Genomic DNA, 55,470 nt, shown 5'->3' on the forward strand with positions numbered 1-55,470 from the left:
ACGATCTTCCCGAAATCGTCGGATGTCGGATCGACATTCACAACCGCCAGCCCGTCGGGCTGCGAAAAATCAGGGCTTAGCATCAAGGTGAAAGCAAGCGTTTCAGTGGGGCCCTCCATCGCAAGTTTGGCAGATGGATAAAAGGTTGGGTCCGGTCTAGTGTTCATAACGTCCTCCCGTAAGTCATTGACCTTCAATTCATATTGAGAGTTCCGGTCTTGTCGCCGGGTGACATTCTACCTGCTCTTCTGCCTTTCGTCTTCTGAGTGCGTGTGCGCCTTTAGGCGGGTTTGCGTTTGCTCTCGACCACATCCTGAGCCAGCTGTCGGGTATAGTGTTCCAGATCGATCAGGGCTGAGTCCACGGTTTCAGCGTCTTGTGCCTCAAGCGCGTCGGCTATTCTGGTGTGTAGCGTAATGATTTCCTCACGGGACCGCGCCGTGAAGGTGATCATGTTCATCAGCGGCTGCATCGCTTCTACAGCTCCGGCCAGTTGGTAAGACAGCACCGGATTTTCCGCCCCGTCCACCAGCGCACGGTGAAAGGTGACATCCGAAGCGCAAAATGCTTCATCCGTCAGACCGGGTTGGGACTGACGGAAAATCTCGGCTCGCATGGTGGCCAGTTGGTCCGCTGTGCGTCGCTGTGCAGACAACGGGGCGCAGGCTCTTTCCAGAGCATAGCGCGCCTCGCAGGCGGTATCGAAGCTGACGGCGTTCATTGACAGCAGCAGGGTCGAGGTCGTGACCTGCTGGGAATAGGCGTCCTCAAAACTCAGCCGGTTCACAAAAGCGCCGCCTGACGCGCCGCGTTGTGTGCGGATCAGGGATTGTGCTGCAAGCCGTTTCAACGCTTCACGCACGGTTGGGCGTGAGACCTGGAATTGATCGGACAGTTCAGCCTCGGAAGGCAGGCGTGCGTCGACGATTAACTCACCTGACACAATCGCATCCCGAATGGCTTGCGCGATCTGGGCGGACAGGTCAGCGGTTTTCCGGGGTGCGGCTTTCATCTTCAGGGGACCTTGGGCAAGTTTTTATTTGTCTGACATTTAAAAGTCTGACATTTGAAAAGCAAGGGAGTTGAGTCGGGAGGCCGAAGTGAGTCGTACGTGGCTGCGCAGCGGAATGTGGCTGGGCTTTTATGTCCTGATCCTATGGGCGTGGTGGGTCATGTTCTCGATGAGCCGGGAAATGGACCTTGATCTGATCGGTCGCCCCGGACCAATGGGACAGGCCATGGCGGCCATGGATCCGCGCATGGACATGTATATGCCGATGGCCGAGTTTGGGCCGCTGTTCTCAATGTGGGCGATCATGATGGCGGCGATGATGCTGCCTACGCTTGTACCAACCCTGCGAAGCTATGACGACCTGATCCGCAGCGCCAATGGCAGTCGTGCGGGCTGGATGGGCGTTCTAGCGGGGTACTCGATCGTCTGGGTTGGATTTGCGGCTCTGATCGCTGGAATTCAGCTGGTTTTGCTGTTTGGCGGTGTGGTCGATATGCTGGGCATAACCAAGTCCGGCTGGCTTGCGGGCGGATTGATGATCGCAGTGGGGGCCTTTCAGTTCACCCGTGCGAAAGAGGTCTGCCACGGAGTCTGTCACGCCCCTATGACCTATTTTCTGGGCCACTGGAAAACCGGCTTCGCGGGTGGTGTTCGCATGGGATTAGGCCTGGGCGCGTTTTGCGTCGGCTGCTGCTGGGGCTTTATGGCGCTGGGATTTGTGGGCGGTGTCATGAGCCTGTTGTGGATGGGTCTCGCGACGCTGTTCATGGTTTTGGAAAAACTCCCCCAGATCGGGCACGCGATAACGCGGCCCATGGGGTTTGCATTAATAGCGGGCGGTCTGGTCCTGCTCGTCTATCCAATTAGCTACGGAGGTTAAGCCAATGGCAAAAAACAGAAAACCAGAAGCCGATAGGTTGCCCATCAGCCAGCGGATCGACAGCCGGATGCCAAACCCTAAACGGCGCGAGATGAGCCCGACTGAATGGGCGATCAAAGGCGAATTGATCCTGAACTGCTCGTGCGATGTGTTCTGCCCCTGTGTTGTGTCGCTGGGCGCGCACCCTCCGACCGAGGGCCATTGCCATGCCTGGATGGGCATCATCGTTGATGAAGGACATTACGAGGGCGAAGATCTGTCGGGGCTGAATGTCGGACTGCTGGTCGATATTCCGGGCCGGATGGGCGAAGGTCAGTGGAAAGTAGCGGCGTATGTCGACGAACGGGCCAGCGGTAAGGCCTACAATGGTTTACTGCAAATATTTAGCGGACAGGCGGGCGGTACCACCGGGCTCTTCACCATGCTGGTCAGCGAGATCATAGGGGCCGAGCGCGCACCGGTTCAGATTGAACGCGACGGGACCAAGCGTCGTATCATGATAGGTCGCAAGATTCAGGGCGAGATCGAGATGCTCGGCGGTAAAGATCCAGAGCATCCTGTCATGGTATCGAACTCGAAATACTGGATGGGACCGGACATTATCGTGGCACGGGGCACGAAATCGAAAGTGCGTGATTACGGTCGGGTTTGGGACTTTGGCGGAAAGTCAGCAGAAATTTGCCCGATTGACTGGCGCGGGCCAAAGTGATGATCACCGGCGCATACGCACGTGAGATGGCGCAGTACAATCATTGGCAAAACAAGCAGTTGGCGGAGTTCTTTCAGGCACTTTCTCACGAAGAACTGATCCTCGAACGTGGTGCTTTTTTTGGCTCGATACTGGGCACAGCCAACCATTTGCTTTGGGGTGATTGGATCTGGATGTCTCGTTTTGAAAATGGGGACGGACCGGAAAGCAACGTTCACCGCGCAGGCGGTGGTATTCATGAAAGCGTGTATCTGTGCCCCGACTTGCTTGCGTGGCTGCCCCTGCGTGAAAAGATCGACGCGCGGATCATCAAATGGGCGGAAACCCTGGAGGATGAACCTCTGACAGGTCCGTTCACATGGTATTCGGCCGCGAAACAGGCCGACATTACTTTACCTTACGCGCGTTGCGTCATCCATATGTTCAACCACCAGACCCACCACCGCGGACAATTGCACAAAATGCTGACCGAGGCTGGATCTCAAGCACCCGTCAGTGATCTTGTCTTCATGCCACAGGAGGTTTGAATGCCGCAAATATCTGCTTCTCGCCGCCTGAGGCGCACGCCATTCTCGGATGGGGTCGAAGCCGCTGGGGTCAAGGGGTATACGGTATATAACCGTATGTTGTTGCCCACTGTTTTCGAAAGCGTTCAGGCCGATTACCGGCATTTGAAGACCCATGTGCAGGTGTGGGATGTGGCCTGTGAACGTCAGGTTGAACTGCGCGGGCCGGACGCCGCACGTCTGATGCAGATGCTGACTCCGCGCGACTTGCGAGGGATGTTGCCCGGCCAGTGTTTCTATGTGCCGATCGTTGATGAAACGGGTGGAATGCTGAATGATCCCGTGGCGGTGAAACTGTCTGAAGACCGTTGGTGGATCTCGATTGCTGACAGTGACTTGTTGCTGTGGGTCAAAGGGATCGCCGTAGGGTATCGTTTGGATGTGTTGGTGGACGAACCGGATGTATCGCCGCTTGCGGTTCAGGGCCCCAAGGCAGATGAGCTTATGGCCCGCGTGTTTGGAGACCGAGTACGGGACATCCGGTTCTTCAAGTTCGATATGTTCGAATTTGAAGGGCGCGATCTGGCCGTGGCGCGCTCGGGTTATTCCAAACAGGGCGGGTTTGAGATTTATGTTGAGGGCAGCGACATTGGTATGCCCCTCTGGAACGCGTTGTTTGGTGCAGGCGAAGATCTTCGGGTGCGTGCAGGCTGTCCAAACCTGATCGAGCGGATCGAGGGCGGTTTGTTGTCCTATGGCAATGACATGACTGATGACAACACCCCACATGAATGTGGTTTGGGCAAATTCTGCAACACACACACGGCCATCGGCTGCATCGGTCGCGACGCGTTGCTGCGCGTGGCCAAGGAAGGGCCCATTCAGCAAATCCGACCTATCGCGATTGCGGGCGATCCTGTGCCGGGCTGCGATCGGCCTTGGGGTCTTTACGCGGACGGAAAGTGGGTCGGTCAGGTGACGTCCGCCGCCTGGTCGCCTGATTTCAAAACCAACGTGGCGATTGGCATGGTGCGATTGAGCCACTGGGAAGCGGGAACGGAACTGGACGTGGAAACACCGGATGGAATGCGTCGCGCAACCGTGCAGGCGCATTTTTGGATTTAAAGGGGGGTTGGGGGCGCTGCCCCCGTCGCTACGCGACTCCCCCGGGATATTTTGGGCCAGGTGAAGAACCGGGCTAGGCGCAGAAACACGAAAGGATTTGAAAATGTTCAATGCTCTGGTGATGGAGAAGGACGAAGAAAGCGGATTGGCGAGCCCATCGGTCAAACAGTTGTCGGAAGATGATCTGCCGCAAGGTGAAGTCACCGTTGCTGTTGAGTATTCAACGGTCAACTACAAGGACGGTCTTTGCCTGTCTCCCAAAGGGGGCGGGCTGGTGCGGACCTATCCGCATGTGCCGGGCATCGATTTTGCCGGTACGGTCGAAGCTTCGTCAGATGATCGCTACAAACCCGGTGACAAGGTTGTTCTGACCGGCTGGCGTGTCGGTGAGGCGCATTGGGGCGGCTACTCTCAGAAAGCCAATGCGCGGGCCGATTGGTTGGTCCCGCTGCCTGACGGGTTGGACGCGCGGCAGGCCATGGCTGTCGGTACCGCCGGTTTCACGGCCATGCTAGCGGTCATGGCACTGGAGGATCACGGGCTGACCCCGGATCGGGGGCCGGTTCTGGTAACAGGGGCTGCTGGCGGTGTCGGGTCGGTCGCCACGGCCATTCTGGGCAATCTGGGATATGAGGTTGCCGCAGTAACCGGGCGGCCCGAAACCGGTGACTATCTGAAGTCATTGGGGGCGACGACCATTGTGCCGCGCGATGACCTGAACGAGACCACCAAACGTCCGCTGGAAAGCGAGGCCTGGGCTGGCTGCGTGGATGCAGTGGGTGGCGAGATGCTGGCGCGTGTTCTGGGTCAGATGAAATATGGCTGTTCGGTTGCAGCGGTAGGTTTGGCCGGGGGCGCGGCGCTGCCCGCGACGGTGATTCCGTTCCTGCTGCGTGGAGTGAACCTGTTGGGGATCGACAGCGTGATGCAGCCTTATGGCAACCGGTTGCGCGCCTGGAAGCGGATCGCCACTGATTTGCCGATGGACAGGTTGGACGCGATGGTCCAGCCCGCCGCACTTTCGGATTTGCCTCAGTTGGGTGCCGATATCCTGAAAGGGCAGGTCAAGGGCCGCGTTGTGGTTGATGTGAACGCATAGATTTGGGTATCCGGGCAGCTCTGGCCGAGGTCACTCGGCTGGAGCTGCGTCAAGTTGGTACAAAATGGTCGCAACACCTCTGGCCATTGATACAATTCCCGACCATGATTGCTATACATCCCAATTGTGATGGCGTAAGACCCATCCAAAGAGTACCTGAATACGGGGAGTGAGCAGCATGTCTGACGACTTCGAACTGGACATCGATGATTTGCAGCGCCGCATGGATGGCGCCATGGCCAATCTGAAAACCGAATTTGCCTCGCTGCGCACGGGTCGGGCTTCGGCATCGATGCTTGAGCCGGTGATGGTTGATGCTTATGGCTCGATGACGCCGATCAACCAGGTGGGCACAGTAAACGTGCCCGAGCCCCGAATGGTGACTATAAATGTGTGGGATAAGTCACTGGTTGGAAAGGTAGAAAAGGCCATTCGCGAAAGCGGTCTTGGTATCAATCCTCAGCTGAACGGCACCATCATCATGTTGCCGATTCCCGAACTGAACGAAGAACGCCGCCGCGAACTGGGTAAAGTTGCCGGGCAATATGCAGAGAGCGCGCGTGTTGCGATCCGCAATGTGCGTCGCGACGGTATGGACCAGATCAAGAAGGCCAAGGCAGACGGTATGTCGGAAGACGATCAGAAGCTGTGGGAAAGCGAAGTTCAGGATCTGACGGATGAGATGATCAAGGCGGTTGATGTAGCACTTGAAACCAAGCAAGCCGAAATCATGCAGGTCTGAGCTGGTTTGATGCCCAAAGATCCCCAACCCGAACTGCTCTGCGGCCCGCGTCACGTCGCCATCATCATGGATGGCAATGGTCGCTGGGCTCAGGCGCGTGGCCGCCCCCGGCTGTTCGGTCATCACGCCGGTGCGCGTCGGGTTCGCGAGATCGTCGAAGCCTGCCCAAGATTGAGGATCAAGTATCTGACCGTTTTTGCGTTTTCGACTGAAAACTGGAAGCGGACACAGGTTGAAGTGGCGGGGCTGATGAGCCTGTTTCGCCGGTACATCATCAAAGAAACCCGGACGTTGGCTGAAAACGGCGTACGCGTACGATTTATTGGTGACCGCGTGCGGTTGGACACAAAACTGACCGAATTGATGGATGCTCTGGAACAAGAAACAAAGAACAATGACCTCGTTCATCTGACCGTAGCGCTAAACTACGGTGGCCGGGATGAAGTGGCGCGTGCCACGAAAAGACTGGCGCGGGATGTCGCTGAAGGACGGTTGAAACCTGACGAGGTGGATGAGGAAACATTGCCTAAGTATCTGGATACGCGTGTACTTCCTGACCCCGATCTTGTCGTACGTACCAGTGGTGAAGCGCGTATTTCGAACTTTCTATTGTGGCAGTCCGCCTATTCTGAGTACGAGTTTATCAATACCCTGTGGCCGGATTTCACCGCCGCCGAGCTTGAACGGCTATGTCGCAATTTCGGCTCGAGAGAACGCCGGTTCGGAGCGGTTCTGGCATGAGCGAGGGCCGATGGTCTGACCTGACGGCGCGAGTTCTTTCGGCAGCGGTACTGGTCGCGATCGGCGCGATTGAGGTGTGGCTGGGTGGCGTGTGGTTCGAAACCTTTATTGCGGTCGCCTGTGGTTTGATGGCCTGGGAATTGGTGCGCATGATCGAACCCCAAAGCCCTGGCGTGGCCGTTCAATTGGGTATTCTTACAAGCGCGTCGGTTCTGCTGAGCTATCATTTGCCGTCAGTTTATACACTGCCCGTGGTGATCGCGCCCGCCTTGGTGGGTATGGGGCAGTTGAGCCGGTCGAAAATTCTGTATGCGTTGTTTGCAGTTTGGATCGTAGGGGCTGGACTAGGCTTTATTTCGATCCGTGAGAATTCTGGCTTTGGCTGGATGGTTTGGCTGATTGCGGTCGTGGTTGCGACCGATGTTGCAGGCTATTTTGTAGGCAAAGCGATAGGTGGCCCCAAGTTTTGGCCTAAGGTGAGTCCAAAAAAGACATGGTCGGGTACGGCAGGGGGTTGGGCGGCTGCTGCTTGCGTCGGGATTGTCTTTGCGGCCCATGCCGGTTTCGGAGTGGCCTTCGTTATTGTTTCGGTTTTGGCCTCAATGGCTAGTCAGGCTGGTGATATTGTCGAAAGTGCGGTCAAACGCAAGTTTGGTGTCAAAGACAGTTCAAACCTGATCCCGGGCCATGGCGGCTTTTTGGATCGCTTTGATGGTATGATGGGCGCTGCCTTGTTTGTTCTGATCGCGGGGCTGATCTACGCGCCAGGTGGGATGTAATGCGCAGGGTTTCTATTCTCGGATCCACGGGCTCGATCGGGCAAAACACAATCGACCTGATCGCCCGCGCGCCAAACGACTACGAGGTCGTGGCTTTAACGGGCGGCTTAAACATCCAGAAGCTGGCCGATGATGCTTGCCGTTTGGGGGCCGAACTGGCTGTGACGGCGCATGAAGACAGGTTGGATGATCTGCGTGCAGCTCTGGCCGGCAGCGGCGTCGAAGCGGCGGCAGGGGTACGTGCGATTGCTGAAGCTGCTGCACGCCCTGCGGATTGGGTCATGTCTGCGATCGTAGGTGCCGCGGGACTGGCGCCAGGACTTGAAGCGCTGAAACAGGGGGCAACTCTGGCGCTTGCCAACAAAGAAACGCTGGTCTGCGCCGGGTCTTTGGTTTTGCGCACGGCCAAGGCGCACGGCGCGCAATTGCTGCCGGTCGATAGCGAGCATTCAGCCGTGTTTCAGGCGCTGGTCGGAGAGGACATCGGCGCGGTGGAGCGTGTGATCATTACGGCCAGCGGCGGCGCTTTCCGCGACTGGCCGTTGGAAGAACTGGCCAATGCAACGGTTGAACAGGCGTCCAGTCACCCAAATTGGGACATGGGACAGCGCATTACAATCGATAGCGCGTCCATGTTCAACAAGGCTCTGGAAGTGATTGAAACCCATGAGTACTTTGCCGTTTCGCCTGAGCAAATTGAGGTCCTGGTTCATCCGGAATCGATTGTGCACGCGATGGTCGGGTTTCGGGATGGTGCGATGATGGCCCATATGGGCGAACCAGATATGCGTCATGCCATCGGGTATGCCCTTCACTGGCCAGAACGGCGTGAGCTTCCTGTGAAACAACTTGATCTTGCGAAACTGGGGCAGTTGAATTTCAAGGCACCGGATCTGACGCGGTATCCTGCGCTGAAACTGGCGTGGGACGTTATGGATCGTGGTGGTTTGGCGGGGGCTGTTTTCAACGCCGCTAAAGAACGTGCGTTGGACCATTTCATTGCGCGCAGGATCGGTTTTCTGGACATGGCAGATGCTGTGGCTGCGGTTTTGGACCGCTTTGATGCCGCAGACAGCCTTATTGATGCCCCGATGACCCTTGATAACGTACAGCAAACGGACCATTTGGCACGACAATGGGTCGATGACACCGTGGTGGAACGAGCAGGATAGAATTTTGGACGTACTTTCTCTGATACCGCAATTTGGCAATCTTCTTTGGACGATTGTGGCTTTTGTCGTCGCGCTGTCGGTCATCGTGGCCGTGCATGAATACGGTCATTACATTGTCGGACGGTGGTCAGGCATCCATGCCGAGGTATTCTCGATCGGGTTCGGGCCAGTACTGTGGAGCCGTGTCGACAAGCGTGGCACCCGCTGGCAGATCGCCCTGCTACCGTTTGGCGGATATGTGAAATTCCTGGGCGACGCCAATGCCGCGTCGGGCAAGGATGAAGAGGCGATGGGTGAGATCGCGACCCAAAGCCCGGAAGAGTTGCGACGCACCATGCATGGGGCCCCACTTTGGGCGCGGGCTGCCACAGTGGCGGCTGGACCGGCGTTCAACTTCGCCATGTCCATTTTGGTCTTTGGTATGATCTTTTGGTCCCAGGGGGTATCGCGCGAGCCGTTGACCGTGGGTTCTCTGCAACCTCTGCCCGGGACGGTACAGGAACTACGGGAAGGGGATGTGATCACTGCAATCGCAGGCATCCCGACACCGGATTATGATGAAGAGGGTGCTTGGCAGGATTTCATCGATGCGCTGCCCGTGGAACCGGTTCTGAACTATACGGTAATCCGCGATGGCGAAACGATGGATGTTCAGGCCCCCTGGATGTTCCCGCCGCTGATCAGACAGGTGGCTCCGCGCAGTGCTGCCATGGATATCCAGCTTGAGCAGGGGGATGTCATCACCGCCGTGAACGGCGAGCCCATCTATGCCTTCGATCAGCTGAAGGACTTTGTCGAAAGCTCGGATGGAAAGGTTCTGTTGTTGGATGTTTGGCGGGAAGGGACGGACCTGGAGTTTGCTCTGGCCCCGCGCCGCACGGATGAACCGAAACCGGAAGGTGGTTTTATCACACATTGGCGGATCGGGATTGTCGGTGGCATGATGCTGGACCCCGCAACGGAACCCGCTGGCATCTACGATTCCCTGCGTGGTGGTTTCATTCAGACGGGTCGCATTATCGAAGGGTCTCTGTCTGGTATGTGGCATATGGTGACGGGTGCGATCAGTACCTGCAACATTTCCGGTCCGATTGGGATTGCCGAAACCTCGGGCGCGATGGCCAGCCAGGGGGCGCAGAACTTTATCTTCTTCATCGCTGTTCTCTCGACAGCTGTCGGCTTGCTGAACCTGTTCCCGATCCCAGCCTTGGACGGCGGTCATCTGGTGTTCTACGCCTATGAAGCTGTCGCCGGCAAACCACCCAGTGACAGAGCGCTTCGGATTCTCATGGCGCTTGGAATCACCTTTATCCTCTCGCTGATGGTTTTGTCGGTCAGTAACGATCTGTTCTGCTGATTGTGGCGCGCGGCGCAGAATTGGGCCGCATTCCCGCCTTATTTCACGGCTATAGTCTTTCGCGTTGAAAAGGGTATTGCCATGACCAAAGCGCTCAAAAAATCCTACCAGGGCTTCAGCTTTCTATTCCTGTTGAACTGGGATGTTTTTTTGAGTTTTGCGATGACCGCTCTGGCGCTGGCATGTGCAGCTTACTTAGCCGGTGTCTATCTGGCCGGATTGTGATTCTTACTTAAATCGACAACTCCCCCCGATCTGGCTGCGTGCCCGAGTGCTTCTATTTCGCCTTTTGACAAGCTCATTCAATCCCGTTACTCAGCATTAAAGACGTAAAATTCTGGGTAGAGCGCAAAATGACTGACAGGCGAGACGCGGGCACATCCTGCGGGGGGCAAATGCCGACAAACAATATTTTGTGGCAGGCGCTAACGGTTCTTTTCTTTTTTGTTGCAGCGAGTTTGACCGCATTTCCGAACGCTGCGCAGGCGCAGAACTTCACGATCAACTCCTTCCAGGTTGAGGGCAACCGCCGGATCGAAACCGGTACGATTATCGCCCGAACGGGAATCGAACCGGGCCAGACGGTCACAGCCGGACAGATCAATGACGCCTATCAGCGTTTGCTTGACAGTGGTGTATTTGAAACAGTTGACCTAACGCCAAGTGGCACGACTCTGGTCATCGAAGTTCAGGAATACCCCACGATCAACCAGATCAGCATCGAAGGAAACTCACGCGTCAAAGACGACGTTCTGCTCGACGTCATTCAATCCGAACCGCGCCGCGTATTTACCGCTCAGGTCGCTGAATCGGATGCAGACACTATAGCCGAAGTGTATTCGGCACAGGGCCGGGTGGCCGCAACTGTCATCCCTCGGATCATTCGCCGCAGTGATAACCGTGTCGATCTGGTTTTCGAAGTATCGGAAGGTACAACCATCGAAGTTGAGCGTGTCAGCTTTGTCGGCAACCGGGCCTTTTCGGATCGCCGTTTGCGCCGCGTTCTTGAGACCAAACAGGCGACATTCCTGCGGACTTTCTTCCGTAACGACACGTTTATCGGCGACCGCATCGAGTTCGACAAACAGGTCATCCGCGATTTCTACCTGTCGCGCGGCTATATCGATTTCCGTGTGAATAGTGCCAATGTCGAGTTTACCCGCGAGCGGGATGCATTCTTTCTGGTGATGAACGTTACCGAAGGTCAGAAATTCTCGTTCGGCAAAATCACGACGGTCAGCGAAATTCCGGGCATCAACGCCGCCGATTATCAAGATGCGCTGAAGATCAAACCGGGCGTGACCTATACGCCCACGCTGATTGAAAACTCGATCGCCCGCCAGGAACGTCTGGGCGTCAAGCAAGGCGTGGACTTTCTGCGGGTCGAGCCGCGTATCACGCGCAATGACCGCGACCTGACACTGGATGTGGAATTCGTACTGACAAAAGGTCCGCGCATCTTTGTTGAGCGGATCGATATCGAAGGCAACACCACCACGCTGGACCGCGTCATCCGCCGTCAGTTTGACACGGTAGAGGGCGACCCGTTCAACCCCCGCGAAATTCGTCAGGCTGCCGAACGGATCAATGCTTTGGGCTTCTTCGCCAACGCGGATGTCGAGCCGCGTGAAGGGTCGTCACCCAGCCAGGTGATCCTGGATGTGGATGTGGAAGAACAACCCACCGGTTCGCTCAGCCTGGGTGGTAGCTACTCGGTGACGGACGGTTTCGGGATCGCAATTGGTCTGAACGAATCCAACTTCCTGGGCCGTGGTCAGAACCTTGGTCTGACGATTTCGACCGCGCAGGATTCGGAGGAATACTCGATAAGCTTCACCGAGCCTTACCTGTTGGGCCGAAAACTGCGTTTTGACCTGGGTTTGGGTTTGTCGGGAACAAACTCGGGCTTTGCCAGCTATGACACCAGTTCTTTGTTCTTCACCCCACAGCTGACTTACGCCATTGGCGAACTTTCGTCACTGCGACTGCGTTATGGTTGGGATCGCAGCGAGATGACGCAGCAGGACAACGAGGTAAACGGCGCGGTGATCTCGTCAGAGATTGCACAGGGCAAGCGGACATCCAGCACTCTGGGACTGTCCTACGTGTATGACAGCAGGCGCGGTGGTCTGGATCCGAACTCGGGCATTCTGTTCGAAGTGGGTGTTGATGCGGCCGGTCTTGGCGGAGACAACAAGTTCTTCAAGACCACGGCGCGTGGTATTGCCCAAACCCGCGTTTGGAACGAAGAAGTTGTTTTGCGGGCCACGGTTGAGCTTGGTGCTTTGAACTGGACTGGCAATGATTTCAGCCGTACCGTCGACCGTTTCGTGTTGGGGCCCAATACCTTCCGCGGGTTTGAACCTGCCGGTATTGGCCCACGTGATTTGTCCAATGGTCAGGATGACGCTATCGGTGGCAACTACTATTGGGTTGCCCGGTTCGAAACCGATTTCCCGTTGGGTTTGCCCGAAGAGTTGGGGCTGCGCGGTGGCTTGTTCTATGATGTTGGCAACCTTTACAACATCGACAATGTGAACACTGCAGGTGCAACTATCGTCGGCGCAAATGGCTCGATCCGTCATGTGATTGGTATATCGGTTCTTTGGGAAACGCCTTTCGGACCGCTGCAGTTCAACTTTTCACAGCCCCTCAAGAAAGAATCTTTCGACAAGGAACAGAACTTTGACCTGACCATTCAGGCGCGGTTCTGATCGCAGATGCTGAACAAGCTCTTGATGATAGCACGGGGCCCAATGCGGGCCCTGTGTGTTTTTTCGGTCCTTTTTGGTGCTCCTGTCGCAAACGCACAGCAGCTGGGGGTGCCTCAGGCCAGTGTCGTCACGCTGTCCAGTGAGAAGCTGTTTTCGGATTCAGCGTTCGGTCAGCGCGTTCTACGTGAAGTCGAAACGGAAAGCGCTTTGCTGGCCGAAGAAAACGAACGGATCGTGGCTGAGCTCAGCCAGGAAGAAAAGGAACTGACAGAACAGCGAACATCCTTGCCGACCGAGGAGTTTCGCCCCCTGGCCGAGGCATTTGATGTCAAGGTTCAGTCACATCGCGAAGGCCAGCGCGCCAAACTGGATGCGTTGGCCCAGCGCAGCGAAAAAGCGCAACAGACTTTTTTTGAGATCGTCCGTCCCATCCTCGTAGACTTGCTGCGTGAATTTGGTGCAAGCGTGATGATCGAACGTTCCAATGTGGTCGTCAGCACGGCCGACATTACCGAGGCTGCAATTGCCCGTATCGATGCTGCAATCGGTGATGGCAGCGCGCTGCAAGAGGACAACGGCGAATAGGGCTGCTTGCCCTTGGATTGCCGTATTGCTAACCACGCGGAAAAGAAACATCCAAAACGGGATATCTGATCAATGACCACGGAAACCAAAAGCGCCGACATTCAGCTGATCCAGAGGATCCTGCCGCATCGTTATCCGTTTTTGCTGGTCGACAAGGTGGTTGACATCTCGGGCTATCAGTCGGCTCGTGGTATCAAGAATGTGACCATGAACGAACCGCATTTTCAGGGACATTTCCCGGGCACGCCGATCATGCCGGGCGTCACAATTGTCGAAGCCATGGCCCAGACCGCAGGTGTCATGCTGGGTGTTGGCATGGATGTCATCGATACTGAGCTGCTGATCTATTTCATGAGCATCGACAAGTGCAAGTTCCGTCGCAAGGTTGTGCCGGGTGACGTTCTTGAGATGCACGTCGAAACAGTCCGCGGCAAAAAGGGCGGCAAGCTTTTCAAGTTCAGCGGTCGGGCCACGGTTGAAGGCGAAGTGGCGGCTGAGGCCGAGTTTTCGGCCTATGTGGATTGGGACATGGAAAAAACAACATGAGCGGAATCCATCCCAGCGCAATTATCGAAGAGGGCGCTCAGATCGGGCAGGACTGCACCATCGGTCCGTTTTGCTACGTAGGTGCGCATGTCAAACTGGCGGATCGGGTCGAGCTGAAATCCCATGTGGTCGTGACCGGTGATACGTCGATTGGCGAAGATACTGTCATCTTCAATTTCTCGGTGATTGGTGAAATCCCGCAGGACTTGAAATTCGGTGGCGAAAACACCCGACTCGAAATCGGACAACGGAACCGTATTCGGGAACATGTCACTATCAATACCGGCACCGATGGTGGTGGCGGCGTGACGCGGATCGGGGACGATTGCCTGCTGATGGCGGGCGTTCACGTGGCCCATGACGTGCAGATCGGTAACCGTGTCATCATGGTCAACCATGCAGGTGCGGCTGGTCACTGTATCGTTGAAGACGATGTGATTGTCGGTGGCATCTCGGGCCTGCATCAATGGGTGCGAGTCGGGCGTGGCGCGATCATTGGTGCGCTGACCATGGTGCCCAAGGACGTTATTCCCTATGGCCTCGTGCAGGCATCACGTGGTGAGCTGGACGGCCTGAATCTAGTGGGTCTGAAACGAAAAGGCGTCTCGCGCGAGGATATCTCGGCGCTGCGCGCTGCGTTCAAGGAATTGTCTGAAGGCGATGGAACCTTCATGGACCGTGCCTCCCGGATCGGCGAAGGCAATGAAAGCGATTACGTGCAGCGGATCGTCGACTTTGTCACCGGGCACAGTGACCGCTCGTTCCTGACACCGGGGAAGTAAGCTTATGCTGGCGTTGATTGCGGGAACAGGGGCGCTGCCAACCGAAGTTGTGGCTCAGCTGACCGACCGACCTTTGATCTGCGCAATGGAAGGGTTTTTGCCTGACGATCTGAACGCAGATGTCGTGTTTCCGCTGGAGCAGTTGGGCAGCTTCATTGTTGATCTGAAAGCGCGAGGCGTGACCCAGATTTGTCTGGCCGGTGCCGTTCGGCGTCCGCCCATTGACCCAAGTCGCATTGACGCAGCGACCCTGCCATTGGTTCCGGTAATCCAAAAGGCGATCATGTCCGGCGATGACGGCGCTTTGCGTGCGGTCATCGGGATTCTTGAAAATGCAGGGCTGCAAATGCGTGCCGCGCACGAAATTGCGCCCGGTTTGCTTCCGCCTCTGGGGTGCCTGACGGATACGCAGCCGTCCGAGGCCGACATGGCCGATGCCGACCGTGCTGCTGGTATTCTGCGTGCAATGGGGGCTGCGGATACAGGGCAAGCCTGCGCTGTATTAAATGGCCAGGCTCTGGCGATTGAAGGAATTTTTGGCACCGCCTGGATGCTGCAATCTCTGACACAACGACCGGATGCGGGCGGAGGTATTCTGTTCAAAGGGCCCAAACCCGATCAGGACCGGCGCGCCGACTTGCCTGCCGTAGGACCCGATACCGTCAGCGACGCGGTCGCGGCTGGGTTGACCGGGATCGTATTGGAAAAAGGCGGTGTGCTTGTGTTGCGGCAAGAGCAGGTCATCGCCGAGTGCAACCGTCTGGGTCTGTTTCTGTACATCCGCGAGCGGGCGGTCTGATGCGTGTCTTTCTGGTCGCCGGTGAACCCTCGGGCGACCGGCTGGGCGGCGCGTTGATGGAGGGGCTGAAGACTCTGATCCCCGATGTTGAATTTGACGGGATCGGTGGCCCGCTGATGGAGGCGCAGGGTCTGACCAGCCGGTTTCCCATGTCGGAACTCTCGGTCATGGGCCTTGTAGAAGTTCTGCCAAAGTTCTTCCATCTTAAGCGCCGGATATCTGAAACGGCGCAGGCCGTGCTGGACACGAAGCCGGATGTGTTGATCACCATCGACAGCCCGGATTTCAGTCTGCGTGTTGCCAAGATCGTTAAGGCCGCAAGCAACATCCGCACGGTTCACTACGTCGCCCCGAGTGTCTGGGCCTGGCGACCGGGACGGGCCGACAAGATGGCCAAGGTTATTGACCATGTGCTGGCGCTGCTTCCTTTTGAGCCGCCGTACATGGAGCGGGCAGGGATGGAGTGCGACTTTGTCGGCCATCCTGTGGCCAGTGAACCGATTGCCACCCCGGAAGAGATTGCAGCATTTCGAAGCAGTTTTGATCTGGGCGACGCGCCGATCCTTCTGGCCTTGCCCGGGTCACGTCGGGGCGAGATCGAACGATTGGCGGGCGCGTTCGGCGGGGCATTGCAGTTGTTTATGGAAGACCATGCAGATTATCGTGTGGTGATCCCGACTGTAGGCGCGACAACCGATCTTATCAAAGAACGGGTGGCGGACTGGCCCGGACGCCCGGTTGTGCTGGACCCGCGTCACGAAGGTGCGGATCAGGCGCTGGCCTATAAGCGCGCAGCCTTCGGCGTCGCCGATTTGGCGCTTGCGGCGTCGGGGACAGTGTCGCTGGAGCTTGCAGCTCAGAACACGCCGATGGTCATTGCCTACAAACTCAACTGGCTGACGCAGAAGATGGCAGAACGGATGGTCAAACTGGACACTGTGACCCTGGTCAACTTGGTGTCAGATACGCGTGCAGTGCCGGAATGTCTGCTGGATGATTGCCAACCCGCAAAGATTGCTGACGCCTTGCGCAATGTGGTCAACGCCCCGGACGCGCAACAGCATGCCATGAGCCTGACCATGGAAAGATTGGGTCGAGGTGGCGAAGACCCCGGCTTGCGTGCAGCGCGGGCCGTACTGGACAGAATGCAGGTCGACTATGCTTGATCATGCGCTGTTCGCGGTGTCTGCCGGAATCGCGGTGATCTCCACCAATCTCGACAATCTGGCAGTCTTGTTGGGCCTGATTTTGGTCATGGAACAACGCCGCGCCATCATTGGCTTTGCGGTCGCCCAGACACTTGTTCTGACCTTGGCGATGACCGTGGCACTTGGCCTGAACCAAAGCGGTATTCCGTTCTGGATCGGATATCTGGGCATCGTGCCCCTGGTTTTTGGGTTGCGCGGCATCTGGAAGCAGTATCGCAACGTTGAAGCGCGTGAAGCGGAGTCCAAAGGGGCCGTGACCTCGGTGGTGACGCTTTTCCTGAGCCTCTCGATCGACAGTTTTGCGGTTATGACGCCTCTGCTTGCAGACTCGGCACCAACTTATCGCGTTGCTGCGCTGGTTGGCGCTGTTGCGGCAGCCACCGCACTTGTTGCTGTCGCGGCCTGGGGTGCGCCTCGCGCCAAGAGCCTCGGTCCCCGTGTCGCCCGCTTGGATCGGATCGCCCCATATATCATGGTCTGTGTAGGTCTCTATATTCTCTTCAACTCGCCCACGGATATTGTGTGATCGGCAGGAGACACGTCGTGTCTCGTCTATGTGATCTCTAAACGGCTGTTGTAGAGGCAACGGCCTAGGGTATCTTGGCCAAAAAAAGGAGCTTTGCCATGACTCGCATTCCCCCATTGTCGGATCACGAGATGACTGAAGAGGCGCGCGCGTCCCATGCAGCGTTGGGCACATATGGCCCGTTCGACAACTGGGCCCGCGTCGCGGCCTATTGCCCTCCGGTTCTGGAGCATGTGACGGGAATGCTGACGACCTTGCGCGAACAGCAGAACCTACCGCGGCGAGCGCTGGAACTGGCGATGGTGACGGTATCGAAGCTCAACGCCTGCGATTATTGCGTTTCACATCACACACCGCTGCTGACCGTCGCAGGCCTGAGCCCAGAAGGCGCCGCGCGTCTGCCGGACGTTGAGAATCATCCAGAACTGGACGCCTGTGATAAAGCCGTGGTGCGCTATGCCGAGGCTGTGACGTCACGATCCGGCCGTATGCGGGACGCCGAAGTGTCTGACCTGCGGGAGTGGTTCACGGACGCGCAAATCGTTGAGCTGACCTGGCGCATCGCTTTGTGCGGTGCCTTCAACCGCTTCAACGATGCGCTTCAGATCCAGATCGAAACCGAGGTTGAACCGGTTTCGGCTTAGTATCCACGCCAGATCCAGCCGCCGCCAAAGATGCGGCCGCCTTCACCTGTATAGAACACACAGGCCTGACCCGGTGAAATACCTTCCTCGGGCGTTAGCAGCTCGACCTCGGCTGTGGTGTCCGACAGCGGGCGGATAATTGCTTCACGCGGGGGGCGGGTCGAGCGGACCTTGACCTTCAGGTGCCATTCATCGCGCGAGGTGAAGGGTTCATCACCCAGCCAGTTGATCTCGCGCACCGGAACGACACGCGTGGCCAGCATCTCTTTGGGGCCGACAACAACCTGTTTCTTGTCGACGTCCAGCTTAACGACGTACAGTGGCTCAGTCAGGCCGCCGATGCCAAGACCGCGCCGCTGCCCGATAGTGTAGTGAATCACCCCATTATGCTGCGCCAGAACACGGCCGTCGGCGTGAACGATCTCACCGGGTTCTGCCGCACCCGGGCGCAGTTTTTCAATCACGCTGGCATAATTGCCGTTGGGCACGAAGCAAATGTCCTGACTGTCGGGCTTGTCGGCCACGGACAACCCGTATTGCGCCGCCATCTCACGCGTTGCGTCTTTTGACGGCAGGTGGCCCAGAGGGAAACGCAGGAAATCCAACTGCTCCGGCGTGGTCGAAAACAGGAAGTAGGATTGATCGCGGTTCGCATCCTCGGCGCTATGCAGCTCGGGTCCGTTGGGGCCCATCTTGCGCTGGATATAGTGGCCGGTGGCCATGCAGTCGGCCTCAAGATCCTTGGCGGTTTCCAGAAGATCCTTGAACTTCACCCGTTCATTGCAGCGAATGCACGGCACAGGGGTTGCACCGGCCAGATAGCTGTCGGCGAATTCGTCGATCACGGCGTCTTTGAAGATGTTCTCATAGTCCAGAACATAATGCGGAAAGCCGCGCTCTTCAGCCACGCGGCGGGCATCGTGGATATCGATCCCGGCGCAGCACGCGCCTTTCTTGGCCAGGGCTGCGCCGTGGTCATAAAGCTGCAGCGTAACACCCACGACGTCATAGCCCTGATCAGCCAGATAAGCCGCCACAACAGAGCTGTCGACGCCACCCGACATCGCAACAACCACCCGCGTTTCCGAGGGTGGCTTTGCAAAACCAAGCGAGTTCAGCGGAGTCTCGGTATCGAGGGCCATGAGCAGTTCCGTTTCGGGTTAAAGAAGACTGCCGGAATATAAGAAAATTCTACACATTCTCAAGGGGCGGTTTCACGCGGTCTTAAGTAGCCTGATGTCAGCTGTGATGCAGTAAGAAAAGGGTTGAAAGATGTTTTTGCACAAAGTTGAAGGCCCTCGGTCAGTGACACTCCCCGACGGCTCCATACTGACACGCGCAGATCTACCGCCTGCGGATACTCGGCGTTGGGTGGCTTCGCGCAAGATTCTGGTCGTGCGTGGAGTGCTTTACGGCCTGATCAGCTTGTCCGACGTAAAAAAGAATTACGATATCAGCGATGAAGAATTCAACGGTTGGGTGTCCCTTGTTGCAGAGCATGGGGTCGAGGCGTTAAAGGCCACCGCGCTAAAAAAATATCGACAACCTAGGGGAGAGTGTGAATAAATGATTCAACGGTAACGTCAGATTAACCATTCTTGTTCAGGTTTAATTTTAATTTGAATTGTTGACCCGAATTGGAGCAGTAAGAAATGCGCATACTTCTTGTCGAGGATGATCCGACTACGTCGAAAAGCATTGAATTGATGCTGACACACGCGAACCTGAACGTCTATGCAACGGATCTTGGCGAAGAAGGCATCGATCTGGCGAAGTTGTACGATTACGATCTTATATTGCTGGATCTGAACCTGCCGGACATGAACGGGCATGAGGTGCTGCGCCAGTTGCGCATCGCACGGGTTGAAACACCGATCCTGATCCTGTCAGGGGCCGATGACACGGAAAGCAAGATCAAAGGCTTTGGCTTTGGCGCAGATGATTACCTGACCAAACCCTTCCATCGCGAAGAACTGGTGGCGCGTATTCATGCCATTATCCGTCGGTCGAAAGGACATTCGCAGTCTATTATCCATACCGGTCGTGTTGCGGTTAATCTGGATGCCAAAACCGTGGAAGTGGATGGAAAGACTGTTCACCTGACCGGCAAGGAATATCAGATGCTTGAACTGCTCAGCTTGCGCAAGGGCACGACCCTCACAAAAGAGATGTTCCTGAATCACCTCTACGGCGGCATGGATGAACCCGAACTGAAGATCATCGACGTGTTCATCTGTAAACTGCGCAAAAAGCTCAGCAATGCGACTGGCGGCGAGAACTATATCGAAACCGTCTGGGGGCGTGGGTATGTGCTGCGCGACCCGCAAAGCAACACTCTGGACGAGACGCGAATGGCTGTCGGCCTCTGATTTGAAACACCTGTGCCGCTGGTGGTCCAGGGCGGCACTTTGCACTCACGGCTCAGCACGTCTGGACCTGGCCATGGCCTCGCCCTATCACTGAGGTCCAAGAACGCGTGACAGGGCGAGGCCATGAGCAATTCTATTTCCATCTCTGATCTGACCGAAGACCAAGCGCGCGCCGAATTGGCGCGTCTGGCGGATGTGTTGTCTCGGGCGAACACGCTGTATCACGGGGCAGATGCGCCTGAGATTTCAGATGCGGAATACGATACGCTGAAACGCCGGAATGCCGAGATCGAGGCGCAGTTCCCGAACCTCAAACGCAGCGACAGCCCAAGCGAACAGGTCGGAGCCCGCGCAGCAGACGGGTTTTCCAAGGTCACGCATGCCATGCGCATGATGTCGCTGGGCAATGCCTTTGACGATGAAGATGTGGCCGACTTCGACCGTTCGATCCGAAAATACCTCGGGTTGGCCGCGGACACGCCGCTGGCTTTCACAGCAGAGCCCAAGATTGATGGCTTATCCTTGTCCTTGCGATACGAGGATGGCGAACTGATTCAAGCCGCAACTCGTGGAGATGGTGAAGTTGGTGAGAATGTCACCGCCAACGCCCGCACGGTCTCGGACATTCCGCAAAGGATCGAGGGCGCGCCTGCTGTGCTAGAGGTGCGGGGCGAGGTCTATATGTCCCACGCGGACTTCGAGGCGCTGAATGCCCGACAGACAGAGCGGGGCGGAAAGCCTTTTGCCAATCCACGTAACGCAGCGGCCGGGTCTTTGCGACAACTGGATTCGGAAATCACACGGTCCCGTCCGCTGAAGTTTTTCGCCTATGCGTGGGGAGAACTGTCAGAGCCCTTGGCTGACACGCAAATTGGGGCGATTGATCGGCTGAAATCGCTTGGGTTTTCAACGAATGGTCTGACCCGCCTATGCGCTACAACTCAAGAGATGTTAGAGCATTATCAAGATATTGAGACGCAACGTTCAACCTTGGGGTATGATATCGACGGTGTTGTTTACAAGGTCAACGACTTGTCGCTCCAGGCGCGATTGGGGTTCCGCTCGACCACACCGCGATGGGCAATTGCGCATAAATTCCCCGCCGAACTGGCCTGGACGAGGCTGGAAGCGATCGACATTCAGGTTGGTCGCACCGGCGCGCTCAGCCCTGTGGCTCGGTTGCATCCAGTGACAGTTGGCGGTGTGGTGGTGTCCAACGCGACCTTGCACAACGAAGATTATATTGCCGGGCGTGATGCCAAGGGCGGTACGATCCGTGAGGGTAAGGATATCCGTATCGGCGACTGGGTACAGGTCTATCGTGCGGGTGACGTGATCCCGAAAGTGTCAGATGTAGACCTGTCGAAACGTCCGTCTGATGCTCAGCCTTTTGCGTTCCCGACCCTCTGCCCAGAATGTCAAAGTGCAGCGATCCGCGAGGAAGGCGACGCCGTGCGCCGCTGTACAGGTGGCTTGATCTGCCCCGCGCAGGCCGTTGAAAAGTTGAAACATTTCGTCTCGCGCAAAGCGTTTGACATCGAAGGTCTGGGCGCAAAACAGATCGAGATGTTCTACGATGATCCGGTCCTGCCGATAAATACGCCTGCGGATATCTTCACACTGGAACAGCGCGACAAGGGTAATCTGGCCCGGTTGAAAAACCGGGATGGATGGGGGGAGACCTCGGCCGGGAATCTGTTTGCTGCGATTGACGAAAAACGGACAATTCCGTTTGCGCGCCTGTTGTTTGCCTTGGGTATTCGACATGTGGGTGAGGTCGGCGCGCGTGATCTGGCGCTGTATTACCGCGAGTGGGATGCCATGGCGCAAGCGCTGGACGCAGCGCGCCCGGCCGCTCTGGCTCAACGGCAAGCCGAAGAGGCGGAAGATTCTGAACGGGCAGCAGCCCTGGCCGAAGACCGCCGCGCCCGCGTCAAAGAAGTACGTGATGCGGCCATTGTAGCAGCCTGTGTTCCTTCAGAGGCCAATGCGGCTTGGTCTGATCTGATCGGTATCGATGGGATCGGCGCAACGCTTGGTCTGTCTCTGTCCGACGCATTTGCAAATCAGGAAGAGAGGCGCGCATTTGACACATTACGCAAGGAACTGACGGTCGTTGCACCTGATGCACCCGCGTCGGATAGTCCAGTGGCAGGCAAAACTGTTGTGTTTACCGGAACGTTGGAAAAGATGACGCGCGCCGAAGCCAAGGCTCGGGCCGAAGCGTTGGGGGCTAAAGTTTCAGGCTCGGTCAGCAAGAAAACCGATATTCTGGTTGCAGGTCCTGGCGCTGGATCGAAAGCGAAAAAGGCCGCAGAACTGGGAATCGAAACCTTGGATGAGGATGGCTGGCTACAGCTGGTCGAAGGCGCATGAGCGGACGGCCCGAGCAGCTTTTCCCGCTTTTTGCGGGTTTGGAGACGCTGGACGGTGTCGGCCCAAAGACTGCGCAGATCATGGCACAGACCGGCGTGGAAAGCCCGCGCGATGTTCTGTTTGGTCTGCCATACGCGGTGGTTGATCGGCGCAGGCGCGATACGATTCAGGGCGCTGATCTTCCTGCCACGTTGACAGTTGAAGTGACGGTGGGAACGCATCGCCCCCCGCGCAACAAGGGTGGGGCCTATCGCGTTCATGTCGAAGACAGTCAGGCCGATTTCCAGCTGGTCTTCTTTCATGCGCGCGGGGATTATCTGAAAAAGGTGCTGCCTGAGGGATCGCGCAGGGTGGTTTCAGGCAAGTTGGAATTGTTCGACGGCTTGGCCCAGATGGTGCATCCGGACCACATGCTACCGGTCGAACAGACCCAAGAGATCCCGGAATTCGAACCGGTCTATCATCTGACACAAGGGTTGACCCAGAAAACCGCGTTCAAGGCCAGCCGCAGCGCGTTGGCGCGCGCGCCCGAGCTTGAGGAATGGATCGACCCTGCGCAGGTGGCGCAACAAAACTGGCCGGATTGGGCTTCGGCCATTCAAGCCGGGCACAACCCTCAAGGGGCGGATGACGTCGCCCCGTTTGCACCCGCGCGGCAGCGTTTGGCCTATGACGAGCTTTTTGCGCATCAGTTGACACTGGCCTTGGCCCGCCAACGGGAACGAAAATCCCGTGGAATCGTCAGCGTTGCGACGGGAGCTTTGCAATCCAAGGTGCTGGACAGCCTTCCTTATCGCCCGACCGGAGCCCAAAGCCGCGCGGTCGCGGAAATCTCGGCAGATATGGCATCAGACGCCCGGATGAACCGGCTGCTTCAGGGCGATGTGGGGGCGGGTAAGACACTGGTGGCTTTTATGGCCTTGCTGATCGCGGTCGAGGCCGGCGGGCAGGGGGTGATGATGGCCCCAACCGAGATACTTGCGCGCCAGCATCTGGAAGGGTTGCGACCGTTGGCCGAAGAGGCCGGGGTGGTTTTGGAACTGCTCACCGGACGCGACAAAGGTGCCGAGCGTCGCGCCAAGCTTGAGGCTCTGAAACAGGGCAATATTCATATTCTGGTGGGCACCCATGCCGTGTTTCAGAGTGATGTGGAGTTCAAGGCTCTGCGACTGGCAGTCGTAGACGAACAGCATCGGTTTGGCGTTCGGCAGAGGATGGAGTTGTCAGAAAAGGGGCAGGGTGCCGACGTTCTGGTAATGACGGCGACGCCGATTCCACGCAGCCTGGCGCTTGCGCAATATGGGGACATGGATGTCTCGGTGCTGGACGAAAAGCCGCCGGGACGTAAACCGATCAAGACGGCGATTGTCACCACCCAGCGCATGGATGAGGTCGTTTCGCATCTGCGTCGCGCGATTGAAGAGGGGCGCCAGTGTTATTGGGTCTGTCCGTTAGTCGACGAATCCGAGGTCTCGGACCTGACCGCCGCCGAAGAACGGTTCAAACGCCTGCGCGCTGTTTTGGGGGAAGGCGTGGTGGGGCTGGTTCATGGACAGATGCCACCCGCCGACAAGGACGCGGCCATGAGCGCCTTTCAGATAGGCGAGAGCAAGGTTTTGGTGGCGACGACCGTTATCGAAGTCGGAGTTAATGTGCCCAACGCCACGATCATGGTCATTGAGCGGGCCGAGATTTTTGGCCTGGCGCAGCTGCACCAATTGCGTGGTCGTGTGGGGCGCGGCGACGCGGACTCGACGTGCCTGTTGATGTATCAACCGCCGCTCAGCGACGGCGGGCGCAAACGGTTGGAGGTTCTGCGCGAAACCGAAGACGGGTTTCGCATTTCCGAAACCGATCTGGAAATGCGCGGGGCTGGGGATCTGATCGGAACAGCGCAGTCGGGCCTGCCAAAATTCCGCATTGCCGATCTGGAACGTCAGGCTGGATTGATGGCTGTGGCCCAATCTGATGCCCGGGCTTTGCTGACTGCCGACCCCAAACTGACCTCAGACCGGGGGCGGGCGGCGCGTGTTCTACTTTGGCTGATGAAACAGGATCAGGCGATCCGTTTGATTTCAGTGGGTTAGTCGAGAAGTTCCGAAAAGTTCACAAATGTTCTCAAAAAGTTCTTTACTGACTCGGGTAAATATGAGAACAAAAGGTCAACAAAGGATTAAAACTCTGACCGGAGGTGACCCTATGCTGACCCAGATCAAGACCGCTTTCAGCCGTGCGCAATCGACCATCTTTCAAGATGCAGTTGGCGTGATGTCCTTGGTCGTGATCCTGATGGTGGCCCTTCACTTGCCGGTTGGTTTCTAAGCCTTTCTGCCTGCGATCTCGTGCCGAAAAACCGCGCTGTCATCCCCATTTCAGTCAAGGGTGACCTGCCTGTCCCAAACCCCTTGAGGGGCCATGCCTCGGCCCCGCGCGGTGAACCGGACCCCACACGAGACACGCAATGCCTGCCGCCGCCCTTTCGCCCGGAAGGTGCGGCGGTTTTTTTATAGCTGGCCGGTTTTGAAAATCTCAAGCAACGCGGACAGGACGGAATTGACCGCAACCGAGGCCAGGATCATCCCCATGATACGGCTGATGATCGCCGCACCCGAATGTCCGATCAGGCGAATGATCGGCTCCGCCAGAAGCATCAGAACAAAAGCAACCAACAGTACGGACAGCATGACCAAAGCAGTGATTCCCTGGTCCGTTGCACTGTACCGGTGGTTATCCGTCAGGATCACGACGGCCAGCATCGCCCCGGGTGAGGCCAGTGAGGGCACGGCGAGGGGAAAGATTGCCGGATTTTGCTTGTGATACTTGTCTTCCTGATCTTCTTCAGCTTGCCGCTGCTCGATCTCTTGTTTGCTTTCGCCGAAGATCATGGTCAGCGCAAAAAGGAACAGGATGATGCCGCCTGCCACCTGAAAGGAATTCAGGCCTATATCCAGCGCCTCGATCAGCAATTGTCCGAAAACCAGGAAGAACAGAAGAACCCCGGCACTGATGAGCGACGCCAACAAAGCCGTTTTGCGTCGAGATGCTGCGGTGAGGCCTGCGGTGACAGCGATAAATACAGGAATTGTCCCAATCGGGTCAATGACGACCCAAAGCGTCACGAAATGTTCAAGCAAATTGTTCAAACCCACCCCTCCTTAAATCTTAGCGGAAGGTAAACGGGTTTACCTCAAATAGCTACAATCAGGCGCAGTGCGCCTGTTCCGCCTGCGCCATGGCTTCGGCCGTGGCGTCCAATACTAGCAGGATCGAGGCGTGCCGGTTCTTGTAGTCCCTTGCAGGCATCAGAACCTCAAGGCCGTCAAAGGGCGCATCCGGGGCAGGCCCGTCTTTCTTGAGCATGGCGGTTAGTTGGCCGCGCGCAGCTTCGATTTGAGCGCGGGTCGCGCCAATGATAGCATCCCCGACAACCGCAGCCGAGGCTTGACCCAAGGCGCAGGCTTTGACGTCCTGACCAAAGGCACTGACACAACCGTCTTGAACCTTCACATCCACCGTCACGGTCGAACCGCACAGCGGCGAGCGTTTCTTGACCGTCGCGTCCGGGTTGTCCAGACGGTCCAGATGCGGAATGTCCGCCGCCAGCGCCAGAATGCGCCCAGAGTACAACTTGATCAGATCGTTCTCGCCGCTCATGGCTTTCCCTCGTCGTGTGTTCCTCATACATAGTGGTCACCCCACCGGATGCAAAAGGTTTTTCGAGATGACTGATACCGTCGTGTTTGATCCAGCGACCCTGAAATACAATGACGCCGGCCTGATCCCGGCCATTGCGCAGGACGATGTGTCAGGCGAGGTTCTGATGATGGCTTGGATGAATGCCCAGGCTGTTGAAAAGACACTGGAAACGGGCAGGGTGACCTATTGGTCGCGGTCGCGTCAATCTTTCTGGATCAAGGGCGAAACCTCGGGGCATGTGCAGGAGTTGGTGGATTTTCGGATCGATTGCGATCGGGATTGCCTGCTGGTGCTGGTGCGTCAGACCGGGGCCGCCTGCCACACCAATCGCCGAACCTGTTTCTACACAGCTGTTCGTGATGGAAACGAGACAGAACTGATGGCTCCTATGGAGTAAGAGTGCCAGATCAAAGCCCGACCAGGCGCCGAATATCTGCAGGGCTGGCCCCTTCAGCGCGATATTTCGAGATCGCGCGCGCATCGTCGCGCTTGGCCAATCGTTTGCCGGCATCATCACGGACCAGATCGTGGTGAAAATACGCAGGCGTTGGCAAGTCCAGCAGCACTTGAAGCAGGACATGAATGCGGGTGGCTTCGAACAAATCCTGACCTCGGACCACCTGCGTGATTAATTGCGCGGCGTCGTCAAGGACAACGGACAAATGGTAAGACGTACCCATGTCTCGACGGGACAGAACAACATCGCCAACGGTTGCTTCCAATTCATCAGGGGTGAAGGCTATCGTTCCGGTTTCCCCGTCAGGCCCTGAACAAAGTTCGGTGAATTGAAACCTGGAACTGTCGTGAATCGCTTGGCAAGCTTTGGAAATGTCCAGCCGCACTGCTTCGTGTTTTGGACGAGGGTGCTGGGTTAAGTCTTTGTCTGCATGCAATTTTCGACAAGTTCCGGGATAGATTATTCCGTCCGGCCCGTGCAGCGGTGCGCCTTCCTGCGGAGCGCTGGTTGCAGCGGCAATATCTTTGCGGTTACAGGTGCAGGGATACAGAAAGCCCTGCGCCCAGAGGTGATTCAGGGCAGCGTCGTAGACCGCCATGCGATCCGACTGGCGCATAACCGGACGTGGCCAATTCATGCCCAGCCAAGCCAGATCATCATAGATCTGATCCTCCCAATGCTGTCGCGAACGAGATTGGTCGATATCCTCGATCCGCAGCAGGAATTGACCACATTCAGCTGTGGCCATGTCGCTGGCTATCATCGCGGAATAAGCGTGTCCCAGATGAAGTGGCCCGGTTGGGGAAGGCGCGAAGCGCGTTATAAAAGTCACGCTTTTTCTAGAACATACACGTCAGAGTTAAGGTTGATGCCGGGCAAATGTGGCCCATGTTCACGAAACAGCAAACGTGCGGCCCCCATGTCGACCCAATCGGTGATGCGGCAGGTGAATGTGTGATCTGCCAGCGCGTGATCATTCAAAGACAACGCAAACAGTCCTCCTTTGGGTAAAGCGTGCATCAAAACGTCGAATGTCTCTGGCGGCGCTGCACCCTGACCGATGGCACCGATGGCCGTGATAACTGAATAGGCATCACGCTTGAGTGGAGCAGGCTTGGTGATATCAAAGCCGGTCAGCGTTTTGTAAACACCTTTAGCCTTTGCTTCTTCCAGCATTTTGGGGGTGGGGTCCATGCCATCGATAATTTCAAACCCGACTGCGCGCAAAGCCTGACCGGAAAGTCCGGTTCCACATCCAAAATCCAGAATCCGAGTTTCAGGGTGAGGGTGGACAGACCACAAAGCCGCCGCTACGCGACCGGGGGTGACGTACCCGTGATCTTCGACCTCTTCATCATAGGTCGCAGCCCAGTTCTTGTAATGCGATTCAGTCTCTTGTGGCGTGCCGAGGTTGTAGGTGCTGTCTAGGAACTTGTCGGTCATAACTGCATGCTAAGCCGAGACCACATTGTGCGTCCAGTCAGCAATGCTCCAACCAGGTGCTCCATTCCGACTTGGCACGGTCCGTATAGGCTTTGTATCGGTCCTTCCGGCCGCGCCGCCCACCTTTCAGGCCGTCTACCGGTCGGAATAAGCCAAAGTTCACATTCATTGGCTGAAATGTCTTGGCCTCGGCCCCGCCCGTGATGTGATGGATCAAGGCGCCCATGGCGCTGTCTTGTGGCAATTCCGGCAGGTCGCGGCCCAAGATTTCGGCGGCGGCCAGACGCCCGGCCAGCAACCCCATTGCTGCGCTTTCGACATAACCCTCAACACCTGTGATCTGCCCGGCAAACCGGATGTTGGGTTTCGATTTCAACCGCATCTGCGCATCAAGCAGCGTGGGCGAGTTGATGAACGTGTTGCGGTGAATGCCGCCCAATCGTGCGAAACTTGCGTTCTCAAGGCCGGGGATCATACGGAACACCTCGGTCTGTGCGCCATATTTCATCTTGGTCTGGAACCCCACGATATTGAACAGTGTGCCCAATGCGTTGTCACGGCGCAGTTGCACCACGGCATGAGATTTCACGTCCGGCGCATGCGGATTGGTCAAGCCAACAGGTTTCATCGGACCATGGCGCAAAGTCTCGCGCCCGCGTTCTGCCATGACTTCGATGGGCAAGCAGCCGTCAAAGTAGCCAGCTGTTTCTCCTTCGTGAAACTCGGCCTTGTCAGCGGCCAAAAGCGCGTCGATGAACGCCTCATACTGATCACGGTCCATCGGACAGTTCAGATAGGCTGTGCGCTCTTCTTCAGTCTCTCCCTTGTCATACCGCGATTGCATCCAAGCCTTCGACATATCGATGCTATCGGCATAGACGATGGGGGCAATGGCATCAAAGAAGGCCAGCGCCTCGGCACCTGTTTCCGTGCGGATCGCTTCACTCAGCGCAGGCGAGGTCAGAGGCCCGGTTGCAAAGATCCATTGGCCATCATCGGGCAGGGCGGTCACTTCTTCGTCCGTGACCGATATACGCGGATGGGCGCGGAGTTTTGCAGTGACGCTTGCGGCAAAGGGATCGCGATCCACCGCCAGAGCCCCTCCGGCGGGCAAACGATGGGAATCAGCGGTTGTCATGATCAGCCCGTTGGCGGCCCGCATTTCCCAATGCAACAGGCCCACCGCGTTCTGTTCGTCATCATCCGACCGGAACGAGTTCGAGCACACCATTTCAGCCAGATTGCCGGTTTGATGGGCAAATGTGCCAACCGTGGGGCGCATTTCATGGATCACCACGTCAACGCCCATTTCAGCCGCTTGCCACGCCGCCTCGGATCCGGCCATTCCGCCGCCTACAATATGCAAAACTTGTGTCATGCGCTGCCACATAGGGCAGACCACAATCGGGCGCAACTCAGCCAGCGCTGATTTAGCCAATTTTAAAGGGGAATCTTGGGGTCGCCGCTGCGGGAATGTCAGCGCTGGTGAGAGAGACCAGCTGGAGGGACCTTCCGCCCACGACGACCCAAAAGTGTCCTGAGGCCTCAGCCTCGACCCAGCTTTGCCACAGAGTCGCCGTTTTGAAAAGTGCTAAAATCAAAACAGTGGCAAAAAATATGCAAAACAATTGCCTCATTGGGTCCAATTCGGAGGGCGTTTTTCAATAAAGGCGGAAATGCCTTCTTCTGTATCCCGGTGCAGCATATTCTGCGCCATTACGTCTCCGGTATAGGCATAGGCCTGATCCAAAGGCATCTGAAGCTGTTGATAAAACGCTTCTTTCCCGATTTTGACGGCGGCCCCAAGCTTGGAGGCAACCAGTTCGGCCAGCGTGTCGGCCTCATGTTCCAGCAACATTTCCGGGACGGCGCGATTGATCAGCCCAAGCTCTGCAGCGCGCTCGGCTGAGATGAATGTGCCAGTGGTCAGCATCTCAAAAGCCTGTTTCCTGGGTATATTGCGGCTTAGCGCAACCATGGGGGTCGAGCAAAACAGTCCGATATTCACGCCGTTCACACCAAATCGCGTGCCTTCGGCCGCTATGGCCATGTCGCAGGTCGCCACCAACTGGCACCCGGCGGCCGTGGCAATGCCATGGACCTGAGCTATCACGGGCTGGGGCAGGGATTGGATTGACATCATCATCTGGGCGCAGCGCGCAAACAGATCCTGGAAATAGGCTTTGCCTCCATCTTCGGATTGACGTCCGGCTGTCATCTGCTTCAGGTCATGCCCCGCGCAGAACGCTTTTCCAGCACCCGCCAGGATCACCGCGCGGATGGTTCTGTCATCGCGCAAGGCATCAAGTTCGGCCTGAAGCGCTTCCAGCATCTCTTCACTCAGTGCGTTTAACCGCTCTGGGGCGTTCATTGTCAGCCGTGCAACTGCGCCTGTGTCGTTACGTTCCAGAATTGCCATCTTGCCCTCCGATCCCAAGTTGGGCCAACTCTAGGTCGGGAAGAGCAGGAGGGAAAGTATGGCTTTGGCAATGAATCGGGATGAACTGTCGCAATACCTCAACGAGGTGTTCCCTCAGGTGCATCAGGACTTTGTTGTCGAAGATCTGACGGAGGACACCATCACCATGCGTCTTGTGGTGCAGGAACGACATCTGCGCCCCGGCGGCACAGTGTCAGGGCCGTCCATGTTTGGTCTGGCGGATGTCAGTGTCTATGCGATGGTTTTGGCGCGAAAGGGGCGGCAATCCTTGGTGGTGACGACCAACAGTTCATTGGATTTTCTGCGCAAGCCAGCCGGGGGCGTCGACTTGATTGCAAGCTGCCGATTGCTGAAGCTGGGCAGGACGCTGGCGGTTGGGGACGTCTTGATCTTTTCCGAAGGCGTGGATGGTCCGGTTGCACGTGCAACGATGACCTATTCTATTCCGCCTGCAGGCTCTGCAGCGGCACAATTCGGATAAAAAAGGCCGGGGACAGGCCCCGGCCCAGGAAGAGGTCCCAAAATTGGGACTGGGGATTCCTTAAACCTGCCAGAAACAGCGCTTTACTTCGCGGTGTGCCTGGCGACGGGTCAGGCCGACATCCTGTAGCAGCCGGTCATCCAGATAGCCCAGGTTGACGCGGCTGCGCCGACGGCGCTCCCATTGAGTGACAGCCGCCGCAAACCGCACGGCCAGTGATGCGATCAGAGGCAGCCGAGGGCTGTCGTTCAGCAGCATAAGGGCGGGGTTGTGCATCGTGCGTGTCATCTTGGTATTCCTTTCAAATTGTATTGACACAAAGTAGTAACTTTCGGTACAAGAGCTTGATACATTCGACATTGTGTCAAATGCAAAGGAAGAATTGTAATGGATACAATTTGGCCAGACACATTGCCAAAATCCAAGGGGCCAAAATACACCTTGGTCGCCGATACAATTCGAAAAGCGATCGAAAACAAAACGTTAGATATCGGAGCCAAGCTGCCGCCCGTGCGTGAACTTGCTTTTCGGTTGCAGATCACACCGGGCACAGTTGCGCGGGCTTATACGATTCTGACGGATGAGGGCTTGCTACAAGCCGAGGTTGGACGTGGTACATTTGTCGCTCCTCCGAAATCTCCGATTCTGGACGATGTCTGGTCGCGGCAACTTCACCTCGCCGAGGCGCAAAACGCCAACCACGTCAGCTTGTTCAGCCCACGTTTGGTGGATATGGGGCAGGTTTCGCTGGTGCGTGAATGTTTGCAGAAGGTGGCGCAGTCTGATCCGGCCTTGTTCATGAGTTATCCGACGCGCGACGCCTACAAACCCATGCGGCAGGTGGTTGTCGATTGGTTGTCGGATTTGCCACTGGGTCAATTGACGGATGACGACATTGTACTGACCCATGGGGGGCAGAACGGGTTGTGTCTTGTGTTTCAAAGCATCCTTCAGGGTCCTAAACCAGTCGTGCTGGTTGAAGATCTGTCTTATGCCGGGTTCCGTCGCGCGGGTGAACTGATGCGGGCTGAAGTGGTTGGTATTCGAATGGACAAGTGGGGCATTGATCCAACCGCCATGGAACATGTGCTGCGCCAGACGCCAGCCCAGATCATCTGTGTCTCACCCGAGGTACAAAACCCCACCGCATTGCACACTCCCCTGGAACGGCGGAAAGAGGTGGTCGAGATTGCGCGACGTTTCGATGTGCAGATCGTCGAGGATGATTGCTACCGGATGGGCGATGCCAAGGAACCCAGCTTTCGTGCGCTTGCACCTGAACGGGGTTGGCATGTGTCTTCGATCTCCAAGATACTGACCCCGGCGTTACGGGTCGGGTTCGCAATCGCCCCGAAAGACCGCAGCGCAGATCTGCGCCGGTCGGCGGAATACGGGTATTTCGGGTTGGCGCAGCCACTGGCAGAATTAACGCGGCTTTTGTTGTCCGACCCTCGAACCCGGCAAATCGCCAAGGACGTGCGCATGAGGATGGGGGATTACGTTCGTGTGGCAGTGAATGCATTAGGTGGTTTTGATCTGAACTGGGCCCCGGATGTCCCCTTTGTCTGGCTGAATCTGCCGTCCGGCTGGCGTGCCGCGGCCTTTAGCCGTGCGGCAGAGCGTGAGGGGATTCAACTACGTTCGGCAGATGAGTTCGCACTCCGTGATGGGCGCGCGCCCAACGCGGTGCGTATTGCAGTGAACGGGCATGTTTCGTTGCAACGGTTCGAGAACGCGATGGTGCGGCTGCGAAATCTGTTGGACAATCCACCTGAGCAAATCAGTGTCTGAAATTGGGGTAAAATAATACCTATTTTGTAAGTTGTTGTTTTAGCATACTAAAAACTGATCCGCTGTGCTTGACCTGCGCGCAAGCACCCCATAGAACCCATCCATCGAATTCGGACCGCTCCGCTGGGGCGGTCTTTCACATCAAACAGGACTATCCTGCCATGAAAACCTTTTCTGCAACACCTGCAGACATCGACAAGAAATGGATCCTGATCGACGCCGAGGGCGTTGTTCTGGGCCGTCTTGCCTCGATCGTCGCCATGCGCCTGCGTGGCAAGCACAAAGCGTCGTTCACCCCGAACATGGACATGGGCGACAACGTCATCGTGATCAACGCTGACAAAATCCAGATGACCGGCAAGAAGCGCGAAGAAAACTTCTACTGGCACACTGGCCACCCGGGCGGCATCAAGTCGCGCACCAAGCAGCAGATCCTCGAGGGCAAGCACCCCGAGCGCGTCGTGACCCAGGCGGTCAAGCGCATGCTGCCGGGCAACCGCCTGTCGCGTCAGGTTATGACGAACCTGCGCGTCTACGCTGGTGCCGAGCATCCTCATGAGGCGCAAGCGCCCGAAGTTCTGGACGTTAAGTCCATGAACAAGAAAAACACCCGGAGCTAATGACCATGGCTGATCAGATCAATACTCTCGAAGAGCTGAGCGCCGTTGCAGGCGTTGAGGTTGTGGCCGAAGAAGTCATCGTGCGTGAACCCGTACGTGACGAACTGGGCCGTTCCTACGCAACCGGCAAGCGTAAAGACGCTGTCGCACGCGTTTGGATCAAACCGGGCTCCGGCAAAGTCACCGTGAACGGCAAAGACCAGGACGTGTACTTCGCGCGCCCCGTTCTGCAGCTGATCCTGCGCCAGCCGTTTCAGGTTGCCGGCGTAGAAGGCGAGTTCGACGTTGTTGCAACCGTCAAAGGCGGTGGCCTGACCGGTCAGGCCGGTGCGGTCAAGCACGGCATCTCGAAAGCGCTACAACTGTACGATCCGAGCCTGCGTGGCGCTCTGAAAGCCGCAGGCTTCCTGACCCGCGACAGCCGGGTTGTGGAACGTAAGAAATTCGGTAAGCGCAAAGCCCGCCGTTCGTTCCAGTTCTCCAAGCGTTAATCGCCGGGAATATCCAAATAGAAAGGGCTCGCTCTCGCGAGCCCTTTTTCTTTGCGTCTACATTGGTTTATTCCTCGTAAACCAGCTTCCACGTTCCGTTTTCAACGACATTGACGAACACGGTATCCGCGCCTTGATGATCATCCGGTCCATAGGTGATGTGGTTGCCGACCAGATCGTCCTGATAGTCCAGCGATTCCATGGCTTCGATAAAGCTGTCATGAGTCAGGTCCGGGCCTGCGGCCTCAAGCGCTTTGACCATCATCTCGGCAGCAGAATAGCCCAGCATTGCGAACCCAACCGGATCTTCACCCGTGGCGGCTTTGTACTCTTCGATAAATGCGGCGGGTGCGGGATCATCCGCGCGGGCCCACAGATCCTGCCATGAGGCAGCAGCATAGAACCCTTCGGTCACGCCTCCGGGAACTTTCGCCACGACTGTCAGGAAACTGGCCGAGGTGCCCAGGAATTTCATATCCGCCAGGCCCATCTTCTTGGCTGTGCCAACTACGGTAATTGCCTGGCGAACGCCCAGCGCCATCGTGACAATGTCACAGCCTTCTTCCTTGAGTTTGCTGAGTGAGCCCACGAAATCGGTCTCATCTGGCTTATGCGTGGTTTCGGATCCAAATGTGATCCCGGCCTCTTCCGCCCCGGCCTTGCTGCCTTCCAGAATTTCCTCACCAAAATCGGTGGGCAGATACATTGTGCAAACGGTTTGCGATCCAAATTCACCCGCGAGGTATTTCACGCCAACGCGGGCTTGATCATAGTAAGTTGAGAACGAGGTGAACTTGTTGCGCATCGGCTCTTGCAACATCTGCCGCGCTGCCGTCAGGGGGGCGACGTTGGGAATGCCCTTTGGATCCAAAAGTTTGAACCCGGCCATGTTCATCGGTGTGCCCAGAGATTGCAGCATCGCAAAAACTTTGTCCCGGTTCAGCAGTTTGTTATAGCCCTGCATGGCACGCGGCATTTGATAGCCGTTGTCTTCGACAACAAAGCGGATTTGTCGACCGTGCACGCCTCCAGCTGCATTGACACGGTCAAACACGACATTTGCGCCTTTGGTGGCAGGAACGCCAACAGCAGCGAATATGCCGCTTAGATCGTTGACCGACCCGATGACGATTTCATCATCGGTGACGCCTTGGGTTTGGGCCAAACCCATGGTCGCCGTGGCGGTCAAGGCCGTGGCGGCAGCCAATAGTTTGAATGAATTTCTCATCTCTCTCCTCCCGAAATTCCTTTGATTAACTGTACATGTCTTCAATCAGATGTCCGTGCTTCTTTTCCACCAGCCCGCGTTTCAACTTCATCGTGGCGGTAAGTTCGTCGTCTTCGGCGGTCAAAAGTACGTCTATCAGCCGGAAATCCTTGATCTGCTCGACCCGTGCAAATTCACCGTTCACGGCTGTAACCTCGGCACCGATCAGATCGCGGATCTCGGGCGCGGCACATAGCGAGGCGAAGTTCGAAAACGGGATTTTGCGGTCCTGGGCAAACTTCTCGACATTCTCCTGATCGATCATGATCAGGGCCGTCAGGTATTTGCGCCTGTCACCGATCAGGATCGCGTCAGAAATATAGTGACTGAACTTCAACCGGCTTTCGATCTCAGCCGGGGTGATGTTCTTACCGCCTGCTGTGATGATGATGTCTTTCATGCGGCCCGTGATGGTGACGTAGCCATCCTTGTCGATATGCCCCATATCCCCTGTGCGCAGCCAACCGTCTGCTGTAAAAGTCTCGGCCGTTTTGACGTTGTTGCGCCAATATCCCTGAAAAATGTTCATGCCTTTCAGCTGGATTTCACCGTCGTCTGAGATGCGAATGTCGCAGCCTTCAACGACTTTGCCGATGGTCCCGATCCTGTTGCTTTCGACGGTATTGAGCGTGGCAAGCCCCGAGGTTTCAGTCATCCCAAAACCTTCGACCAAAGGCACACCGATGGCCCAGTACCATTTCAACAGGTCAGTCGAAATCGGTGCAGCGCCGGTCCCGCCCCGACGTAGCTTGTCCATTCCCAGCATGCGGCGCAGGTTCTTCAGGACCAGTTGATCCCATATCCAGAATTGGGCGGTGATACTGGCAGGAACAGGTTTTCCTGCCGCTATGTAATCGGCGCGACGCGCGCCAGCTTTCAATGCCATAGCAAAGGCCGCGCGCCCCAACGGTGTGGCCTCCTGCGTCAGGATCTGCACATGCGCATAAATCTTTTCCCACACGCGCGGCACAGCGGTGAAGGTCGAGGGCGAGACCTCTTGCAGATTGGAAAAGACGGTCTCCGGGCTTTCTGCGAAATTCACCGTGCAGCGCGCCGCTAGCGGAAAATAGACCGACACATCCCGTTCCAGAATATGACAGAGCGGCAAGAAGCAAAGCTGCTCATCGCTGGCCAGAACCGGCAAGGCTCGTGCGCCGGATTCGATAGCGGCCAGGATATTTTCGTGACTCAGCATCGCGCCCTTGGGCTGCCCGGTGGTGCCCGAGGTATAGACAAGTAGGGCGGTATCCTGCGGTTTCCCCAGCGCGATTTCGGCCTCGAACCGACCGGGATCGGTGGCCTCGACCTTCTGGCCAAGCGCGTAGAGGTCGTCGATCATCATGCCGCGTGGGTGTTTGAGGTCGTGCAGACCTTCGTCTTCCAGAATGATCACCTTGATCAGATCCGGAACCTCAGTCTCGATTTCCAGGAATTTGTCCAGATGTTCTTCATCTTCGACGATCAGGAATTTGCTGCCACTGTCATTGATCAGGTATTGCAGCTGACTGGCAGAGTCTGTGGTGTAAACGCCCGAGGCTATCCCTCCGACACCCTGAATACCCATGTCGAACCAAGCCCATTCCTTGCGGTCCTCGGACAGGATCGAGACCACATCGCCGCGTTCCAGCCCCAGATTGCGCAACGCCAAACCGATCCATTTGGCGTGTTGCCAGTAATCGGCCCAGGAGTAGGATTTCCAGATGCCCAGATCTTTTTCCCGATGCGCGGTGCGGTCGCCCAACTCGGCACATCGGTGTTGAAACAATTCGCTGATGGTGATGCAGCCATCGACCCTTAGCGGCCGCTGACCCGTCGTTGCGTTAAAGCGCACGCCGTTGATGGTGGTCTGCGGGGGCAGGGGGGTGGCGTCCATCCGTCTTACCTCCACGTCTTTTTCCGCTTCCAGCGCCGGTTTTCCCGCGCGCCGTCTTCCTGCACCCCAAGGTAGAAGTTCTGGATGTCCACGGACTTCAACAGAACTTCAGCGCTCCCGTCCATGACGATGCGACCAACCTCCATCACATAGCCATGATGGGCGAGATCCAGTGCCGCATGAGCGTTTTGTTCAACAAGCATCATAGTCATCTGCTGTTCTTGGTTGAGACGACTCAGGATCTCGAAAATCTCTTGCACCAGCATCGGCGACAAGCCCAGCGAGGGTTCATCCAGCAACATGATACGAGGCCGGGCCATTAGTCCACGCCCGATGGCCAACATTTGCTGCTGACCACCTGACAAGGTGCCAGCCTCTTGCCCACGGCGGTCTTTGAGGACCGTAAAATAGCTGAAGACCAGTTCACGATCCTGCTCGATCTGGTGCTTATCCTTGCGGGAATAAGCACCGAGGCTGAGGTTCTCATCAACGGTCAGAAGTGGAAAGACCTCGCGCCCTTCTGGAATGTGTACGATACCGCGCTGAACGACCTTATGCGGCTCGGCCCCCTGAATGTCATCGCCATCAAAGGTGATTTGACCCTTCTCCGGGTCCATCACGCCCGAGACGGTTTTCATCAGCGTCGTCTTTCCCGCGCCATTGGCCCCAAGGATCGAGACGATCTGCCCTTCGTGCACGTCCAAGGACACGCCGCGAATGGCCATGATGGGGCCATAAAAGCTTTCGACATTGCGGATTCTCAGGATCGGCGCACTCATGAGGCTTTCCCAAGATAAGCTTCGATCACGGCCGGGTGGGATTGTACTTGGGCCGGAGAGCCGAGCGCCAGTTTAGCGCCGTCGGCCATGGCCAAAACCCGATCTGACACGCCCGAGACCAGGCCCATGTCGTGTTCCACCATCAAAACGGTGATACCCATCTGACGCCGGATGTCATCGATCCACCACCGCATATCACTTGTTTCTTCGACTGAAAGACCCGAGGCCGGTTCGTCCAGCAGCAGCAATTTGGGATCGGTTGCCAAGGCGCGCGCGACCTCAACCACCTTTCGCACACCGTAGGGCAACCCCGCGATCATCTTGTCACGATAGGCCTGAAGATCGAGAAAATCGATGATCTCTTCAACCTTCTCGCGGTTCTCTATTTCCTGCTGTCGGGCGGATGGAAGAAACAACAATTCGGACAGCAGGTTTGTTTTTCGGTGCTGGTGTCGCCCGACCAGAAGGTTTTGCAGAACGGTTGCGTGCTCAAACAGTTCGATATTCTGGAACGTCCGCGCCACGCCGTAAGCTGCGACGCCCGAGGGTTTGACACGCAGCAGATCATGGCCATCAAACCGGATCGACCCGGCATAGGGGTCGTAGAAGCGCGAGATCAGGTTGAACACTGTCGATTTTCCGGCGCCGTTGGGGCCTACAAGGGCAAAGACCTCGCCTTCCAGAACCTCGAATGACAGGTCATCAACCGCGGTGAGGCCGCCAAATTTCAGGGTCACGTTTTCAAATTCCAGTAGGCTCATCTTAGGCGCTCCGTCCTCAGATAAGATTTTTGCCGTTTAAACATGTCCTTTCGGTAGAAGGGGAACAGCTCGAACCAGGTCCGGATTTTAAGCCAGCGGCCATAAAGGCCCATGGGTTCGAACAGAATGAAGGCGATCAGGATCATACCGAAGATGCCGAATTCCAGCCCCGGAATGGCGACGGTATTGCCGCCGAACAGGGCACCGGCATATTCCTTGGAGATTGACAAGAATTGCGGCAAAAACCCGATCACGATCGCGCCCAGAAATGCCCCGTGGATCGACCCCAGCCCGCCGATCACGATCATCATCAGCAACTGGATCGAGATTAGGACGCTGAAGGTTTCGTTGTTGAAAGCTCCGGCAAACAGTCCCATCAACGCCCCGGCCCAGCCCGTCACAGCGCAGGACAAGGCGAATGAAATCATCTTGGTCCGCGCGATATCGATGCCCATTGCCTGGGCGGAAACCTCTGAGTCACGCACAGCGATAAAGCTGCGCCCCAGCGGCGCACGTAGCAGGTTTATATAGCCCAGTGTGACCAGAACAGTGACGATCAGCACCAGCCAGAAGAACTGATCCGGTGTACCCCAGCGGTCTACCAGATGGCCAAAGATCTCGACCCCTCCGACATACTTGCCCGCGACGCCTCCGGTTATTGGTTCGGACAGAACGATGATGTCGTCCATCAGGATCGACAGGGCCATTGTGAAGATGGCCAGATAGATGCCGTGCAGCCACAGGGCAGGGATCGCCACCGTCACGCCCGCGATACCAGTTAGAATCCCGGCCAGCGGGAAGGCGATCAGAAAAGGAACCCCTGCTTCGATCAGTGCAATGTTGGCATAACAGCCAAAGGCCAGAAAAGCGGCGTGCCCCAGGCTGACTTGCCCGGTATGTCCGGTCAGGATCATCAGGCCCAGCCCGGCAATGGCCCAGATCAGAACGTTTGTCAGCTCACCCAGATAGAACGCGTCCAACCACCAGGGAGCAGCGGCGACAACGGCCAGCAGGATCAGATACAGGCTAAGTTGATACCGGTCTTTCCAAGGTCGAATATCCTGCATGTAATTGGTTTTGAAAACAATCCGCATGGCTCAGACCTTTTTGACCCGAACCTGACTGAACAGCCCGTTGGGCCGGAAAATCAGAACGGCAAGAAGAAGAGCATAGGGCGCAACCTGACTGTAGCCCGCAGCAATATAACGGCTGGAAAAGGGTTCGATCACACCCACGATCAGCCCTCCTGCCAATGCACCCGGCAGGCTGCCAAAGCCGCCAATGACCGCCGCTGCAAAGGCCTTGATGCCCAGCAAACCGGTCGTCGGGTCCACAGCACCCTTGGCGGCAAAGAGGATCCCGGCGATCCCGGCAACAACCCCGGCCAGTGCCCAGATAAAGCCCTGAACGCGTTTGACCGGAATGCCCATATAATACGCCGCCAATTGGTTTTGTGACGCACCCTGCATCGCAAGACCCAGCTTGGTGCGGCTGAAGAAGACATAGAGAGCCCCGGTCAGAAGGATCGTGACGACAATCACCGCAACATCTTCCATCCCCAGCACCAGACCGCCAAAGCGGGCTTCTTTGCCTGCAAGCGGGTTTTGCAGCGTTTGCGGCTCATGCCCCCAGATAAGACCTGCCACAAACCGGATCACGAACCCCAAAGCGATGGTCAGGATGACGACTGCGGTTTGGCTTTCACCGAACAGTCGCCGGATGATCAGTCGATCCAGCAGATAGCCCAGAGCGCCCATAATCCCCAGTGAGATCGGCAAGGCCAGCCAGAAGGGCAGGCCCATATATTGGGTATTCGTAAGACCGATGGTCACAAAGGCCCCCAACATCATGAAATCGCCCTGCGCGAAGTTCACCGCCTCGGTTGCCTTGTAGATCAGAACAAAGCCAAGTGCGATCAGGCCATAGACGCAGCCATTCGCCAGCCCGCTGATCAGCAGCTGTGCGTTATCCAAACTGTCCTCCCTCCAACGAACAACCGATGCCGTCAGCCTCACGCAGGTTCTCGGGTTGCGTGGGGTTCTTCTACTATGGCGTGATTATCACCTTTCCGTCACTCTTTTTCAGCGCGTCGGCCAAATTCGGCACCAGATTCCTGAGCGTAAGGTGTTCAGAAACATCTGTTTTCCAGCGCCTGTCCGCAAAACGTGCCTGCACTTCGGTCACCACCCGCATCTGATCTGCAGGCGGTGTCGACATCATCCATTGCGTCAGCCAAAAGCCTTCGATCCGCTTGCCCATAAAGATCAAGTGGCCGGTCTGGGTCAGGGTCGGCGCTTCGGTTGAGAGCTTGCCGTAAGTGATCCAACGTGCACGGTTCGGCATGGTGCAGAACAGCTTTTCCGAAAGCTGGTCTGTCACAGCGTCAAGGAAGACGCGTGGTTTCAGAGATGCGCTAAGTTCCGCGAACTGTGCGACCACATCCGAGTCTGACGTTACCAATACTTCGGATGCCCCCAGGTTTTTGAGCATGTCTATCGTCTCGGCGCGCCGCACCAACGCAATGGGTTTCAGCCCCAGATCGCGCCCCAGGCTGCACATGAGTTTTCCAAGCTGGCTGGTTGCGGCAGACACAACAAACGCATCGCCGTCGGCCTTGGCCATGTCCACCATCGCCATCGCGGTCAGGGGGTTTACGATCTGTGCGGCCCCGTCATCGTCTGAGATATCCGGCCTTAGGGGAATGCACATCTGCATCTGCGTGACGACATACTCCGCCCACGCCCCCGATCCGGCGGCGACAAACGCGACGCGCTGACCTTGCAGGGCTTCGGCGCCTTTGCCGGTGGCCACGACGTCACCGCATCCTTCAAACCCGGCAGGGGATCCTTTTACACGCGGCTGACCATACTCTCCCTTGATGAAATGCAGGTCCGATGGATTGACCGACGCTGTTCTCAACTTGATCAGAACCTGACCAGGGCCTGGCTGCGGCACAGGGATTTCTGCGGGTTCCAGCCATTCGGCTGCATCTGCGATGACCGGCCCGCTGGATGTGCCGGAATATCCGTCATGTTTCAAAAGGGTGGCAAACATGGTCTGCGGCAAATCTGTCATGTGGTCATCCTCGATCAATCAGGGTCACACGCGCCTTATTGAAACAAGTGCCCTAAAGAGGCGTGGCGCGAGCTGTGCGTTGGAATGAGCCAATCAAATGCGGCTTGGGGCGTCAATTCAATGCCCAAATAACGTGGGGGCACCCACGATGCGCCCGTGGTGTGGGGCCAACTCAAAAGGTCAGCCCCAGATATTTTATTGTTGAGTCAACAGGTTGGTTAGTTCCTGAATCTTCTGAGCGATGGTTTCGGGCGACTCTTTGATGTCGTTCACGATCTTGATCGCTTGCTCTTTCAGATCGGCGGCCAGAGTGCTTTCTTCCAGCGAAGTCATGATGCCGTCATAGTCGAAATTGGCTGCGTCCAGCTTGCCTTCCTGGATCCAGGAACTCAGCAGTTCTTGTCCCTGACCGGCCAGCGCGGCAACCTGATCGCCCGCTTGTTGCGCAGTTTCAGATGCCTGATCGGCAACGGAAGAGGCCGCCTCGGATGCCTGCTCGGTCAAAGATGAAGTCGCTTCCGCGGCTTGCTCGGTTGCGGCGTCAACTGCGTCGGATGCGGCGTCCTGTGCCGCAGTGGCCGCATCGGACAATGCGTCACCAGCGTCCTCTGCCGCCGATTGCAAACGTTCTGCCGGAGTTGGCTCAGGTTGGTTCAGGTAATAATATCCGCCAACGCCGATTGCGGCGAGGACTATGATCAAAACAAGAGTACGCGACATGTGAATCTCCTTTGGAATTTGTGTCGCCGGGATGATGCAAAACTAACGCAGAGACAAAGGGGAATTCTTGTGAATTCTCAGCAGAATAGAGTTTTGGGCCAGGCCGCGCTGATCGGCATACTGCATGTGGCAAGATCACGCTGCTTTGGCTAAGCCGTGGCGGAAATGCTCAGTGATCCGTCTGTGAAGGGTTGCCTTGCTCGAATTGTTGCTAACGTTAAGAGGTTAAGGTGGTGGGCATTCGTCAATTGCACGTACACATCGCTAAGTATGCGATCATTTAGTCTGATTGCTGCGTCCATCCGGCAGCTTTCATCGCATCAATCAAAGACTCCACAGGTTCAGCTGTTGAAAATGCGCGCCTTTTGATTGTCTCCAGCGGGAAATCCGGCCAAGTCTGATTGAACATGCCGGCCAGTCTTTGGGCCTCTTTCCGTTCCCCATTCTTCCAATGTGCGGCCATGAGATAGGCGGCTGAGATTGGGCCAAAGGGGCCGCCCCGTGCAATGGTGGTTTCAAAGGTTTTAATGGCAGCCGCATATTCGCCACTGTGAAACTGGGCCGAGCCAAGCGCGTTATCGAAAACTAGACCGCCGCCCGATTTGGCCAATTGTTTGTAGTGGTCGGATTGTTCAAGAAGCTGATCAAAGCGGGATGTGTACAACAAGATCAACGCATCAAATTCCGCAATATGAGGGTCCTGAGGCGCCATTTGCACAGCCCGACCCGAAAGCGTCAGCGCGCGGTCATAGTTTCCGGACCCGAACTCGAACCAGGCCCGAGCAGACAGGGCCCAAGGGTCGTCCGGCGCAAACTCTATGGCGCGGGCGCTGTTCTTCTCTGCCTGTTTCAACAGAATCTCTATGTCAGGGCGTTCAGGTTGAAGAAGCGCCAGCATTGTTTTAACCTGGGCTGCTCCTGCGTAGCCGCAAAAATAGTCCGGGTCGCGTGCAACTGCGGTTTCGAAAATCTGCAACGCAGGACGCAGGCGTGACAGGGTGACAACTGGAAAAATCAATTCGCGGCCCGCGTTGCACAGGTTCATGGCCTCAATGCGCGCAGGAGCAACATCGTAGATGATCGGTCTATCCTTGCTTAGTCTGGTCGAAGAGGAGCCATACCAGACATAGAACCCTGCAATCGAGGCGATAAGGAACGCGGAAAGCGTCAGCAAGAAAGCAGCGAACAGAGGCCTGCGTGCACCGCGACGTGCATTTGTGCGAAGGGTGAATTCCGGCGCATAGCTGCCAATTGGCAGAGATATGATGACCGGATCCGAGGTTCCGTTTCTTTCATAATACGCGTCGAGTTTACGACGTACGCGACCCGCGTCCACCCGAACAACACCTTCGCGCTTGGACAAATCGTCTACGTCATAGCCGTACACATCCATTGCGATCGTCTTTGCGCGGATATTCTCGGCTCGTCCTGAAAGCGCCTCTTTGACCACGTAAGTCAGAAAGGACTGCATGCGGCTGGATCCTCGGAATTCGTCTGACTGCAACACATGTTTCAGCGCGGTTTCGATCTCGGCTGTTGAGGCCGACCGCATATCTGTCTGCTGTGTTTCGCTGTCCGCGCCCATCAAGAACTATCCTTTTTCCACAAAGATTTGGTTCCGCTCTGCTACGGTAGCATGCGCCGTATTACGTACAAGACACATTGCTTCCCGTGCATATTTGGCCAGCAAGCTTATGGGTTTTGCCGATTATGATCGACGATGATTTCTTTGATGCTCAGTTTCCCAAAGCAGTGCCGCTGCTGAAGAAAATGCGCGCCCAAGACAAAGAGTTTGACCAGATCTGCACAGACTACCTCGAGCTTTTTGCGGAGCTGTCAAAGCAACCACAAGCCAAGGAAGTACCACAATCTCGATACATCGCGGATCTGGCCGAAAGCCTGTCGGATCTGCGCAGCACGATAGAAAAGCGGCTGGCCGCGCAAGGTGTCGAGTTGGCCGATAGATCTTACAACATTGGAGAATCCTGACATGTTGCTTAATCGTATCCTGCCCGCAATTTTTCTTTGCGCTAACCCGGTTCTGGCGCAGGACAATCCGATCATTCACGATGGAGAGTTTCAGTTCCTGCGCGCACAATTCGGAGAGGTATGGGATGCGCAGGACGCGGACATCGACGCCATGTTGGCTGAGATACGCGCATCGAATGGAGGGAACCCCCCTAACTTTCTGTACATCCTGGTCGACGATGTCAGTTTTGGCCAAATGGGGGACCGCAGGCTAAACTACGTCACGGGGATTGATACGCCGAACATCAACCAGGTCGCAGCAGAGGGGCTTTCGTTGATGCGCATGTATACCGAACCCTCTTGTACCCCGACCCGAACCGCGATGCTGACCGGACGCCATCCGGTGCGTGCCGGAGTGGAAGAGGTCAAGGTTGCCCTCGTGGGTGAGGGCCTGCCGGCCAGCGAGGTGACGCTTCCGGAAATCCTGAAACAGGTCGGGTATTCAACAGCCCATGTGGGCAAGTGGCATCAGGGCGATATCGAAGAGGCATACCCGCACAATCAGGGCTTCGACTGGGCCGCATTCCCGCTGCATCAGCAGGTGCAGTTAAGCCTCATGACCCCCGAGGCGATGCGATCGAACACTATGCTGGGCTATGTGTCCGAAGGACAAAGCAACCAGTTCCAGTTGGACGAAAGGTTCAAGCCCTATGGTCTGGTCACAGGTGTTGAAGCTGTCGCCGGAGGGATGGCGCGTGAAGTGGATATGGCTGCAGGCGAAACCTGGACGCAAGCCAAATACGAAGAGATGAATGAACGCTACCAGCGTCAGGCGCTGGAGCAAATCGAACGCGTTGCGGCGGAAGACGCCCCATTTTTCCTGCAATACTGGCCCTTGTACCCGCTGAATTTTGTCTACCCTGAACAAGCGATTTCACGAAATGGCGGTTTCCACGCGGACAAACTGCAATTGCTGGATGGTTGGATCGGGGATGTTCTGGCCAAATTGGAGGAAACCGGCAAAGCCGACAACACCATCGTCATGGTGATGGCAGACAATGGTCTGATGTATCATTACGAGGGAACGTCCGGACTCAATCAGCTGATCTATCGCGGCGGAAAAACCCAGCACCTGGAAGGAGGTGTCCGCACCGATGCCTTCATCCGCTGGCCTGGTGTGATCGAAGCCAACAGCGCGGCCGGTGATATTTTTCACGTCTCAGATATTTTCACCACAATGGCACGGATTGCCGGGGCAACGGACCATATCCCACGTGACCGGGTGATTGACGGGATCGATCAGACAGCTTTGCTTTTGAACGGCGAGGGCCATGGGCGACGGGATTACGTCTATGTCTACGAAGGACCGGTGTTGCGGTCGGTCGTCAAACAGGAGTTCAAGATGCACCTGCCGGCGCCAGGTCAGCCCGGCGCTGCCGCCCCGACCTATAACATCTATCGGGACCCGCGCGAGGAACACCCGCTGGTTGGATACTCGCTATGGGCCGGTGCATCGTTTCAGGACATGATCAAACGTCATCAGAAAATGATCGCAAAATACCCGCATTCCGAGATCGCAAAAGGTGAACCCTATAAAGGCATCGAAAATCTGCGCCCGGAAACGGAGCTGACCCGGGATGTCTTCATGAGTTGGCAGTGATTTAAGAGAAAAACTCTCGATAATATATACTAATGTGTCAATATGAGGGGCGGGACATGTATTGTGAAACGCGCTTTGGAACAGTTTTGGGGGGATTGCGATGAAAGCTCTTTGGATATTGGTTCTGGCGACTGGCAGTTTGGCTTCGGCGGCATATGCTCAACAAGACCCCATTCAACATGATGCAGAGTTCTACATTCTGAAAGCCCAGCATGGCGAGCAATGGGCTCAGGACGACGCTGCAGTGGATGAGGCCCTGGCGGCGTTTCGTGACGCCAACAACGGAAAACCGCCTAATATCGTTAGCGTTCTGATCGATGATCTTGGCTTTGGTGACATGGGTATTCCGGAACTGAATGCCGTTCGCGGATATGAAACACCGAACATCAACGACTTTTCCGACGAGGCGATGCGCATGGTTCGAATGTATACCGAACCGTCCTGCACGCCGACGCGTGTGGCCCAGATGACCGGACGCCTACCTGTACGCATGGGCATGGGGGACACAACTGTCGACATCGCGGGTTTCGGGCTTCCTGCGGACGAGGTGACGCTGGCGGAGATTCTGAAGCAAGCGGGTTACGCCACAAGCCATGTGGGCAAGTGGCATATGGGCGATATTTCCGAAAGCTGGGCCATGAACCAGGGGTTCGATTATGCCCAAATGGCCGTGCACCAGCAGGGGCAACTGACGATCTTTAACGACGACGCGATCAAGGAACAGGTTTCGGTTGGAATCCGGGATTTTGATGACAAGTACACGTTGGACGATTGGTTCCGCCCCGATGCCTCGGCCATGATGACCGTTATTGAGGGCGAGGCAGGCGGCCCGATCCGCGAAATCCGGATGGAAGCCGGAGAGCGTTGGAACGCGGCCAAGTACGATGAAATGAACGAGGCTTTTCAGGTCAAAACATTGGAGGAACTGGATCGGCTCAGCAGCGGTGCGGAGCCGTTCTTTTTGCAATACTGGCCGATGATCCCGCTGGACAACACGCGCGCCGGGCGCAGCGGTCCTGAAAGTGCCAATGGCGGGCTGTACGTGGACAAGATGCAGTTGCTGGATGAGTGGCTGGGCGATTTGTTCGATAAAATGGAAGCGTTAGGGGTCGCTGAGAACACGATCGTTGTCGTCATGGGAGACAACGGGCATTTTACCAAATATGCACCGCAGTCCGGGTTTACTCCGATGATATTTGCGGGTGGCAAGGGGGATACGACAGAAGGGGGCGTGCGCGTGGATGCGTTCATACGCTGGCCGGGGGTAATTGAAGCAGATGGATTGCTGAACAGCATCATCCATGTCTCGGATCTTTATACCACTTTGTCGCGGTTTGCAGGAGCGGATCAATACATCCCCCGTGATCGTCTTGTTGACGGTGTAGATCAGTCCGCAGCACTGTTGTTTTCAGATGAAACAAAGGCACGGCGCGACCATGTCATCATCTACTCGGTCGCAAAACCCGAGGCCATTGTCAAAGATCAGCTAAAGCTCAAACTTCCCGGACCGGGTGAGAGCGCAATTCTCGCGAAGTTCTTCGATCTGTTTCGCGATACGCGCGAGGAGTATTCGGTTTCGACCGAGGTCGGAGCGTGGGGTGGTCAGGAATTCGTTCGCATATTGGGGCGCCACAATGCGCGTAAAGAGAAGTTTCCAGATACGCCTCCGGCCTTTGGAATGCCCTATGAAGGGATCGAGAACATTCGCCCGGAAACACAACAGGCGGTCGAAGCGTTTGGTGTGAAACGCCAGTCTCCACTGCAATAGCGCGGCGGTCATCGCCACCGCGTTGTTAAGAACTGAACGTATGGACTTTGGGATGGACACATGTTGGGAACGATAGTTTTTGCACTTGGCCTGATCGTCTCACTTGGGATTGGCTTTGTCTATTTCCGAGACCTCGGGGACGTCTCTCAGATGGTGCTGAAGGTGAAGCGCGAGAACATGGTGCGCTTTATTCGCAATGAATACCGTCTGATCGCAGTCGGGCTGTGCGGGTTTGCCCTGGCGACACTTGCACACTTTGCGCTTGGCGGTACTCCTTTCTGGCTTTGGCTGACAAGCGCCGTGCTGGTGGCGTTTCTTTATGGGTTTCCCTACGTCTGGGTCCACCTCGGGCTGCGCAATCAGTTGAATGACGCACAATACGTTTCCATCGAAGAGGCGCGGAAATTTGTGGGCCCGACTGCTCCGGTCATTGTCATTGACAATAACGGTCATGCCCGGGCGCATCCGGACGCTCAGATCATGCGGCCCCACCTGGCCGGCGATGCGCAGGGCTTGGACGGAGAAGACGTTGTCATGACCTATTGCGCCATGGCCAATCTGGGGCAGGGTTATGTGCCTCGGATCGAAGGCCAGCGCCTGAATCTGGAGGTTCTGGCACAGCATGGCAACAATCTGATCCTGCGGGATAATGAAACCGGTGAGCCCATACAGCACATCTATGGGTTTCGCGAAGCGGACCGTGATCCAAACCCGGATGGCCCGGCTTGCCCTCTTCGCCCTGAGGCGCAGATGAAACCTTGGCCAACCTATCGGATGACGTTCCGAGGATTTCAAAAAGCCTTCCCGAATGGCGAGGTGTATCTGAACCGGCCGTCCTCGAACCCGATTTTGCGGTTGTTGGACATGGTGACGGAAATCACCTTTGGGTGGGGCATCAGTCGACAGCATCAGGAAGACGCACCGGTGATGGACAACATGGACCGTACCGACGACCGGCTGCCGAACAAGACCTATGTTTGGGGCATCAGCATCGGGCAAGATGCCACGTGCTGGACCGATGACTTTGTCGTCGACAACGATTGGATCGTGAATGCCCAGGTCGGCGGGCGCGATGTAGTTGTAAGTCTTGATCCCAAGTTTGAAAGCTTGAGCGTTTGGTACAATGTCAGCGGTCAGCCTGTGTCCCAATGCGATTTCTGGGGCAAGTCTGATCAGGGTCAGTTGCAACGGGTTGAAACCTTGCGAGCCGGAGTGTTTTGGCACGTCTGGTCCGAGTTTTTCCCAAAAACCGATATCAATCGTATCAAAGACAATGCGGCACAATCAAAGGAAACAGCTGCCTGAGAAATTGCGTTTCGCTGAACCCTCGCAAAATCCGCGAGATCAGCGATAAGGGGCAATGAATGATAAACCGACGGAAAAAGATTAATAGATTTCAAAGGGGGATGTGTGATGGCCACAGCTTTAAAAATAGGGACGACTTTTGGGTTTGCTCTGGCGGCGGGCATTGGGTCAACGGTATCCGCGCAGCAGTCCGATTGGTCATATGAGGCTACGGTCTATCTGTTTATGCCTGAAACGGACTTGTCGCTGGCCACGCCGAATGGAACAATCGACGGGACACTCAGTTTTTCGGACGCGCTGGATAATCTGGATTTTGCGTTCATGGCTGCGTTTGCTGCTTCTGATGGGCGATGGCTGTTCTTGGCCGATTACAATTACACCAACTTGTCATTCAGCAATGGCACACCGGGTCCGGCCATCTCCAGCGTTGATACCTCGGCCGAGATAAAGTTCTTCAGCGGCTATGTCGGCTATCGTGTTTATGACGCACCGACAGTAAGCGTTGATCTTGCAGGTGGTTTCAGATGGTTCAGCACCAGTACTCAATTTACCCTACAACCCGGAATCGCGCCCGGACGCAGCGCAACGGCCGATGACAACTGGACCGATCCAGTGATCGGGGCACGGGCAAGGGTTCGCTTTTCAGATAAATGGTCGGGGTCAGGGTTTGTGGATTATGGCGGCTTCCGAAGCGGAAGTGAGACCTGGCAGATCCTGTTGACCGCCGACTACGCGATTAATGATCGATGGCTGCTGCGGGGTGGGTACCGCTATATCTCTTTCGATCATGTGATCAATGGGAATGATTTCAAGTTCGATCAGTCCGGTCCTCTTTTGGGCGCAACTTATCGGTTTTGACGTTCCGATCCCGCAAATGGCAGACCCGTTGAACGAGAACGGTTCAAGCGGCTGAGGCCGATTTACAGTTCTGGAAACCTGACCAAACCGTGATCGTGCCTTTGGGGCCTGTTTTTCACGTCTGCAACTATCGATGGATAGTGGCGGAGAGACAGGGATTCGAACCCTGGGTGGGCTTGCACCCACAACGGTTTACGAAACCGTTTTCGACATCAAAACAAAAGCCCTAGTATCAGTAAAACAAGGGCTTTGCGGCTGCAAGATAGGCAGGCTTGGCACAGAAAGCGGGCAGGGGTGTCATAGGAAATCGTCATAGTGATTTCGGATGAGTGAACTTCTTCAGTGGCTTCCGAAAGCTCATTGAGGTTCCGAAGGTCGGGAAGCTGTCTTTTGCCGCGACGGCAAAGCAGGTGTTTTGAAATGGTGCCAAAGACCTTTGGTTTGAGTGCTTCTTCGCTATCAAATGCGATAGAAGCGTTTTGATGTGCCATGGAACACGTATTCGTGGCTTGAAAACGGGATGAGTTCCTGATGCCGGGAAACAACCTCTTTGTAAGTTGAAGTGAGGCTATCAACCGGGAAATTCGATCCGAACATGATGCGATCGGCGCCAAACTGGGATAAGCAGTTTGAAACGATAGGCGCGACGCTTTCAGCGCTCCAGTTGCGATCGAACATTCCGAGACCGGAGAGTTTGCAATAAACCTGTGGCAGGTTCGACAATGCTGTCAATTCATCTGCCCACCTTCGCAAACCTTGTGGTGTCCGGTCGTGTGGCGAACCAGCGTGGCACAGGGCTATCCGGGTTTCCGGAGATTGCGCAAGAACATCTGCGGCTTGCTCCATTAGTTCAGGCAGCAGCTGAAGGTCAAAGGAAAGGCCGCGAGCGCCCAGTTGCTTCAAACCAGCCAAGAAATTTGGGTCTTTTAGCAGTGAATTCGTGCCGGTTGAGGCATCTTCGCCCGGAGCCCGGCCAACAATCTGACGCACACCACGCACCGAGGGCAGCGTTTGAAGACGATCGAGTTGTTCGTCCAGATCATTTGATGTCAGATCGCAGAATGCCACTTGTACCAACGGCCAGTCAGGGAACTGGTCCGCAACGGATTGCACCCATTGAGCTTCGGCCCAGGGGTCTGCCGCACCGACCTGAATGTGTACCGAAGCGCCAAAGCCCATGGCTTCGGCATCTGCACGAAATTCAGGCAGCAAATAGTCCCGCTGGATAGAAGACGGGTCGCCAAAAAAACGAACGATGCCTTTCTCCATGAGCCAAGGGTACTTTACTACCGAAAGGTTCCACAGGTGGTGGTGTGCATCTATCTTCATGGGTTTTCGATCCCTGTGGTGCGTGCCAGAATATCAACGCCTTGACCCTGCCAGAAGTGGAGCAGGTCGATGAAGATCCAGTTTTCGGCCAGTTTGTCACCAGCGCGGCGATAGATATCGATCACCCTAAACTCGCCGGGTTTACCAGTGGCTGGCATCCCCATGAACCCGCCTGAAGGGGTAGCGGTGAAGTTGGGCCAACCAAAAAAGCCGCCATAATGCCCTTCGGCCAGACGGCAAATATGTTTGGTTTTTGATCGGTCTTTGAAAGCCGCACGGAAAGGGCCCGAGTGCTGCTTGGCATAGCGTTCTATCGTATAGGTCGCGCCAATCCCCTCGGGGCCCCACCAAATCATGTCCTTGTGCCAGGTTCGGGCCAATTCATCCTCAAGCGACACACCACTGTCCCATTGGCCGAGATCCGAGATCATCGCATTGATGACCGCCAGTGTCTTCTCGCCTTCTTCAACGGGTTGTTCGTTGAACAGCAGGCCGTCACGGGGCCTTGGTCCAGGTTGCACCAAATGCGCCGCTGTTTGTGGAGGAAAGGGGTTCTGTCCGGCTTGCACCATTAGGTGCGGTATGTCGAAGTACATTGCTGTTTCGACGATCCTGTCACCGACGATTTTGTGGAATGCGCAATATCGCAGGAATGCCAATTTACCGGTAGGGCGAATGCCCAACCACGGTCGGTCGAACAGGCCCATCAAATGCCCCATGGACACGACCCAGACGTCAGCCTCGTCACTCAGTGAGTTTTGCCCCGCAAACATGATGTCCACACGGTTTTGCATGTGGGTAAGGCTGCTTTTCAGCGGCTGCCAGAATTGCTGGGCAACCTGTTCGGCACCGCGGATTTCGTCGAACGGATGAAAGCCGCGCCACTTCAGGTCCGGAGCACAGAATCGGCTCATGACGGTCGGGGATTCGTGCTCTGACGCGGTCTCCAGGGCAGTATGAAACGCGGAGACCAGCTTTTTTTCTGTCTGAAAGTTCACGGAGGTTACCATTGTAATCAGGGTTTTAGGAGAGGCGCGAGGCCGGTGCGAGTCGGATATCAGTAGCACTTTTGCATACGTATGCAAAAAAGTCTTGCCTGATTTGGTATATGCGAATTACTGTTTTGCAAGCGTATGCAAACCGATTCCTTGCAGGGGGCACCATGGCGGAAATTCAATTGCGGAACGTCGGTAAGCGATGGGGATCATTCATTGGGGTTCACAATTTCGACCTGACGATCGCGGATCGCGAGTTTCTGGTGCTGCTCGGCCCCTCGGGCTGCGGCAAGACCACCACGATGCGCATGATCGCCGGTCTCGAGGACGTGACCGAGGGCGAAATCCTGGTCGACGGCAAAGTGGTCAACGACCTTGAGCCCAAAGACCGCGACGTAGCGATGGTGTTCCAGAGCTACGCGCTTTATCCCAACATGAACGTCTATGAAAACATCCGCTTTCCGCTGAAGGTTCGTGGTATCGACCCCTCGACGCACGACGACAAGGTGCGCCGTGCCAGCGCAATGGTCGAGTTGGACGATTTCCTGCACCGGAAGCCTGCCGAATTGTCGGGCGGTCAGCGACAGCGTGTGGCACTGGCCCGCGCCATTGTGCGCGAGCCGAACGTGTTCCTGATGGATGAGCCGCTCTCGAATCTGGATGCCAAGCTTCGGGTTTCGACGCGGGCGCAGATAAAGAACCTCAGCCACGAACTGGCGGTAACGACCATCTATGTGACCCATGACCAGATCGAAGCCATGACGCTGGCCGACCGTGTCGTGGTGATGAAGCAGGGTGTGGTGCAGCAGGTCGGCAGCCCGACCGAAATCTATGACAGTCCGGCGAATACTTTCGTGGCCAGCTTCATTGGCTCGCCCGCGATGAACCTGATGGATGGTGAGGTTTCGGCCGGCGTGTTCCGTGCCGACCATGTCGAAATTCCGGTCGACGCGCCGGACGGCCCGATGACGCTGGGCTTCAGGGCCGAAGACGCCAGCCTTGCCGAAGGGCAGGGCCAAGTAACCGCACCGATCTACACGCTGGAACTGCTGGGCGACGCGACCATGATCTCGGTCCGGGTCGGTGGTGCACTGGTCTCGGTCAAAGCGGACAAAGCCTTCCGCGCCGAAATTGGCGAGCCTGTCTCGTTCTCGGTGCCAACAGAAATCTGTCACCTCTTTGAAGCTGAAAGCGGTGCGCGGATCGGGGAGAAACAACCCCACGAACAGCCCAAACGGGCTTAACACCGGTCCGGACGTCGACGACGGACCGATCCTGACAGGGAGAAACGCATGAAACTCAAAACGATCCTCATGGCAGGTGCCATGTCCATCGCCGCCACCGGTGCATGGGCTGATTGTGCCTTTGAAAATGATGTGCCGCTCAAGTCGCTTTCGGCTGGGTTCGAAGCCTGGAAAGCGGTTACAGATGCGATGGCCGAGTGCGGCAATTTTAGTGCCTCGCTGGACCAGGAGTTCCGCGAGAAACAGCCCGAGGCTTTTGCGGCTGATCCCGCGCTCTATCAGATCGGCGGTGTTTCGAACGCCACTCTGGTTCCATTGCTGAACGCAGGCACGGTCCGCCCGCTGGATGATCTGGTCGAGAAATACGGCCAGGATTTGCTGCCCAATCAGTTGATCAAAGTCGATGGCAAGACCATGGCTATCGCGATGATGGTGAATGCGCAGCATCTGATGTATCGCGATGATGTTCTGGCCGAACTGGACATCGAAGAGCCGAAGTCATATGACGACGTTCTGGCCGCGGCTGCCAAGATCAAGGAAGCCGGCGTCATGGACTATCCCATTGGCGGTACGTTCAAAACCGGTTGGAACCTCGGCCAGGAATTCGTCAACATGTACTTGGGCGAGGGCGGAGCGTTCTTTGGTGACGGCAACATGCCTGCGATCAACAACGAGCAAGGCGTGGCGGCGCTTGAGACTCTGAAGGCCATGACCGATTACATGGACCCGGAATACCTGGTCTCTGACTCGACCTATGTGCAGCAGCAGTTCCAGCAGGGCAAGATCGCGATGGCGAACCTGTGGGCCAGCCGTGCAGCCGCGATGAACGATGAGGCCGAAAGCCAGGTCGTTGGCAAGGTGACGATGGCTGCGGCGCCGATGGGATCCGCAGTGCCAGCGACAACTATCTGGTGGGACGGTATCGTTCTGGCGTCGAACATGAGCGACGAAGAAGCAGATGCCGCCTTCCGTGTAGCACTTGAAGGCATGGATACGGACATGGTCAGCGCAAACAACGATGTCGCCGTCTGGCTAAGCCCGGCCTATTCCGCGGGCGACTTGGCGGCCGGTGCTGCAGCATCTGCAGAAGGCGGTGCCAAGGCGTACCCGGCCTCTGGTCCGATGGGCATCATGCACACCTCACTGGGCAACGGTCTGGCCGACTACCTGACCGGTGCCAAGGATGCGCCGACCACGCTGGCCGATATCGAGGCGGACTACATCACCGCTGCGAAAGAAGCCGGTCTGATCAGCAACTGATCCTCCCACGGGAGGGCTACGGCCCTCCCAACCCTTCCCCCCGAGAACCATGAGAAAGGCAGAGCCATGAATTTCCGGACATTTGCCGCTTTTGTCGGCCCCTCTGTCTTTATGATGCTTCTCTTCATCGCGTTTCCGCTGATCAGCGTGTTCAAGCAAAGCTTTTACGTCACCCAGCCGATCTATGAGACGGTCGAAAAGGAAACCTGCACCCCGGGGTTTCTGACACAGACCTGTGTGACCGAAACGGTCTCACAGCCAAGACTGGATGAGGAAGGCAAGGTCATCACCCAAACCCAGTATGTGGGGTGGGAAAGCTATCGCAACGTACTGGAGCCGGAACGGGCCTGGCGTGCGATCAGTGATGGTAACTGGAACGTTCTGTCCACCATCAATTTCTGGAAAGCGCTTCGGTTTACCCTGACCTTCACGCTGATCACCTTGCCTTTAGTCATCGTCTGCGGACTGGGGATTGCGGTTATGATCAACAACGCCGCACATGCGATCCGAGGGCCGGT

At 56.4% G+C, this 55,470-nt stretch carries 59 protein-coding genes (2 of these 59 only partly in view); 37 read left to right on the forward strand and 22 right to left on the reverse strand.

Annotated elements, in window-relative coordinates:
• Nucleotides 1-167 carry the 5' end (the start) of a selenium-binding protein SBP56-related protein gene (locus ALB80_RS02290; RefSeq protein WP_050602384.1) on the reverse strand. 1,234 nt of this gene lie to the left of the window's left edge, so 167 of the gene's 1,401 nt are visible here — the first part of the coding sequence; its start codon is at nt 165-167; its stop codon lies beyond the left edge, outside the window.
• 113 nt (nt 168-280) lie between these two features.
• Complete coding sequence (locus ALB80_RS02295; RefSeq protein ID WP_050602385.1) at nt 281-1,012, reverse strand: FadR/GntR family transcriptional regulator; 732 nt, start codon at nt 1,010-1,012, stop codon at nt 281-283.
• A 115-nt stretch (nt 1,013-1,127) separates the two neighbouring features.
• Here ALB80_RS02295 and ALB80_RS02300 point away from each other — a divergent pair, with 115 nt between their 5' ends.
• The 19 genes from ALB80_RS02300 (at nt 1,128) to ALB80_RS02385 (ending at nt 17,926) form a co-directional block, all read left to right on the forward strand.
• Nucleotides 1,128-1,892, forward strand: coding sequence for a DUF2182 domain-containing protein (locus ALB80_RS02300; protein WP_050602386.1), 765 nt, complete (start codon nt 1,128-1,130; stop codon nt 1,890-1,892).
• 4 nt (nt 1,893-1,896) lie between these two features.
• The gene (locus ALB80_RS02305; protein WP_050602387.1) at nt 1,897-2,601 is read left to right on the forward strand and encodes a DUF1326 domain-containing protein; all 705 of its coding nucleotides are present in this window, start codon (nt 1,897-1,899) and stop codon (nt 2,599-2,601) included.
• The gene (locus ALB80_RS02310; protein WP_050602388.1) at nt 2,601-3,128 is read left to right on the forward strand and encodes a DinB family protein; all 528 of its coding nucleotides are present in this window, start codon (nt 2,601-2,603) and stop codon (nt 3,126-3,128) included. Before ALB80_RS02305 ends, ALB80_RS02310 begins: the two co-directional genes overlap by 1 nt.
• Entirely contained in the window at nt 3,129-4,232 is a 1,104-nt protein-coding gene (locus tag ALB80_RS02315; RefSeq protein ID WP_050602389.1) for a dimethylsulfoniopropionate demethylase, read from the forward strand.
• Between the two features lie 103 nt (nt 4,233-4,335).
• The gene (acuI, locus tag ALB80_RS02320; RefSeq protein ID WP_050602390.1) at nt 4,336-5,331 is read left to right on the forward strand and encodes an acryloyl-CoA reductase; all 996 of its coding nucleotides are present in this window, start codon (nt 4,336-4,338) and stop codon (nt 5,329-5,331) included.
• A 178-nt stretch (nt 5,332-5,509) separates the two neighbouring features.
• Complete coding sequence (frr, locus tag ALB80_RS02325) at nt 5,510-6,073, forward strand: ribosome recycling factor (RefSeq protein ID WP_050602391.1); 564 nt, start codon at nt 5,510-5,512, stop codon at nt 6,071-6,073.
• A 9-nt stretch (nt 6,074-6,082) separates the two neighbouring features.
• A complete protein-coding gene (uppS, locus tag ALB80_RS02330; protein ID WP_050602392.1) occupies nt 6,083-6,814 on the forward strand; it encodes a polyprenyl diphosphate synthase in 732 nt (243 codons plus the stop codon).
• The gene (locus tag ALB80_RS02335; protein WP_050602393.1) at nt 6,811-7,593 is read left to right on the forward strand and encodes a phosphatidate cytidylyltransferase; all 783 of its coding nucleotides are present in this window, start codon (nt 6,811-6,813) and stop codon (nt 7,591-7,593) included. Before uppS ends, ALB80_RS02335 begins: the two co-directional genes overlap by 4 nt.
• Nucleotides 7,593-8,765 carry a 1-deoxy-D-xylulose-5-phosphate reductoisomerase gene (dxr, locus tag ALB80_RS02340; protein WP_050602394.1) on the forward strand — a complete coding sequence of 391 codons (1,173 nt, stop codon included), beginning with the start codon at nt 7,593-7,595 and terminating at the stop codon, nt 8,763-8,765. Before ALB80_RS02335 ends, dxr begins: the two co-directional genes overlap by 1 nt.
• 4 nt (nt 8,766-8,769) lie before the next feature.
• Entirely contained in the window at nt 8,770-10,122 is a 1,353-nt protein-coding gene (gene rseP, locus ALB80_RS02345) for an RIP metalloprotease RseP (RefSeq protein WP_050602395.1), read from the forward strand.
• Nucleotides 10,123-10,203: 81 nt separating this feature from the next.
• Complete coding sequence (locus ALB80_RS22355) at nt 10,204-10,347, forward strand: hypothetical protein (protein WP_172677849.1); 144 nt, start codon at nt 10,204-10,206, stop codon at nt 10,345-10,347.
• A 128-nt stretch (nt 10,348-10,475) separates the two neighbouring features.
• On the forward strand, nt 10,476-12,836 hold the full coding sequence (gene bamA / locus ALB80_RS02350) for an outer membrane protein assembly factor BamA (protein WP_050602396.1): 2,361 nt from the start codon (nt 10,476-10,478) through the stop codon (nt 12,834-12,836).
• 42 nt (nt 12,837-12,878) lie between these two features.
• Nucleotides 12,879-13,421, forward strand: coding sequence for an OmpH family outer membrane protein (locus ALB80_RS02355; RefSeq protein WP_253276801.1), 543 nt, complete (start codon nt 12,879-12,881; stop codon nt 13,419-13,421).
• A 72-nt stretch (nt 13,422-13,493) separates the two neighbouring features.
• Nucleotides 13,494-13,967, forward strand: coding sequence for a 3-hydroxyacyl-ACP dehydratase FabZ (gene fabZ / locus ALB80_RS02360; RefSeq protein ID WP_050602398.1), 474 nt, complete (start codon nt 13,494-13,496; stop codon nt 13,965-13,967).
• Nucleotides 13,964-14,749, forward strand: a complete 786-nt coding sequence (lpxA, locus tag ALB80_RS02365; protein WP_050602399.1) for an acyl-ACP--UDP-N-acetylglucosamine O-acyltransferase — start codon at nt 13,964-13,966, stop codon at nt 14,747-14,749. The genes fabZ and lpxA overlap by 4 nt, the downstream gene beginning before the upstream one ends.
• Nucleotides 14,750-14,753: 4 nt before the next feature.
• Nucleotides 14,754-15,548 carry an LpxI family protein gene (locus ALB80_RS02370; RefSeq protein WP_050602400.1) on the forward strand — a complete coding sequence of 265 codons (795 nt, stop codon included), beginning with the start codon at nt 14,754-14,756 and terminating at the stop codon, nt 15,546-15,548.
• Complete coding sequence (gene lpxB, locus ALB80_RS02375; RefSeq protein ID WP_050602401.1) at nt 15,548-16,714, forward strand: lipid-A-disaccharide synthase; 1,167 nt, start codon at nt 15,548-15,550, stop codon at nt 16,712-16,714. Before ALB80_RS02370 ends, lpxB begins: the two co-directional genes overlap by 1 nt.
• A complete protein-coding gene (locus ALB80_RS02380) occupies nt 16,707-17,282 on the forward strand; it encodes a hypothetical protein (protein WP_050602402.1) in 576 nt (191 codons plus the stop codon). Before lpxB ends, ALB80_RS02380 begins: the two co-directional genes overlap by 8 nt.
• Nucleotides 17,283-17,380: 98 nt before the next feature.
• The gene (locus tag ALB80_RS02385) at nt 17,381-17,926 is read left to right on the forward strand and encodes a carboxymuconolactone decarboxylase family protein (protein WP_050602403.1); all 546 of its coding nucleotides are present in this window, start codon (nt 17,381-17,383) and stop codon (nt 17,924-17,926) included.
• Here ALB80_RS02385 and mnmA read toward each other — a convergent pair.
• Nucleotides 17,923-19,068: a tRNA 2-thiouridine(34) synthase MnmA gene (gene mnmA, locus ALB80_RS02390; RefSeq protein WP_050602404.1), complete on the reverse strand. Its 1,146-nt coding sequence runs from the start codon at nt 19,066-19,068 to the stop codon at nt 17,923-17,925. The genes ALB80_RS02385 and mnmA overlap by 4 nt on opposite strands.
• A 130-nt stretch (nt 19,069-19,198) precedes the next feature.
• Here mnmA and ALB80_RS02395 point away from each other — a divergent pair, with 130 nt between their 5' ends.
• From ALB80_RS02395 to ALB80_RS22795, 5 genes are all read left to right on the forward strand, one after another.
• Entirely contained in the window at nt 19,199-19,492 is a 294-nt protein-coding gene (locus ALB80_RS02395; RefSeq protein WP_050602405.1) for a DUF1153 domain-containing protein, read from the forward strand.
• 86 nt (nt 19,493-19,578) lie between these two features.
• Nucleotides 19,579-20,295, forward strand: a complete 717-nt coding sequence (ctrA, locus tag ALB80_RS02400) for a response regulator transcription factor CtrA (protein WP_050602406.1) — start codon at nt 19,579-19,581, stop codon at nt 20,293-20,295.
• Between the two features lie 123 nt (nt 20,296-20,418).
• Nucleotides 20,419-22,671, forward strand: coding sequence for an NAD-dependent DNA ligase LigA (gene ligA / locus ALB80_RS02405; RefSeq protein WP_050602407.1), 2,253 nt, complete (start codon nt 20,419-20,421; stop codon nt 22,669-22,671).
• Complete coding sequence (gene recG / locus ALB80_RS02410; protein WP_050602408.1) at nt 22,668-24,758, forward strand: ATP-dependent DNA helicase RecG; 2,091 nt, start codon at nt 22,668-22,670, stop codon at nt 24,756-24,758. Before ligA ends, recG begins: the two co-directional genes overlap by 4 nt.
• A gap of 112 nt (nt 24,759-24,870) precedes the next feature.
• On the forward strand, nt 24,871-24,993 hold the full coding sequence (locus ALB80_RS22795; RefSeq protein WP_256364009.1) for a hypothetical protein: 123 nt from the start codon (nt 24,871-24,873) through the stop codon (nt 24,991-24,993).
• 182 nt (nt 24,994-25,175) lie between these two features.
• Here the strand turns inward: ALB80_RS22795 and ALB80_RS02415 are convergent, their stop codons facing one another.
• Together ALB80_RS02415 and ALB80_RS02420 are read right to left on the reverse strand one after the other, a co-directional pair.
• On the reverse strand, nt 25,176-25,814 hold the full coding sequence (locus tag ALB80_RS02415; protein ID WP_050602409.1) for a MarC family protein: 639 nt from the start codon (nt 25,812-25,814) through the stop codon (nt 25,176-25,178).
• Between the two features lie 58 nt (nt 25,815-25,872).
• Nucleotides 25,873-26,325: an iron-sulfur cluster assembly scaffold protein gene (locus ALB80_RS02420; RefSeq protein WP_050602410.1), complete on the reverse strand. Its 453-nt coding sequence runs from the start codon at nt 26,323-26,325 to the stop codon at nt 25,873-25,875.
• A 67-nt stretch (nt 26,326-26,392) separates the two neighbouring features.
• Between ALB80_RS02420 and hisI the strand changes: the two genes are divergently transcribed.
• A complete protein-coding gene (gene hisI / locus ALB80_RS02425) occupies nt 26,393-26,764 on the forward strand; it encodes a phosphoribosyl-AMP cyclohydrolase (RefSeq protein ID WP_050602411.1) in 372 nt (123 codons plus the stop codon).
• Between the two features lie 10 nt (nt 26,765-26,774).
• Here hisI and gluQRS read toward each other — a convergent pair whose 3' ends face one another.
• The 4 genes from gluQRS to ALB80_RS02450 all read right to left on the reverse strand — a co-directional run bounded on the left by gluQRS (nt 26,775) and on the right by ALB80_RS02450 (nt 30,686).
• Nucleotides 26,775-27,656 carry a tRNA glutamyl-Q(34) synthetase GluQRS gene (gene gluQRS, locus ALB80_RS02430; protein WP_050602412.1) on the reverse strand — a complete coding sequence of 294 codons (882 nt, stop codon included), beginning with the start codon at nt 27,654-27,656 and terminating at the stop codon, nt 26,775-26,777.
• Nucleotides 27,653-28,267, reverse strand: a complete 615-nt coding sequence (locus ALB80_RS02435; protein ID WP_050602413.1) for a class I SAM-dependent methyltransferase — start codon at nt 28,265-28,267, stop codon at nt 27,653-27,655. The genes gluQRS and ALB80_RS02435 overlap by 4 nt, the downstream gene beginning before the upstream one ends.
• A 37-nt stretch (nt 28,268-28,304) precedes the next feature.
• Nucleotides 28,305-29,645, reverse strand: a complete 1,341-nt coding sequence (trmFO, locus tag ALB80_RS02440; protein ID WP_050602573.1) for a methylenetetrahydrofolate--tRNA-(uracil(54)-C(5))-methyltransferase (FADH(2)-oxidizing) TrmFO — start codon at nt 29,643-29,645, stop codon at nt 28,305-28,307.
• 255 nt (nt 29,646-29,900) lie between these two features.
• Nucleotides 29,901-30,686, reverse strand: a complete 786-nt coding sequence (locus tag ALB80_RS02450; RefSeq protein ID WP_050602415.1) for an enoyl-CoA hydratase — start codon at nt 30,684-30,686, stop codon at nt 29,901-29,903.
• 58 nt (nt 30,687-30,744) lie between these two features.
• Between ALB80_RS02450 and ALB80_RS02455 the strand changes: the two genes are divergently transcribed.
• Nucleotides 30,745-31,188 (forward strand): PaaI family thioesterase, encoded by a 444-nt coding sequence (locus ALB80_RS02455; protein WP_050602416.1) that lies wholly within the window; start codon nt 30,745-30,747, stop codon nt 31,186-31,188.
• A 60-nt stretch (nt 31,189-31,248) separates the two neighbouring features.
• Here the strand turns inward: ALB80_RS02455 and ALB80_RS02460 are convergent, their stop codons facing one another.
• Nucleotides 31,249-31,476: a DUF1127 domain-containing protein gene (locus ALB80_RS02460; protein WP_050602417.1), complete on the reverse strand. Its 228-nt coding sequence runs from the start codon at nt 31,474-31,476 to the stop codon at nt 31,249-31,251.
• Nucleotides 31,477-31,575: 99 nt separating this feature from the next.
• Between ALB80_RS02460 and ALB80_RS02465 the strand changes: the two genes are divergently transcribed.
• The 3 genes from ALB80_RS02465 (at nt 31,576) to rpsI (ending at nt 34,090) form a co-directional block, all read left to right on the forward strand.
• Nucleotides 31,576-32,979, forward strand: a complete 1,404-nt coding sequence (locus ALB80_RS02465; protein ID WP_050602418.1) for a PLP-dependent aminotransferase family protein — start codon at nt 31,576-31,578, stop codon at nt 32,977-32,979.
• A gap of 161 nt (nt 32,980-33,140) precedes the next feature.
• Nucleotides 33,141-33,599, forward strand: coding sequence for a 50S ribosomal protein L13 (gene rplM, locus ALB80_RS02470; RefSeq protein WP_050602419.1), 459 nt, complete (start codon nt 33,141-33,143; stop codon nt 33,597-33,599).
• 5 nt (nt 33,600-33,604) lie between these two features.
• The gene (rpsI, locus tag ALB80_RS02475; protein ID WP_050602574.1) at nt 33,605-34,090 is read left to right on the forward strand and encodes a 30S ribosomal protein S9; all 486 of its coding nucleotides are present in this window, start codon (nt 33,605-33,607) and stop codon (nt 34,088-34,090) included.
• A gap of 67 nt (nt 34,091-34,157) precedes the next feature.
• On the opposite strand, the gene ALB80_RS02480 is transcribed toward rpsI, so the two are convergent.
• The 9 genes from ALB80_RS02480 to ALB80_RS02520 form a co-directional block, all read right to left on the reverse strand.
• The gene (locus ALB80_RS02480) at nt 34,158-35,318 is read right to left on the reverse strand and encodes an ABC transporter substrate-binding protein (RefSeq protein WP_157054125.1); all 1,161 of its coding nucleotides are present in this window, start codon (nt 35,316-35,318) and stop codon (nt 34,158-34,160) included.
• A gap of 25 nt (nt 35,319-35,343) precedes the next feature.
• Nucleotides 35,344-37,230 (reverse strand): long-chain fatty acid--CoA ligase, encoded by a 1,887-nt coding sequence (locus tag ALB80_RS02485; protein ID WP_083445165.1) that lies wholly within the window; start codon nt 37,228-37,230, stop codon nt 35,344-35,346.
• Nucleotides 37,231-37,235: 5 nt separating this feature from the next.
• Nucleotides 37,236-38,009 carry an ABC transporter ATP-binding protein gene (locus ALB80_RS02490; RefSeq protein ID WP_050602421.1) on the reverse strand — a complete coding sequence of 258 codons (774 nt, stop codon included), beginning with the start codon at nt 38,007-38,009 and terminating at the stop codon, nt 37,236-37,238.
• Complete coding sequence (locus ALB80_RS02495; protein ID WP_050602422.1) at nt 38,006-38,770, reverse strand: ABC transporter ATP-binding protein; 765 nt, start codon at nt 38,768-38,770, stop codon at nt 38,006-38,008. Before ALB80_RS02495 ends, ALB80_RS02490 begins: the two co-directional genes overlap by 4 nt.
• Nucleotides 38,767-39,864, reverse strand: coding sequence for a branched-chain amino acid ABC transporter permease (locus ALB80_RS02500; RefSeq protein ID WP_050602423.1), 1,098 nt, complete (start codon nt 39,862-39,864; stop codon nt 38,767-38,769). The genes ALB80_RS02495 and ALB80_RS02500 overlap by 4 nt, the downstream gene beginning before the upstream one ends.
• Nucleotides 39,865-39,867: 3 nt before the next feature.
• Nucleotides 39,868-40,743, reverse strand: coding sequence for a branched-chain amino acid ABC transporter permease (locus ALB80_RS02505; RefSeq protein WP_050602424.1), 876 nt, complete (start codon nt 40,741-40,743; stop codon nt 39,868-39,870).
• A gap of 73 nt (nt 40,744-40,816) precedes the next feature.
• Complete coding sequence (locus ALB80_RS02510; protein ID WP_050602425.1) at nt 40,817-41,845, reverse strand: alcohol dehydrogenase catalytic domain-containing protein; 1,029 nt, start codon at nt 41,843-41,845, stop codon at nt 40,817-40,819.
• Nucleotides 41,846-42,040: 195 nt separating this feature from the next.
• Nucleotides 42,041-42,565 (reverse strand): hypothetical protein, encoded by a 525-nt coding sequence (locus tag ALB80_RS02515; RefSeq protein WP_050602426.1) that lies wholly within the window; start codon nt 42,563-42,565, stop codon nt 42,041-42,043.
• A 280-nt stretch (nt 42,566-42,845) separates the two neighbouring features.
• A complete protein-coding gene (locus tag ALB80_RS02520) occupies nt 42,846-44,150 on the reverse strand; it encodes a tetratricopeptide repeat protein (RefSeq protein ID WP_050602427.1) in 1,305 nt (434 codons plus the stop codon).
• 125 nt (nt 44,151-44,275) lie between these two features.
• Between ALB80_RS02520 and ALB80_RS02525 the strand changes: the two genes are divergently transcribed.
• From ALB80_RS02525 to ALB80_RS02545, 5 genes are all read left to right on the forward strand, one after another.
• Nucleotides 44,276-44,554: a hypothetical protein gene (locus ALB80_RS02525; protein ID WP_050602428.1), complete on the forward strand. Its 279-nt coding sequence runs from the start codon at nt 44,276-44,278 to the stop codon at nt 44,552-44,554.
• A 1-nt stretch (nt 44,555) separates the two neighbouring features.
• Entirely contained in the window at nt 44,556-46,193 is a 1,638-nt protein-coding gene (locus ALB80_RS02530; protein ID WP_050602429.1) for a sulfatase-like hydrolase/transferase, read from the forward strand.
• 100 nt (nt 46,194-46,293) lie between these two features.
• Nucleotides 46,294-47,961, forward strand: a complete 1,668-nt coding sequence (locus ALB80_RS02535) for a sulfatase-like hydrolase/transferase (protein ID WP_050602430.1) — start codon at nt 46,294-46,296, stop codon at nt 47,959-47,961.
• Nucleotides 47,962-48,021: 60 nt separating this feature from the next.
• Nucleotides 48,022-49,266 (forward strand): DUF3179 domain-containing (seleno)protein, encoded by a 1,245-nt coding sequence (locus ALB80_RS02540; protein ID WP_050602431.1) that lies wholly within the window; start codon nt 48,022-48,024, stop codon nt 49,264-49,266.
• Between the two features lie 108 nt (nt 49,267-49,374).
• Nucleotides 49,375-50,124 (forward strand): outer membrane protein, encoded by a 750-nt coding sequence (locus ALB80_RS02545; RefSeq protein WP_050602432.1) that lies wholly within the window; start codon nt 49,375-49,377, stop codon nt 50,122-50,124.
• 212 nt (nt 50,125-50,336) lie between these two features.
• Here ALB80_RS02545 and ALB80_RS22105 read toward each other — a convergent pair whose 3' ends face one another.
• Genes ALB80_RS22105 through ALB80_RS02555 form a run of 3 tightly spaced genes read right to left on the reverse strand, consistent with a single transcriptional unit; the run spans nt 50,337 to nt 52,367 of the window.
• The gene (locus ALB80_RS22105; protein WP_157054126.1) at nt 50,337-50,615 is read right to left on the reverse strand and encodes a hypothetical protein; all 279 of its coding nucleotides are present in this window, start codon (nt 50,613-50,615) and stop codon (nt 50,337-50,339) included.
• Nucleotides 50,584-51,453, reverse strand: coding sequence for an amidohydrolase (locus ALB80_RS02550; RefSeq protein ID WP_050602433.1), 870 nt, complete (start codon nt 51,451-51,453; stop codon nt 50,584-50,586). Before ALB80_RS02550 ends, ALB80_RS22105 begins: the two co-directional genes overlap by 32 nt.
• Entirely contained in the window at nt 51,450-52,367 is a 918-nt protein-coding gene (locus ALB80_RS02555; protein ID WP_371255941.1) for an ester cyclase, read from the reverse strand. The genes ALB80_RS02550 and ALB80_RS02555 overlap by 4 nt, the downstream gene beginning before the upstream one ends.
• A 248-nt stretch (nt 52,368-52,615) precedes the next feature.
• On the opposite strand from ALB80_RS02555, the gene ALB80_RS02560 reads away from it, so the two are divergent.
• The 3 genes from ALB80_RS02560 to ALB80_RS02570 form a co-directional block, all read left to right on the forward strand.
• Complete coding sequence (locus ALB80_RS02560; protein WP_050602576.1) at nt 52,616-53,692, forward strand: ABC transporter ATP-binding protein; 1,077 nt, start codon at nt 52,616-52,618, stop codon at nt 53,690-53,692.
• Nucleotides 53,693-53,740: 48 nt separating this feature from the next.
• Complete coding sequence (locus ALB80_RS02565) at nt 53,741-54,952, forward strand: ABC transporter substrate-binding protein (RefSeq protein WP_050602435.1); 1,212 nt, start codon at nt 53,741-53,743, stop codon at nt 54,950-54,952.
• A gap of 66 nt (nt 54,953-55,018) precedes the next feature.
• Nucleotides 55,019-55,470, forward strand: partial view of a carbohydrate ABC transporter permease gene (locus ALB80_RS02570; RefSeq protein ID WP_050602436.1) — the beginning only. The gene runs 571 nt beyond the window's last position; only the first 452 of its 1,023 coding nucleotides appear in the window; the start codon lies at nt 55,019-55,021; its stop codon lies beyond the right edge, outside the window.

It is taken from the genome of Ruegeria sp. 6PALISEP08, from assembly GCF_001238295.1.
Lineage (GTDB): Bacteria > Pseudomonadota > Alphaproteobacteria > Rhodobacterales > Rhodobacteraceae > Ruegeria.

Bases quoted from the DNA above. Each gene is read 5' to 3' on its own strand.
- ALB80_RS02310 (WP_050602388.1), top strand. From the start codon at position 2,601: ATGATCACCGGCGCATACGCACGTGAGATGGCGCAGTACAATCATTGG.
- ALB80_RS22105 (WP_157054126.1), bottom strand. From the start codon at position 50,615: ATGGCACATCAAAACGCTTCTATCGCATTTGATAGCGAAGAAGCACTC.
- uppS (WP_050602392.1), top strand. From the start codon at position 6,083: ATGCCCAAAGATCCCCAACCCGAACTGCTCTGCGGCCCGCGTCACGTC.
- ALB80_RS02335 (WP_050602393.1), top strand. From the start codon at position 6,811: ATGAGCGAGGGCCGATGGTCTGACCTGACGGCGCGAGTTCTTTCGGCA.
- acuI (WP_050602390.1), top strand. From the start codon at position 4,336: ATGTTCAATGCTCTGGTGATGGAGAAGGACGAAGAAAGCGGATTGGCG.
- ALB80_RS22795 (WP_256364009.1), top strand. From the start codon at position 24,871: ATGCTGACCCAGATCAAGACCGCTTTCAGCCGTGCGCAATCGACCATC.
- ALB80_RS02295 (WP_050602385.1), bottom strand. From the start codon at position 1,012: ATGAAAGCCGCACCCCGGAAAACCGCTGACCTGTCCGCCCAGATCGCG.
- ALB80_RS02550 (WP_050602433.1), bottom strand. From the start codon at position 51,453: ATGAAGATAGATGCACACCACCACCTGTGGAACCTTTCGGTAGTAAAG.
- ctrA (WP_050602406.1), top strand. From the start codon at position 19,579: ATGCGCATACTTCTTGTCGAGGATGATCCGACTACGTCGAAAAGCATT.
- ALB80_RS02450 (WP_050602415.1), bottom strand. From the start codon at position 30,686: ATGGCAATTCTGGAACGTAACGACACAGGCGCAGTTGCACGGCTGACA.
- lpxB (WP_050602401.1), top strand. From the start codon at position 15,548: ATGCGTGTCTTTCTGGTCGCCGGTGAACCCTCGGGCGACCGGCTGGGC.
- ALB80_RS02510 (WP_050602425.1), bottom strand. From the start codon at position 41,845: ATGACAGATTTGCCGCAGACCATGTTTGCCACCCTTTTGAAACATGAC.
- ALB80_RS02525 (WP_050602428.1), top strand. From the start codon at position 44,276: ATGATCGACGATGATTTCTTTGATGCTCAGTTTCCCAAAGCAGTGCCG.
- bamA (WP_050602396.1), top strand. From the start codon at position 10,476: ATGACTGACAGGCGAGACGCGGGCACATCCTGCGGGGGGCAAATGCCG.
- ALB80_RS02465 (WP_050602418.1), top strand. From the start codon at position 31,576: ATGGATACAATTTGGCCAGACACATTGCCAAAATCCAAGGGGCCAAAA.
- rpsI (WP_050602574.1), top strand. From the start codon at position 33,605: ATGGCTGATCAGATCAATACTCTCGAAGAGCTGAGCGCCGTTGCAGGC.
- ALB80_RS02520 (WP_050602427.1), bottom strand. From the start codon at position 44,150: ATGGGCGCGGACAGCGAAACACAGCAGACAGATATGCGGTCGGCCTCA.
- ALB80_RS02545 (WP_050602432.1), top strand. From the start codon at position 49,375: ATGGCCACAGCTTTAAAAATAGGGACGACTTTTGGGTTTGCTCTGGCG.
- ALB80_RS02385 (WP_050602403.1), top strand. From the start codon at position 17,381: ATGACTCGCATTCCCCCATTGTCGGATCACGAGATGACTGAAGAGGCG.
- ALB80_RS02530 (WP_050602429.1), top strand. From the start codon at position 44,556: ATGTTGCTTAATCGTATCCTGCCCGCAATTTTTCTTTGCGCTAACCCG.
- trmFO (WP_050602573.1), bottom strand. From the start codon at position 29,645: ATGACACAAGTTTTGCATATTGTAGGCGGCGGAATGGCCGGATCCGAG.
- frr (WP_050602391.1), top strand. From the start codon at position 5,510: ATGTCTGACGACTTCGAACTGGACATCGATGATTTGCAGCGCCGCATG.
- ALB80_RS02455 (WP_050602416.1), top strand. From the start codon at position 30,745: ATGGCTTTGGCAATGAATCGGGATGAACTGTCGCAATACCTCAACGAG.
- fabZ (WP_050602398.1), top strand. From the start codon at position 13,494: ATGACCACGGAAACCAAAAGCGCCGACATTCAGCTGATCCAGAGGATC.
- recG (WP_050602408.1), top strand. From the start codon at position 22,668: ATGAGCGGACGGCCCGAGCAGCTTTTCCCGCTTTTTGCGGGTTTGGAG.
- ALB80_RS02355 (WP_253276801.1), top strand. From the start codon at position 12,879: ATGCGGGCCCTGTGTGTTTTTTCGGTCCTTTTTGGTGCTCCTGTCGCA.
- hisI (WP_050602411.1), top strand. From the start codon at position 26,393: ATGACTGATACCGTCGTGTTTGATCCAGCGACCCTGAAATACAATGAC.
- dxr (WP_050602394.1), top strand. From the start codon at position 7,593: ATGCGCAGGGTTTCTATTCTCGGATCCACGGGCTCGATCGGGCAAAAC.
- ALB80_RS02540 (WP_050602431.1), top strand. From the start codon at position 48,022: ATGTTGGGAACGATAGTTTTTGCACTTGGCCTGATCGTCTCACTTGGG.
- ALB80_RS02500 (WP_050602423.1), bottom strand. From the start codon at position 39,864: ATGCGGATTGTTTTCAAAACCAATTACATGCAGGATATTCGACCTTGG.
- rplM (WP_050602419.1), top strand. From the start codon at position 33,141: ATGAAAACCTTTTCTGCAACACCTGCAGACATCGACAAGAAATGGATC.
- ALB80_RS02395 (WP_050602405.1), top strand. From the start codon at position 19,199: ATGTTTTTGCACAAAGTTGAAGGCCCTCGGTCAGTGACACTCCCCGAC.
- ALB80_RS02535 (WP_050602430.1), top strand. From the start codon at position 46,294: ATGAAAGCTCTTTGGATATTGGTTCTGGCGACTGGCAGTTTGGCTTCG.
- ALB80_RS02300 (WP_050602386.1), top strand. From the start codon at position 1,128: ATGTGGCTGGGCTTTTATGTCCTGATCCTATGGGCGTGGTGGGTCATG.
- ALB80_RS02480 (WP_157054125.1), bottom strand. From the start codon at position 35,318: ATGAGAAATTCATTCAAACTATTGGCTGCCGCCACGGCCTTGACCGCC.
- ALB80_RS02305 (WP_050602387.1), top strand. From the start codon at position 1,897: ATGGCAAAAAACAGAAAACCAGAAGCCGATAGGTTGCCCATCAGCCAG.
- ALB80_RS22355 (WP_172677849.1), top strand. From the start codon at position 10,204: ATGACCAAAGCGCTCAAAAAATCCTACCAGGGCTTCAGCTTTCTATTC.
- ALB80_RS02565 (WP_050602435.1), top strand. From the start codon at position 53,741: ATGAAACTCAAAACGATCCTCATGGCAGGTGCCATGTCCATCGCCGCC.
- ligA (WP_050602407.1), top strand. From the start codon at position 20,419: ATGAGCAATTCTATTTCCATCTCTGATCTGACCGAAGACCAAGCGCGC.
- ALB80_RS02460 (WP_050602417.1), bottom strand. From the start codon at position 31,476: ATGACACGCACGATGCACAACCCCGCCCTTATGCTGCTGAACGACAGC.
- ALB80_RS02435 (WP_050602413.1), bottom strand. From the start codon at position 28,267: ATGACCGACAAGTTCCTAGACAGCACCTACAACCTCGGCACGCCACAA.
- ALB80_RS02555 (WP_371255941.1), bottom strand. From the start codon at position 52,367: ATGAGCCGATTCTGTGCTCCGGACCTGAAGTGGCGCGGCTTTCATCCG.
- ALB80_RS02495 (WP_050602422.1), bottom strand. From the start codon at position 38,770: ATGAGCCTACTGGAATTTGAAAACGTGACCCTGAAATTTGGCGGCCTC.
- ALB80_RS02370 (WP_050602400.1), top strand. From the start codon at position 14,754: ATGCTGGCGTTGATTGCGGGAACAGGGGCGCTGCCAACCGAAGTTGTG.
- ALB80_RS02485 (WP_083445165.1), bottom strand. From the start codon at position 37,230: ATGGACGCCACCCCCCTGCCCCCGCAGACCACCATCAACGGCGTGCGC.
- mnmA (WP_050602404.1), bottom strand. From the start codon at position 19,068: ATGGCCCTCGATACCGAGACTCCGCTGAACTCGCTTGGTTTTGCAAAG.
- ALB80_RS02315 (WP_050602389.1), top strand. From the start codon at position 3,129: ATGCCGCAAATATCTGCTTCTCGCCGCCTGAGGCGCACGCCATTCTCG.
- lpxA (WP_050602399.1), top strand. From the start codon at position 13,964: ATGAGCGGAATCCATCCCAGCGCAATTATCGAAGAGGGCGCTCAGATC.
- ALB80_RS02560 (WP_050602576.1), top strand. From the start codon at position 52,616: ATGGCGGAAATTCAATTGCGGAACGTCGGTAAGCGATGGGGATCATTC.
- ALB80_RS02490 (WP_050602421.1), bottom strand. From the start codon at position 38,009: ATGAGTGCGCCGATCCTGAGAATCCGCAATGTCGAAAGCTTTTATGGC.
- ALB80_RS02515 (WP_050602426.1), bottom strand. From the start codon at position 42,565: ATGTCGCGTACTCTTGTTTTGATCATAGTCCTCGCCGCAATCGGCGTT.
- ALB80_RS02420 (WP_050602410.1), bottom strand. From the start codon at position 26,325: ATGAGCGGCGAGAACGATCTGATCAAGTTGTACTCTGGGCGCATTCTG.
- ALB80_RS02380 (WP_050602402.1), top strand. From the start codon at position 16,707: ATGCTTGATCATGCGCTGTTCGCGGTGTCTGCCGGAATCGCGGTGATC.